General features: G+C 62.2%; 41 protein-coding genes. 18 read left to right on the top strand and 23 right to left on the bottom strand.

The features are described 5' to 3' along the window. Nucleotides 1-85: 85 nt before the first annotated feature. On the bottom strand, nt 86-2,284 hold the full coding sequence (locus ABI546_RS12245) for a DUF6531 domain-containing protein (protein WP_348046865.1): 2,199 nt from the start codon (nt 2,282-2,284) through the stop codon (nt 86-88). A gap of 540 nt (nt 2,285-2,824) precedes the next feature. Continuing rightward, the gene (locus ABI546_RS12250) at nt 2,825-3,634 is read right to left on the bottom strand and encodes an extensin family protein (RefSeq protein WP_348046866.1); all 810 of its coding nucleotides are present in this window, start codon (nt 3,632-3,634) and stop codon (nt 2,825-2,827) included. Nucleotides 3,635-3,850: 216 nt separating this feature from the next. On the opposite strand from ABI546_RS12250, the gene ABI546_RS12255 reads away from it, so the two are divergent. The 3 genes from ABI546_RS12255 (at nt 3,851) to ABI546_RS12265 (ending at nt 7,350) form a co-directional block, all read left to right on the top strand. Then, nucleotides 3,851-5,572 (top strand): FAD-dependent oxidoreductase, encoded by a 1,722-nt coding sequence (locus ABI546_RS12255; RefSeq protein WP_348046867.1) that lies wholly within the window; start codon nt 3,851-3,853, stop codon nt 5,570-5,572. 18 nt (nt 5,573-5,590) lie between these two features. Beyond that, nucleotides 5,591-7,027, top strand: a complete 1,437-nt coding sequence (locus ABI546_RS12260) for a hypothetical protein (protein WP_348046868.1) — start codon at nt 5,591-5,593, stop codon at nt 7,025-7,027. A 62-nt stretch (nt 7,028-7,089) separates the two neighbouring features. After that, nucleotides 7,090-7,350 (top strand): UBP-type zinc finger domain-containing protein, encoded by a 261-nt coding sequence (locus tag ABI546_RS12265; RefSeq protein ID WP_348046869.1) that lies wholly within the window; start codon nt 7,090-7,092, stop codon nt 7,348-7,350. On the opposite strand, the gene ABI546_RS12270 is transcribed toward ABI546_RS12265, so the two are convergent. From ABI546_RS12270 to ABI546_RS12305, 8 genes are all read right to left on the bottom strand, one after another. Continuing rightward, entirely contained in the window at nt 7,347-7,604 is a 258-nt protein-coding gene (locus ABI546_RS12270; protein ID WP_348046870.1) for a hypothetical protein, read from the bottom strand. The genes ABI546_RS12265 and ABI546_RS12270 overlap by 4 nt on opposite strands. Before the next feature lie 59 nt (nt 7,605-7,663). Beyond that, the gene (locus tag ABI546_RS12275; protein WP_348046871.1) at nt 7,664-8,161 is read right to left on the bottom strand and encodes a hypothetical protein; all 498 of its coding nucleotides are present in this window, start codon (nt 8,159-8,161) and stop codon (nt 7,664-7,666) included. A 35-nt stretch (nt 8,162-8,196) separates the two neighbouring features. Then, complete coding sequence (locus ABI546_RS12280; RefSeq protein ID WP_348046872.1) at nt 8,197-8,742, bottom strand: hypothetical protein; 546 nt, start codon at nt 8,740-8,742, stop codon at nt 8,197-8,199. Between the two features lie 176 nt (nt 8,743-8,918). Further along, a complete protein-coding gene (locus tag ABI546_RS12285) occupies nt 8,919-9,563 on the bottom strand; it encodes a glutathione S-transferase (protein ID WP_348046873.1) in 645 nt (214 codons plus the stop codon). A 63-nt stretch (nt 9,564-9,626) separates the two neighbouring features. After that, on the bottom strand, nt 9,627-10,727 hold the full coding sequence (locus ABI546_RS12290) for an acyltransferase family protein (protein ID WP_348046874.1): 1,101 nt from the start codon (nt 10,725-10,727) through the stop codon (nt 9,627-9,629). A gap of 28 nt (nt 10,728-10,755) precedes the next feature. Next, the gene (locus tag ABI546_RS12295) at nt 10,756-12,108 is read right to left on the bottom strand and encodes an MATE family efflux transporter (RefSeq protein WP_348046903.1); all 1,353 of its coding nucleotides are present in this window, start codon (nt 12,106-12,108) and stop codon (nt 10,756-10,758) included. 155 nt (nt 12,109-12,263) lie between these two features. Next, nucleotides 12,264-12,845 carry a DUF2239 family protein gene (locus ABI546_RS12300; protein WP_348046875.1) on the bottom strand — a complete coding sequence of 194 codons (582 nt, stop codon included), beginning with the start codon at nt 12,843-12,845 and terminating at the stop codon, nt 12,264-12,266. A 486-nt stretch (nt 12,846-13,331) separates the two neighbouring features. Then, nucleotides 13,332-14,273: a YihY/virulence factor BrkB family protein gene (locus tag ABI546_RS12305; RefSeq protein WP_348046876.1), complete on the bottom strand. Its 942-nt coding sequence runs from the start codon at nt 14,271-14,273 to the stop codon at nt 13,332-13,334. 336 nt (nt 14,274-14,609) lie between these two features. On the opposite strand from ABI546_RS12305, the gene ABI546_RS12310 reads away from it, so the two are divergent. Both ABI546_RS12310 and ABI546_RS12315 read left to right on the top strand, forming a co-directional pair. Then, entirely contained in the window at nt 14,610-15,158 is a 549-nt protein-coding gene (locus ABI546_RS12310) for an NAD(P)H-dependent oxidoreductase (protein WP_348046877.1), read from the top strand. Between the two features lie 186 nt (nt 15,159-15,344). Beyond that, nucleotides 15,345-16,493, top strand: a complete 1,149-nt coding sequence (locus ABI546_RS12315) for an IS481 family transposase (RefSeq protein WP_348046878.1) — start codon at nt 15,345-15,347, stop codon at nt 16,491-16,493. Nucleotides 16,494-16,771: 278 nt separating this feature from the next. On the opposite strand, the gene ABI546_RS12320 is transcribed toward ABI546_RS12315, so the two are convergent. Both ABI546_RS12320 and ABI546_RS12325 read right to left on the bottom strand, forming a co-directional pair. After that, nucleotides 16,772-17,695 (bottom strand): TauD/TfdA family dioxygenase, encoded by a 924-nt coding sequence (locus ABI546_RS12320; RefSeq protein WP_348046879.1) that lies wholly within the window; start codon nt 17,693-17,695, stop codon nt 16,772-16,774. 189 nt (nt 17,696-17,884) lie between these two features. Beyond that, a complete protein-coding gene (locus ABI546_RS12325) occupies nt 17,885-18,535 on the bottom strand; it encodes an NAD(P)H-dependent oxidoreductase (RefSeq protein ID WP_348046880.1) in 651 nt (216 codons plus the stop codon). A 272-nt stretch (nt 18,536-18,807) separates the two neighbouring features. Here ABI546_RS12325 and ABI546_RS12330 point away from each other — a divergent pair, with 272 nt between their 5' ends. Further along, a complete protein-coding gene (locus ABI546_RS12330; protein ID WP_348046881.1) occupies nt 18,808-19,713 on the top strand; it encodes a LysR substrate-binding domain-containing protein in 906 nt (301 codons plus the stop codon). A 272-nt stretch (nt 19,714-19,985) separates the two neighbouring features. Here ABI546_RS12330 and ABI546_RS12335 read toward each other — a convergent pair whose 3' ends face one another. From ABI546_RS12335 to ABI546_RS12365, 7 genes are all read right to left on the bottom strand, one after another. Continuing rightward, entirely contained in the window at nt 19,986-21,170 is a 1,185-nt protein-coding gene (locus ABI546_RS12335) for a M20 family metallopeptidase (RefSeq protein ID WP_348046882.1), read from the bottom strand. Next, a complete protein-coding gene (locus ABI546_RS12340) occupies nt 21,167-22,570 on the bottom strand; it encodes a M20 family metallopeptidase (RefSeq protein ID WP_348046883.1) in 1,404 nt (467 codons plus the stop codon). Before ABI546_RS12340 ends, ABI546_RS12335 begins: the two co-directional genes overlap by 4 nt. A gap of 71 nt (nt 22,571-22,641) precedes the next feature. Then, the gene (locus ABI546_RS12345; protein WP_348046884.1) at nt 22,642-23,502 is read right to left on the bottom strand and encodes an ATP-binding cassette domain-containing protein; all 861 of its coding nucleotides are present in this window, start codon (nt 23,500-23,502) and stop codon (nt 22,642-22,644) included. Beyond that, on the bottom strand, nt 23,499-24,485 hold the full coding sequence (locus tag ABI546_RS12350; RefSeq protein WP_348046885.1) for an ABC transporter ATP-binding protein: 987 nt from the start codon (nt 24,483-24,485) through the stop codon (nt 23,499-23,501). Before ABI546_RS12350 ends, ABI546_RS12345 begins: the two co-directional genes overlap by 4 nt. A 12-nt stretch (nt 24,486-24,497) precedes the next feature. Beyond that, entirely contained in the window at nt 24,498-25,421 is a 924-nt protein-coding gene (locus tag ABI546_RS12355; RefSeq protein ID WP_348046886.1) for an ABC transporter permease, read from the bottom strand. 9 nt (nt 25,422-25,430) lie between these two features. Then, nucleotides 25,431-26,348, bottom strand: a complete 918-nt coding sequence (locus tag ABI546_RS12360; protein WP_348046887.1) for an ABC transporter permease — start codon at nt 26,346-26,348, stop codon at nt 25,431-25,433. A 90-nt stretch (nt 26,349-26,438) separates the two neighbouring features. Next, complete coding sequence (locus tag ABI546_RS12365) at nt 26,439-27,950, bottom strand: ABC transporter substrate-binding protein (protein WP_348046904.1); 1,512 nt, start codon at nt 27,948-27,950, stop codon at nt 26,439-26,441. A 182-nt stretch (nt 27,951-28,132) separates the two neighbouring features. Here ABI546_RS12365 and ABI546_RS12370 point away from each other — a divergent pair, with 182 nt between their 5' ends. The 7 genes from ABI546_RS12370 (at nt 28,133) to ABI546_RS12400 (ending at nt 34,836) form a co-directional block, all read left to right on the top strand. Next, nucleotides 28,133-29,065, top strand: coding sequence for a LysR family transcriptional regulator (locus ABI546_RS12370; protein ID WP_348046888.1), 933 nt, complete (start codon nt 28,133-28,135; stop codon nt 29,063-29,065). A gap of 401 nt (nt 29,066-29,466) precedes the next feature. After that, nucleotides 29,467-30,117 (top strand): peroxiredoxin, encoded by a 651-nt coding sequence (locus ABI546_RS12375; protein ID WP_348046889.1) that lies wholly within the window; start codon nt 29,467-29,469, stop codon nt 30,115-30,117. A 192-nt stretch (nt 30,118-30,309) separates the two neighbouring features. After that, a complete protein-coding gene (locus tag ABI546_RS12380; RefSeq protein ID WP_348046890.1) occupies nt 30,310-30,909 on the top strand; it encodes an alpha/beta hydrolase in 600 nt (199 codons plus the stop codon). Beyond that, complete coding sequence (locus ABI546_RS12385; RefSeq protein WP_348046891.1) at nt 30,906-31,913, top strand: sulfate ABC transporter substrate-binding protein; 1,008 nt, start codon at nt 30,906-30,908, stop codon at nt 31,911-31,913. The genes ABI546_RS12380 and ABI546_RS12385 overlap by 4 nt, the downstream gene beginning before the upstream one ends. Nucleotides 31,914-31,924: 11 nt before the next feature. After that, entirely contained in the window at nt 31,925-32,818 is an 894-nt protein-coding gene (gene cysT, locus ABI546_RS12390) for a sulfate ABC transporter permease subunit CysT (RefSeq protein WP_348046892.1), read from the top strand. Beyond that, nucleotides 32,815-33,735, top strand: a complete 921-nt coding sequence (gene cysW / locus ABI546_RS12395) for a sulfate ABC transporter permease subunit CysW (protein ID WP_348046893.1) — start codon at nt 32,815-32,817, stop codon at nt 33,733-33,735. Before cysT ends, cysW begins: the two co-directional genes overlap by 4 nt. A gap of 12 nt (nt 33,736-33,747) precedes the next feature. Continuing rightward, nucleotides 33,748-34,836 (top strand): sulfate ABC transporter ATP-binding protein, encoded by a 1,089-nt coding sequence (locus tag ABI546_RS12400; protein WP_348046894.1) that lies wholly within the window; start codon nt 33,748-33,750, stop codon nt 34,834-34,836. Between the two features lie 75 nt (nt 34,837-34,911). Here the strand turns inward: ABI546_RS12400 and ABI546_RS12405 are convergent, their stop codons facing one another. Genes ABI546_RS12405 through ABI546_RS12420 form a run of 4 tightly spaced genes read right to left on the bottom strand, consistent with a single transcriptional unit; the run spans nt 34,912 to nt 36,588 of the window. Further along, on the bottom strand, nt 34,912-35,292 hold the full coding sequence (locus tag ABI546_RS12405; RefSeq protein ID WP_348046895.1) for a DUF4238 domain-containing protein: 381 nt from the start codon (nt 35,290-35,292) through the stop codon (nt 34,912-34,914). After that, complete coding sequence (locus ABI546_RS12410; protein WP_348046896.1) at nt 35,274-35,795, bottom strand: DUF4238 domain-containing protein; 522 nt, start codon at nt 35,793-35,795, stop codon at nt 35,274-35,276. Before ABI546_RS12410 ends, ABI546_RS12405 begins: the two co-directional genes overlap by 19 nt. Nucleotides 35,796-35,841: 46 nt before the next feature. Beyond that, on the bottom strand, nt 35,842-36,117 hold the full coding sequence (locus ABI546_RS12415) for a DUF2277 domain-containing protein (protein WP_348046897.1): 276 nt from the start codon (nt 36,115-36,117) through the stop codon (nt 35,842-35,844). Nucleotides 36,118-36,177: 60 nt separating this feature from the next. After that, the gene (locus ABI546_RS12420; protein ID WP_348046905.1) at nt 36,178-36,588 is read right to left on the bottom strand and encodes a VOC family protein; all 411 of its coding nucleotides are present in this window, start codon (nt 36,586-36,588) and stop codon (nt 36,178-36,180) included. A 213-nt stretch (nt 36,589-36,801) separates the two neighbouring features. Here ABI546_RS12420 and ABI546_RS12425 point away from each other — a divergent pair, with 213 nt between their 5' ends. From ABI546_RS12425 to dnaE, 5 genes are all read left to right on the top strand, one after another. Further along, the gene (locus ABI546_RS12425) at nt 36,802-37,308 is read left to right on the top strand and encodes a disulfide bond formation protein B (RefSeq protein WP_348046898.1); all 507 of its coding nucleotides are present in this window, start codon (nt 36,802-36,804) and stop codon (nt 37,306-37,308) included. 175 nt (nt 37,309-37,483) lie between these two features. After that, a complete protein-coding gene (locus tag ABI546_RS12430; protein ID WP_348046899.1) occupies nt 37,484-38,284 on the top strand; it encodes a hypothetical protein in 801 nt (266 codons plus the stop codon). A gap of 192 nt (nt 38,285-38,476) precedes the next feature. After that, entirely contained in the window at nt 38,477-39,304 is an 828-nt protein-coding gene (gene imuA / locus ABI546_RS12435; protein ID WP_348046900.1) for a translesion DNA synthesis-associated protein ImuA, read from the top strand. Continuing rightward, nucleotides 39,264-40,772, top strand: a complete 1,509-nt coding sequence (locus ABI546_RS12440; RefSeq protein ID WP_348046901.1) for a DNA polymerase Y family protein — start codon at nt 39,264-39,266, stop codon at nt 40,770-40,772. The genes imuA and ABI546_RS12440 overlap by 41 nt, the downstream gene beginning before the upstream one ends. 9 nt (nt 40,773-40,781) lie before the next feature. After that, nucleotides 40,782-43,164: DNA polymerase III subunit alpha (gene dnaE / locus ABI546_RS12445; protein ID WP_348046902.1), on the top strand; the 2,383-nt coding region annotated here is incomplete at its 3' end.

A 43,164-nucleotide genomic window follows, 5' to 3' on the forward strand; every position in this document is an offset into this window, starting at 1 on the left:
TGGGGTTGGGCTGATACCGGCATCACCCAGGCCAGGGCGGCCAGGCCGCATAGCACGGCGGTGAGGGTGGTGGTGGTTCTAGTTTTCAATTGCTTGCCCCCGTAACTTGCTGGACCCGGTTCAAGGCGTCGTACACCCGGGTGATGTTTCTTTGCAGGTTGCCCTGGGGGTCTTTGACTTGCTCGCCAGTCTTGTTGCCCATGCCGTCCAGGGTGTAGTTGACGGTGTTGCCTTTGGCGTCCGTCACGCCTGTCAATCTATGGGCGGCGTCGTAGCTGTAGCTCATCGCGCTGCCATCAGCTAGCGTCACGCCTGTCAGTTGGCCTGCGTTGTCGTAGGTGTATGTTGTGGTTCTGGCAACTCCGCCCGGTGGGGTGACTGTCGTGCTCGCCACCCAGCCTCTTGGGGTGTACACGGTGTCGGTCACTATGCCTTTGGGGTCGATCATCTGCCTGACTCGCCCCGCCAAGTCGTATAGCGTGAATTGCGTGACGTGGCCTGCGGCGTTGGTGATGCTCTGCAGGTCGCCTGTGGTGTGGCCGACTTCGTTGGGCGCGGTGCCGCTGAAGCTGGTGCTGCTGTAATAGGCGTAGGTCTGCTGGACGATGCTGTTGGTGCTCTGGGTGGCAACTAATCCCTGGCTGTTGTACGTCCAGCTGCTGCTGCGGGCCACATTTGTGGCTGTGTCAGTCTCGGTCCGGCTCAGCAGATTGCCCTGTGTGTCGTAGCTATAGGTGGTGGTTCTTCCCGCTTCGGTCACGAGCATGGGCAACCTGAAGGTGGCGTGCCACTGCGTTGTCGTCGTTTGCACTTCGGGCAGGCCGCTGGCCTTGGTGCTCGTCAAAGGCAGGCGCCGGTTGATGTCCCAGGTGTACATGGTGTTCACCCCCAGGAAGTCGGTCTCCTGGGTGATGAAGCCGTTGGCGTCTTGCACGCGACTGGCTGCCGAGGCGGCTCCAGTGCCGCTGGGCTTGTCGGCACCGGTCACCGCCAGCTTGCCTTTGTTGGTGCTGTAGTTGTACGTGCGTTGGGTCCCCAGGGGGTCGGTCACCGTGGATGCACCAGTTGCATAGCTGACGCTGTACTGGTCTGCACCTCCGGCATAGCCGCTGCTGGTGGCGCGGCCCTGGCTGTCATAGGCGATGGTGGCCAGCCGGACTCCCAGCTCGTCGGTGATGCCGGTGACCAGCTGGGTGAAGGTGGCGTTCTCGTAGTGATAGGTACGGGTGACGGTGCCGCCTGAGTTCCCTGGGTAGCTGACGCTGGTCAGGTGCGAGGTGGCTGTGGTGCCGTCGTAGGTGTAGCTGGTGACCTGGCCGTCGCTGGCGGTCACGCTCGTCAGCTGGCTGCTGGCGTTGTACGCAAAGCTCAGGGTGCGGCCGAACTGGTTGCTCACGGTGAGGAGGAGGCCGGGCACAGGGGCAATATTGACGGGTGTGCTGGCAGTGCTGTAGGTATAGGTAGTGATCCATCCGTTTCTCTGGGTCACGGTGAGCAGTTTGCCGGCCGCATCAAATTGCCACAGGCTGTCGTCGTCCAGGCGTTTGTAGAGAAGGCCTGCGGTGTTGGAGGTCAGGCTGTCGGCGCTGTTGCCGGCGCTCCAACTGGTGGTAGCCTCATCCCAGCCAAAGGCGCGTACGCTGCCGTCGCCGAAGATGACTCGGGCCACGCTGTTGGCTGTGCCGGCAATCCCTTCCCATTTGATGGACACGGCGTGGTTGTGCGACCAGGCTTGACTCAGCCCCGGGTTGACGGCCAAATCCCTGCCGGTTATGCCCGCCCAACCGCTTCGGTAGTGCCGCACTAAGCTCAGTGCGTCTGCTCCTTGCCCCGCATAGTCGGGTTGCGCCAGTATCTCCTCGCCCGTCGCGGGGATGATCGGTTTGGGAGTCTTCTCTCCGTCCGGCGGCGGCGGCGGTGGGAGTGCTGGACAGATCTTTGGCTTGCCTGATTCTGATGCGCTTGACTCCGGTGGAGTAGCCTCAACGGGCGTGCAAACCATGCCGATGTAACCAAGCATCGGACTGTTGTACAGGAAAGATGGGTTGCTGACCTTGGTATGGGAGTAAGTCCAATACTCCCCTGGCACGCAACTCGTGACCCAGGCAGGCTTGTTGTCTGCCTCTACAGAGTTGCTGTACTCGACTGCCTTCTGGGCAGTACCGCACCAGGTGTCAGCACGGTAATACGGTACATCCGCGTAGTAGTAAAAATAATTCAGCGTTTCACCAACTGGACACGCAGTGCGGTCGGTGTTTTGACGTTTGATCGGTATCAGACTCATGCTAGGAGACTGAGCGCTAGCCACCCCAACAAATCCGACCACCAAAGCAAGTACAAGTTTATTCAGGCAGCGTACATCACCACCACCGACTATTTTCGACATATTCCTCCTCCCAGAGGTTGCTGATCCTGGTCGCCTTGGCTGGCAAACTATTTGATGCAGCGTATGGGCGAGTCACTTGCAAGACGTCGCCATCAGTTGATGTTTTGCAGGGAGTGTTGATGAGGTGTCGTGGCCTGTCAATGCCGAAACGTTGTCAGTGAGCTTTTTACAACTGCAATTATTTACCCGGGTAAGCGGAAAGAATTGAATACCTACGCCGCAAATTTTTAATGCGTCGGATAGTTCTCAATTGCTCGCTTCATAATTTTCTGAATGCGGACCCAGCTCGTCATATATGCGAATGACATTTCTTTATTGCTTGCCTCGCGAATCTTTGACTTGTTCGCCAACCCTTGCCCGCTGATCAAAGTAATAGCTGTTCGCTCCAGCTCTTATTGGGGTTCAGGCATTTCTTGCCAGAGTTTTTTTAAGAAGACTTCACTTGCACATGCTGTAGCCGCCGGTTTCCAGGTGAAAGTGGTCACGGTGCACCGCGTTGTAGTCGGGGCCCAGCACGCCCTTGAAGTACTTGCAGGCCCCTTTGTGCACGTCGCGCAGCAGCAGGGCTTCGGGGCCGGGAGGGCCGGGTGGGGCGGCGGCATCCTCGTCGGGCCAGTGCTTTAGCACCGTGACCCGTTGGCCTCCAGCCAGCGTGAAGGCGGAGATGTCCAGCGCATTGGCCGTGGCATGGCGGCTGCGGGTGCGCGCCGGTGCATGGGAGGGCGTGCCTTCGCCGCTGTTCACGTTGCGGCAGGCATAGCTGCCCAGGTGGTCGATGCCTGTAACGCGCTGGCCAAAATGCTGCTGCGCCGCCGGCTGCAGCGCGTTTTCTTCCCACATGTAAAACGACAAGGCCATGGGGCAACTGAGCGGCAGCGCCGCGCCCAGGCGCACAGGTGCTTTGCGCAGCCGCACGGCATTGCTGAAGCCGCAATCCTCACCCGTGCTCCGGTCGGGCAAGACGTCGTACTGCATGCCGGTGCTGTCCAGCGCGGCCAGGCAACGCGCCGGGTCGTTGCGTGCCCGTGAGAGTTTGTAAATAGTCAGCAGGTTGGGCGGGGCCTTCGCGTCCAGCGGCGCCCACGGGTTGAACTCCGCCGGAATTTGCCAGGCGCCGCTGTAAACCCCATACGCTGAAGCGACCAGCGCGCTCCATACGGCCAGCCATACCCAGCGACCCCAGCGGCCCCAACGAAGCCGCCTGGCAGGCGCTGCGTCGGACGAAAAACCGGAGTCTGGAAGCGGCATGGTGATTTTGTGGCGAAGCCCGGAACAACAATGCCAAGCGTACAGGGCCGGCGCGCACGGCACGGCCGGATTTGCTCTCTTGCGGTGAAAGCCCGAGTGCTGCACGCGGTCTCAATCCGCAACCCATCCCTTCATGGCATCGTTTTGTGGCATCGTCTGGGCATGCGCACGCCTGCGCGTTGCAGCGTCCCCTTACGGAGTATTGGAGTATTTTGAATGGCCGATGAAGTCACCCGCACCCCGCCACCTGCACCCCCCGCCGATACCAGCCGGCGTCACCAGATGTTTCCGGTGCTCAGTGCCGCCGAGATCGCGCGCATGCATCGCTTCGGCAAGGTCTTGCAATTTAAAAAGGGCGACAGGCTGTTTGCCGCCGGTGAGCCCGGCCCGGGCATGTTTGTGCTGCTCAAGGGCACGGTCGCCATCACCCAGCGCGACGGTCTGGGCCATGTGGTGCCCATCGTCGTCCAGGGGCCGGGCGAGTTTCTGGCCGAAGTCGGGCAACTCTCAGGCGCGCCTGCGCTGGTCGACGGCCATGCCGAAGACGATGTGGAAACCTTGCTGGTGCCGCCCGGGCAGTTGCGCGCCCTGATCATTGCCGAAGCCGACCTGGGCGAGCGGCTGGTGCGCGCGCTGATTTTGCGGCGCGTGGCGCTGATCGAGGCCGGTGCCAGCGGCCCGGTGCTCATCGGCCAGCCGCAGTCGGCCGGCGTGATACGCCTGCAAAGTTTTCTCAACCGCAACGGCGAGCCCCATCACGTGGTGGACATTGCCCAGGACGCAGATGCCGCTGCCTTGATGGAGCAATACGGCGTAGCCGCCGGTGATGTGCTGGCGGTGTGCCCTGATGGTTCAGTGCTGGTGAACCCCGACGAAAGCCAGCTGGCGCGCTGTATCGGCATGGTCGACACCGAAGACCACGATGAGTTGTTTGACGTGGTTGTAGTCGGCGCCGGCCCTGCCGGTCTGGCCACGGCGGTTTATGCGGCATCGGAAGGGCTGCACGTGCTGGTGCTTGACTGCCGGGCTTACGGCGGGCAGGCCGGCGCGAGCGCGCGCATCGAAAACTACCTGGGCTTTCCCACCGGCATCTCCGGCCAGGCGTTGGCAGGCCGGGCCTACGTACAGGCGCAAAAGTTCGGCGTCGAGATGCTGATCCCCGCGCAAGCCCAGTCGCTGGACTGCGCGCACAAGGCCATCAAGGGCGAGCTGTACTTGAAGCTGACCGACGGCCGCAGCCTGCGCGCCAAAACCGTGGTGGTGGCCAGCGGCGCGCGTTACCGCCGGCCTGATGTGCCAGATCTGGAAAAATTCGAAGGCCGGGGCATCTGGTACTGGGCCTCGGCGCTGGAAGCCAAAATGTGCAGCCAGACCGAAGTGGTGTTGGTGGGCGGCGGCAATTCAGCGGGCCAGGCGGCGGTGTTTTTGTCCCAGCACGCGGCCAAAGTCAACATGCTGGTACGCGGGCCGAGCCTGGCGGCCAGCATGTCGCGCTACCTGATTGACCGCATCGAGGCGGCGCCCAACATCGAGCTGCGCCCGCATACCGAAGTCGTGCAGTTGCATGGTGACAGCGATGCGGGACTTTCGGCGGTGACGTGGCGGCATCGCAAAAGCGGTAGCGAGCAAGAGGCCGCCGTGCGCAATGTCTTCCTCTTCGTCGGTGCCGACCCGGAAACCAGCTGGCTCACCACCTGCGGCGTGGCGATTGACGCGCACGGTTTTGTCATGACCGGCGAGTCCGTCACCTGCAAGCATTCCGACTACAAACCCGCCCCGCTGGAGACCAACATCCCCGGCCTCTTCGCCATCGGCGACGTGCGCAGCGGCTCCGTGAAGCGCGTGGGCGGTGCGATAGGCGAGGGCGCTGCTGCGGTGGCGATGATCCACCAGCATCTGGCGGCGATGGAGCGCGCGCAATCGGCAAATAACGGATAAGCAATCGCGAAGAAAACCATGCATACGAACAGGACAAAATTTTCCGGGAAATATTCAGCTCGCAAATTTAGACAACGTGGTGCCGTAGAGTTTGCGGAGCCTTTTTTCTTGCTGATTTTTTTAGGAATTGGTGCGGTGTTGTTCGTCGTGTTTGGGGCCGCCTTGCTCATTGGCAATGGCAAACGCGGAAAGCTCAAGAGCCTCGCTGTCGCCTGCTTGATTACCTCCCCGATCCTGGTTCCGTTGGTCCTGACGTTTGTTGGCGGGACACGTAACGCTTTTCTGAAGTCCGTCACCGACTCGATCTGCAAACAGGAACTGAAGGAAACTCCTGGCCCCTTTTTAGTCAATAGCTTTGTTGACACGACTGGGGGGATGCGCTCGGAAGATCTTCAATACTTCCTGACGAAAGCGCCCATGGATTTCATTGAGATCAAGTTAACGGCGAAAGGAACGTTGACGGGTTCTCAGGACTATCCGTGGAAAGCCGAAAAATCGGAAGGGTATGCACGGTTGAGCATCGGCGGTAATGCCGATGGCAACTGCTATTTTCCGGACAGTAGCCGCCCGGAGAGCTTCTTTTCTTCGCGTCCTCCGATCAGGCCCGGCTACTGCCTCAAGGTTAGCTACCTGGATCAGCCCACTTCGGCCTATGAAGTCTCGCATGAGTTGTCAAAATATGTTCTCTCGCGGTGGGTCCTTAAGGAGCGTGAAACTGGAAAAACCGTTGCAGGATTTACGGATGCCCACAGGGCGTTTTATGACACCGCACCTTACATGACTCTGCATGAAAACGACAGATGCCGGCCGAATGGGAATTCGGGTTACTCCACGCTCATGCAGCTTATTCGCCCAACATCCGAGGCCCTTGCCCGCGCATCGTCGAGGCTGCTTCGCCGCGAAACCTTGCGGGTTCAAGGCCTGCCTCTCACGGTGGATGCGGCGAAATCCATGAGAACTCAAATTCGATCAAAAGTCCTTTCGTCGACGGACGAACCGTATGAAGACAGCTCTACCTCGATATTCAAGCCGAGAAGCGCGGCGGAGAACTACGCATTAGGAGAGAAATACGGCGCATGGGTAGACGGCAATACCTTGATCAGGCCGCAGCCCGGGTTGCTCCAAACCCTGGAGCATCAGGGTCTTTACGGAAAATGGGCAACGACGGGAACCCAGTTGATATTTGTTCAGGCAAACGAATTGGGGAGTGAGATTTCCATTTTTGGAGTTGATTTCTCCGGCAGGACGACGTGGAGCGCGCAGCTTGCGCCTCTTACCCCGTGGGGCATCGGTGCGCCATTGCGTTTTGAGTCATATCGTTTCGACTTGACTGCAGATCATTTGCTTGTTTATGGCATTTATGGGCGCGGTACAGGCGAAGAAAACCGGAGGCCTTGGACAATCAAAATCCCACTCGCCCAGCTGGAAGAAAAAAGACTGGAGGCAAAACCCTGAATCTATGAGACCTTACAAATGGCGAGAAAAAGTGGGCGATTGAATTCTTTGAAAGCAGCAACATGAAAATCAAACCTTGCACCCACGTCCCAGCCGATATCCATTCTCCCAATTCAAGAGGCTGTGAAGAATGCCTGGCGATGGGTGATACATGGATGCACTTGCGCCTCTGCGTGCACTGCGGCCACGTAGGTTGCTGCGACGATTCGAAAAACAAACACGCCAGCAAACACCATGCGACGACCGGGCACGCAGTGATCCAGTCGTTCGAGCCCGGCGAAAGCTGGATGTGGTGCTACGAGCACAAGCTCCAGGTGGGCTAGCCCGAGCCTTCCGGTTTCTTTGAGACCTTGGTGAACTCGGTCGACGCCACCATCACCGGACTTGATTTGGGGCTGCGCTGCCAGTGTTCGTCGGCCGCCTTCTGAACCGCGTCATTGTCGTAAACGCCTTTGGACAGGTCGTCCCAGACATGCACATACGCCAGGCACCAGGCGTCCCTGGCTTCATTGATTTTTTCTTCGGAGAGTTCCGGGGTGGAGCCTGGATCGGGTTCGGATTCGGGTTCGGTGGCCATGCAGCCATCCTAGCCGTCCAGGGCCTGCGAGTCCACCGCTGGTGGGTGAATCCGGCAACCTATTTTTTGACGACTTTTTCAGTGACCGGCAGCTGGGTCTCGGCATCTTCAATCCACACCGAAGAAGACTCTTTCTTGAGTTCACCCTTCACCACGTATTTTCCGTTGGGTTGCGGAGTGAAGTCCACCACGCCTTCGACCGAAAAGAAGGTTCCGGCCATCTGGCTCGCGATGGCATGTATGGGCGCAGCGGTTGTGTGGCTGGCGCGCAAAGCGACTTTCATGGGCTTTGCAGGAACTTGCCGTTCGACGATTGAGGTGGTCAATGCGAAGCCCCGCCCATAGCTGGCGCCTGCGCTGGCACCGAAACTGTTCGCAATGCGGTTGCCGTCCACGCCATCGATCACAAAAAGTTGTGCCTTGCGGCTGTCTTCTGCAAAGCCGCTGTCTGACACGGTTGCAACAGGACCGGTATAGCCTTCGGGGACTGGCTTGTAGCTTGCGCAGCCGGAAAGTGCGACGAGAAAAAAGGCGGGCGCGATGAGTTTAAGTTTCATGACCAGGTACGGAGGTTTTAATCGTTAATGAAATTTCAGTTTGAGAAGACGAATTTTCCCGCCACTTTTTTCGGTGACAAAAAGAGCAAGTCCGGGAAAATTTTGAATTGAACATAGAGGACAAAACTGCACAAGGCCACGCTGATGGCGAGCCCTGTCGCAGCGTTGAGGGGCGCAGTGACGAAACCGTCCAGCGTTCTGGCAACTCCCAATATGGAGAGCAACACATAGGCCTCGTAAGCGACCGCCTTGTTGGCATAAAAAGCCCAGGCAAAGGCCAGCGGCACCAGCGCCATCAAGGCGCTTGCGATCCAGGGAGCGTTAGGGCCAATTTTGTAGCCGATGCCGTAGCCCACAAAAAAGGCAAAAATCACCTGGATGAGCATGATCACGATCAACACCCGGACTTTTCCCCTGTGGGCCTCGGTGAGTACGGGATCCGCATAGCTCGCAATCACAGTTGCGAGTTGCTTGTCTTTCAGGCCCTGGCCGGACAACTGTGCAAATGTTGCGGTTCCCCCTTGTCCGGCCGCGAGTAACTCTCGCGCCCTCTGTTTGATCTCGGATTTTTCCATTGGCATTTGTGCTCCCCCGTGTTTTTATGGATTCTGCGCCTGATTTTAGGTGCGCTGCCTTGCGTGTCGATCTTTAAAGAAAGGTGCCTTCCTTTACGCACGCCATCGCCTGCAGCGCCGCGCTAACACACCGCCCGGATCGCACCGCAGCGCCTGGTCTTTGAGTACTCTGGCGTTGCGGCTCACGGCCACTGGAAGGTTTTGTCGCTGTGCGGCGCCGCCGCGAACTCGGGCAACTGCTCGGCCCGGGCTGAAAATTCGCACAGAGCCGGGTAGTCGGCTGCGTTTACTACCTCGGGAATCATGGCCTGTGTGAAGTGCCAGGTGATGCCCGCGGTAACGCCGTCTTGGCCCATGGTGCCGCTGGTCGCGGCCAATGGCTTGCGCTGAAGCTCCGACTCGAGTTCGGAGTAGGCGGCCAGCAGCTGGTTTGTGACGCGTGACACCCAGGGCTGGTGCAGCTTTTCGGCGGGGCGCAGGTTGCGCTCGTAAATTATCTGCACGCCTTTTTCACAGGCAGCCATGGCCAGGCCAATCACACGCAGCGCCTGCTGGCGCTCGGCAATGGCCACCGGCATGAGGCTCTTGGGCGGGGATTGCTGCGCGGCCAGCGCTTCGGCGTAGTCGATGATCAGCGTGGAATCCATCAGCACCGTGCCGTCGTCGCAAACAAGGGAGGGCGCTTTGACAACCGGATTGATCTGCCGGAATTTCTCGAAGGTGCTGAACACTGACACCGACTGGTGTTCAAAGCGCAGGCCGAGGAGTTGCAGCGAAATGGCTACGCGGCGAACGTAGGGCGAGTCGAGCATTCCGATGAGTTGCATGGCGGTCTCCGGCAAAAGGGGAGGCCATGTTAAAGCCATCTGGCCGGCCTTGCTTGGGTTTGCTCACGGCAATTTTGTTGCCGATGCTGCCGACACCTGCTTTGGCGGGCCAAACTTTCGCGGCAGCAGCCACACGGCAAGGAAACGCTGTCGGCGCGCGGCTTCCAGGATCAACAGCGGCAGCATGATGCCCGCGGCGAGGCTGAGCGCTCCAGCAACGTAATCGTTGTGGGTGACGCGGGCCAGCACCAGCGCGGCCCTGCCCTGGGCGACAGGGTGAAACACCAGAATGAGCAAGCTGCCAGACCCGATGTAGGTCAGCGGGCGCTGCAATATTGCGTAGCGCTGCAGCAGCGAAGAGACGGACAAGACCATATAAATGCCCAGCACGGCTTGTAGCGTGGCAATCAGCGGGTCGCCATAGATTCTCAAATTCAGGTCCATGGTTTCGTTGAATCGGTAATGCAGCAAGGCGAAGGCGAAGGCCGCCACCAGAAACCGGAGGGTGCTGAAGTTCAGGGACATGACCTGCCGGCGAAGCAGGAAACCCCACAAAATGCAGGCCGAGCTGATGAACGTCAGGTCAAGGCTCCAGGGCAGGCCGGGCAGGTGGTCAAGGCCCATGAAACGCAGGCTGCCGGTGTCGGTTTGCCAGAAGCGGCCCATGCAGTGAATGCCTGCTGCCAGCAACGCTGAGGCGATCAGCCCAAGCCAGAAGGAGCGGTTTCGGGCTGTGCGGGTCGCGCGCAAGATCGCCATGGAGACCACCGACGCCACGAAGAGGTGCGGCAAAAACCACAGCGGTGCCCAGGCGATGGTCGGTGCGGTGGCATACAGGACGCCGAAAAAGTAGCCGGCCGCGCTGGCATCGGCGGTGGGAACCACGTCGGGTTCAAGCGCCATCAGGATGCCGGCCAGCGCCAGCACGACAAAATATGGCTTCAGAAGCGCGTCAGCGCGTGACAGCGCAAACTTGCGCAAGGTGTCGGTGTCTTTCAGGAACAGGCCTGAGAGAAAAAAGAACAGCGGCAGGTGAAACGCGTAAATCACGCGGAAGAGTTCGCCTTTGTTCTCCAGCACCAGGCCGTTGTGCCCGAGCACCACCAGCACAATGCCGATGCCTCGGGCGATGTCCACGGTGGCGTTGCGGTGCGTGTGGGTCATGGCAGGTGTCGTGCGGGTGACGGCGGGCTCAGATCAGGCGCCTGATCGATTTTTTCTTCCAGACCAGGCGGTAATACGCTGTCTGCAGGCCCAGCATGGCCATAAACGTCACGGGATAGGCCATCCATATCCCGCTGATGCCGATTCGGTGGCTCATGAGCCAGGCAAACGGTACTTCGATCAATGCGATGCAGAAGATTGAAATGCCCATGGGCACCCACACCGTGCCGCTGGCGCGCATGATGCCGGACACCACGGCCTGCATGCCGAAGATGACGCTGCTCCAGAGCATGATGTGCAGCAGGTTTTGCGACAGCTCGATCACCGGCTCGCTGGTGATGAAAAACCCCATCAGGTGGCGCGAGAACAAGTAGCCGATCACCACCAGCGCGCCTGTCAGCGTCAAGTTCATCATCAAACCGGTGCGGGCGATGGTGCCCAGCTTGTCTGTGCGCCCCGCGCCTATGGCCTGCGCGCCCAGGATGGAGGCGGTGATCGCAATCGAGATCGCCGGGAACTGTACATAGGCCACGACCTGGTTGACCGCGCCATAGGCCGCCGTGGCACCGGAGCCGTAGCTGTTGACGAGCGAAAGCAGGGCGACTTCGGCCAGCGCGATGACGATCATCTGCACGCCGGTGGGAACGCCGACCTTGAGCACGGTCTTGAGAATGCCTGCCTTGATGCGCATGTGGCGCGCGAATTCCGCATCCGGTGCCAGCGGGCTGTGGATGCTGCGCAGCCTGAAGGCCAGCCAGGCGGTGGCCGTCACCATGGACAGCACCGACGCCACCGCGCTGCTGGCCACGCCCAGCTGCGGCAGGCCGCCCCAGCCGCGTATCAGCGCCGGTGTGACGATCAGGCCGACCACCGTGGAAATGCCCAGCGTGTAGAGCGGGTTCACGGTGTCGCCCACGCCGCGCAGCATGGCGGTGGCCAGCAAATAGACAAAAAGGCCGGGCCCCGCAAGCATCATGATGCGGGCATACAGCGTGGCGTCGGGCAGGATGTCGGCGGGTGTGCCCAGCGCCGCCAGCAGCGGCCCGGTGAAGATGCCGCCGAACAGGGCAACCAGCAGGCCGAACACCAAGCCGACGCTGAGCGTGGTGCCGGCAATCGCCTTGACCTTGCCGGTATCGCGCGCGCCCCAGGCCTGGCCGATGAGCACCGAGGCCCCGGCACCCAGGCCTATGGTGAAGGCGATGAAGAAAAACAGGATGGGGAAAAAGCTGGACACGGCCGCCAGCGCGCCCACGCCCAGCATCTGGCCCACATAGACGTTGTTGAGCGTGCCCGACAGCGACTGCAGGATATTGCTGAGCAACATGGGCGCCAGGAAGGCGGCGAAGGTCTTCCACATCGGCACGCTGTCGCTGAGCATGGCGCGCGGTGGCGGCGCCTTGGGTGAAGGAGCCAGGGGCACCGCGGCTTCAGCCACGGAGGCCGGAGGCGCGGCGATTTCGCCCGCGGCGCGCAGGTCGCCTTCGTGCACCTCGGTTTCCAGCTGGTGGTCCAGCGAGGTGATATCGGGCGGCTTCATTCGGCGCTCCAGCTGGCGGCGGCGAGCCTGGCAAGTTGCAGGCCCACGTCTTCAGGCCACGGCGCGACCAGGCCTTCGAATTTGGACTTGTCGCCCGCAAAGAGCGCGCGGGTGGCTTCTTCAAAGCCCGCGAAGTCACCGGCCATCTCACTCATGAAGCGGTAGGCGTTCTCGCGCGAAGCACGAACGCTGACGCGGCCTTCGCTAGCCTTGCGGGTTTCGTCGATCAGGCGGCGCAGGGTGACCGACGCGCCGCCGGGCTGGCTGGCCAGCCATTCCCAGTGGCGGGGCAGCAGCGTGACCTCGCGCGCTACCACGCCAAGCCTGGGGCGGCCCACCGGGCGGGCTGCCGAGGCCTCTTCGGCCGGCGCGGACTCGGCTTCGGGCCTGAGGTCCAGGTCCATGCGCTCGCCGGTGGCGTCGTTGAAAACGCGCAGCAGCGTCTCTTCAGTGGTGGACAGCTTGCGCAGCGCGTGAATGACCTGTGTGCGATCACCGGCGGCGACTTGCCGGAAGCCGGCAAAGGCGATCAGGCGAGGAGAGGTATCAGGTGAAGGAGGTGAAGGAGGAGATGACATGAAAGACCAAACTTGAAGGTGTTTAAAAAGTGTTTAAAAAGCGTCCGGAGAGGGTCCGACAGTGTCCGAAAGCGGCCCAAAAAACAGTGCAAAAGCGGTGAGAAGGAAACAAAGCAGATTAATTTAATCCGGGTGAATAAATTCTATAACACCCGGATATAAATGTGCAATACCCAATTGAAACCGGGTGTAATTATTTTTATAGCCTGAAAATCATCTAATTAACCTATTTAATATTCTTCTGAGCTTGAGTTTTGCACCTTGACATTCGCTATCCGTTCACAGAAAAGAGCCGGCACTTTCCCGAGGAAATGCGGCAAAAAAGGTCACCGGACTTCATGATCGGGTTCAAGGGCATTTTTTAAACCTGCAAGGGCCTCAGAGGTCCGGTCGAGGTCTACGGCATCATCGGCCGCCGCGAAGCGGGCACTGCGGCGTGATTACGGCAGGGTTTTTGTCGGCAAGGCAAGTGGCTTCGTGCAGGATTCATGGGGGCCGCTTTATGGTCCCGGGCAAGTTGACCGCACCGGTGCTTTTGCGGGGAATGTCGTGCGAGTCTCGTTGTAGGTCTTTGTTTTCCTGGGCGAGCGAGCCGTGTTCGTGCGCGTAAACCCAGGTGAATTCGGCGCCCAGTAAAAAGATCTGTGCCGAGTAATAAACCCAGACCAGCAAGACCACCAGGGAGCCGGCTGCGGCGAATGAGGAGGTGACACTGCTTTTGCCGATGTAAAAGCCGATCAGGGCCTTGCCGATCTCGAACAGCACGGCCGTCACTGCGGCGCCCACCCACACGTCACGCCAGCTGACGGAGGCCTGTGGCATGACCTTGAAGATCATCGCAAACAGCAGGGTGGCGACGCCCAGCGATATGACGCTGTTGATCACCTGCAGCAAGGCCTCCGCGCCCGGGAGCAGGCCGGTCGCCCAGCCGCCAAATGCCGCCACCCCCGCGCTGACGACGAGCGACACCGACAGCAAAAAACCCAGGCCGAGAATGAAGCCCAGCGACAGCAGGCGGCTGCGCAAAGTGGCCCAGATGCCGGTGGTTTTTTCGGCCGGCGGCACATCCCACACGCGGTCCAGCGCGCTTTGCAGTTCGGCAAACACCGTGGTCGCGCCCACCACCAGCACTCCGATACTGATGGCCGTGGCCACCAGGCCCTTCGTGGGTTTGTTGGCGCTTTCGATCAGCGCCTGGATGCCCATGGCGCCTTCGCGCCCGATCAGGCCCGTCAGCTGGCCGACGATTTCCCCTTGCACGGCCTCGCGTCCCCAGACAAAACCGGCTACGGCGATCACGATCAGCAGCAGCGGCGCGATTGAAAACACGGTGTAGTAGGAAATCGCCGCACCCATGCTGGGTGCGTAGTCGTCCAGCCAGGCCGTTACCGATTTTTTTCCGAGCACATAGAAATGTTTAAGGTGCACGTCGAGGCCTTGCCTTCCTGGCTGCTGAGATGGAAATGCGGTACTGGTGAATCCTCTGGCTCTGTGATCCTGTGATCCTGTGAAGACGATCCGCGCACTGAGTATTCCCAAAGGCATCCCAAGGCGGCGTCGGCCTGCAGTCCGCGCGCGTGTAGGCGGCGGGCGCTGCTGTGAGGTGCGGGGCAGGGCTGCGCCGCTGACTCACAAGTGTTGCATTTGCGAGCTGGCAAAGCGGCCTCACGCTTCGCATAATTGGTTTGAGGCTCTTGCCTTTCGGCGCTCGCGGCTTCGTGCGCGCGTCAATGATTCATTTCCCTTTTTTCTGGAGAAACACCCATGGCCCAATACAACATTGCCGTCGTCGTCGGCAGCTTTCGCAAGGACTCCTTCAACCAAAAACTCGCCAAGGCCTTGCAAAAACTGTTTCCAGCGGACTTCAGCTTTACCACCGTGCGCATTGATGACTTGCCGCTGTACAACCAGGACGACGAAGCAAACCCCTCGGCCCCGGTCAAACGGCTCAAAGACGAAATCAAGGCGGCCCAGGGCTTGCTGTTTGTCACGCCGGAGTACAACCGCTCCATTCCCGGTGTGCTGAAGAACGCGATCGACCATGCCTCACGGCCTTACGGCCAGAGCGTATGGGACGGCAAACCGGCGGGGGTAATCGGGGCGTCGGTCGGCCCGATCGGAACGGCGCTTGCGCAGCAGCACTTGCGCAACATCCTGGCTTACCTCAATGTGCCGACCTTGGGCCAGCCTGAAGCCTTTATCCACAACAAGGAGGGCTTGTACGACGCGGATGGCAATATTGGGGAAGCGAGCCGGAAGTTTTTGCAGGGGTGGGTGGATGCTTATGTGGGGTGGGTCAAGAAGCACGTCTGAGCTTGGGGTTCGTTCGGCTCTTGTTCTTCGGCTGGGGGCTGTGGTCTTTGCTTAGACTGCTGGCCGGGGGTTGCCCGGCGGCAAGTAACTTTCTTTTGCTTCGCTGTATGGACAGGAGACATGGGAAACAGGTGTTCGGAGACATAGGAAACACTTCTTCAGCGCTATTGGCGCGAGGAGAAGCGAATGCCTTGGCAACCGAAAGACCTGATGAGCATCAAACGCGAGTTCGTGGAACTGGCCTTGCAAGAAGGCGCCAACCGACGCGAGCTGTGCCGGCGCTTTGGTATTGGCCCGAAAGCCGCCTATGCGCTGCTGGCGCGCTATGCCCAGGAAGGTGACGGCGCTTTCAACGCTCGCTCGCGTCGTCCCCATGTCAGCCCGTTGCGCACTCCGGCTGTCATGGAGCAAGCGCTGCTCGAGTTGCGGCGCACGCATCCGGCCTGGGGCGGGCGCAAGCTCGCCCGGCGCCTTGCCGAGTTGGGGCACCGGCACGTACCGTGCGCAGCCACTGTCACGGCCATCTTGCACCGCCACGGCCTGATCACGCCGGCTGCCAGTGCGGCGGCCCAGCATTGGCAGCGCTTCGAACACCCCGAACCCAATGCACTGTGGCAAATCGACTTCAAGGGTTACTTTGAGACGGCTGGCGGCAAGTGCCACCCGTTGACCGTGCTGGACGATCACTCGCGCTTCAATCTGGCGCTGCAAGCCTGCGCCCGCCCGGATACGACCAGCGTGCGGGAGCATCTGACAGCCGTGTTCGAGCGCTACGGGCTGCCGCTGCGCATCAACGCCGACAATGGCGGGCCTTGGGGCTCGCCTCGCCAGGCCGTGCACGGCCTGAGCGAGCTGAGCGTGTGGCTCATCCGCCAGGGCATCCACGTCAGTCACAGCGCGCCCTATCACCCGCAGACCAATGGCAAGATCGAACGCTTTCACCGCTCGCTCAAGGCCGAGGTGCTGGCTGGACGCAGCTTTGCCGATCTGGTCCAGGCGCAAAGCGCTTTCGAACGCTGGCGAAGCGTCTACAACTGCGAGCGGCCTCACCAGGCACTGGGCTTGTGCACGCCGATCGAGCGCTACTGCAGCAGTCCCAGGGCCTATGCCGGGCAACTCGCTGCCATCGAATACAGTCCGGACGACACCGTGCGGGTCGTGGGCTGGAATGGTGCTGTCGCGTTTCAAGGCGTCACGCTCAGGGTTTCCACGGCGCTGCACCGGTTGCCCATCGCCTTCAGACCAAATCCCCGCGCCGATGGGTTCTACGATGCTTTCTTCTGCCATCATCACTTCATACGGCTCGACATGAAGACCCTCAGCGTCTCCATTTAACTGGGCAATGTGTTTCCTTATGTCTCCGAACACCTGTTTCCCATGTCTCCTGTCCATACACTTCGCCAAAAGAACGTCACCAAAGAAAAGGCGACCCGCAGTCTGGGTCCTTCCGCTTCGCTCCAGGCAACCTGCGGTGCTCGAATCAAGCGGGGTCTCGCTCGAACTCGCTGCGTTGCACTTCGCTCAGACAATCGCGAGCCCTGATCCGCTTGCCTCTGCGCTACTCGGCCCAGCCAGGACGGGGCAATCGGGAGCGGGGCCGAACCCCAACAACCTTAAAACGGCGCGTCGCCTTCGATGGTGGTGCGGTAGAGCTTGCGGCGCAGGTGGTCGGGGGTGCCGGCCGCCAGATGCGTGACTGAGCGGTTGTCCCAGAACACCATGTCGTGCGCTTGCCACTGGTGGCGGTAGATGAGTTCGGGGCGTGACGTGTGCTCGAACAATTCGTTCAGCAGCGCGGTGCTTTCGTCTTCGGGGATGTCGAGGATGCGGGTGGTGAAATGCTCGCTGACAAAAAGCGCCTTGCGGCCGTTTTCAGGATGGGTGCGCACAACGGGGTGGACGACCGGCTTGACCTCTTCAACCTGTTCCTGCGTGAGCTTGGGCCGCCAGGGGTTGCGGCTGCGCAGCTCTTCGTATTTGGCGAGGTAGGTGTGTTCGGCGCGCAGTCCCTCGACCGCGGTTTTCAGCGCAGCGGGGAGGGTGTCCCAGGCGGTGTGCTGGTTGGCGAACAGGGTGTCGCCGCCCTCGGCAGGGAGTTCCTGCGCATGCAGCAATGAGCCCAGGCTGGGTTTGTCTTTGTAGGAAAGATCGGAGTGCCAGAAATGGCCGGCATCGCCCAGGCCGATGGGCTCGCCGTTTTCCTTGATGTTGGAGACGATGAGGATTTCCGGGTGGTTTTGCAGCTGGAAGCTTTTCAGCACATGAATCTGCAGCGGGCCGAAACGGCGGCTGAAGTCGACATGCTGCTGCGGCGTGATGCGCTGGTCGCGAAAAACCAGCACGTGGTGGTCCAGGTGCGCGCGGTGGATGCGGCTGAAGTCGGCGGCGGCCAGCGGCTTTGACAGGTCCAGGCCCAGCACCTCGGCGCCCAGGGGGGCATCAAAAGGCCTGATCTCGATGGACGCGGTGTGCCGCGTGGTGGGGGTTGTTGTGGCTGGCGTATTGGCACGGCCATCCAGATCCAGAGTCGCTGTCATCTTCACCTTTCTCATTGCGCCCCATGCGCCGGTCAGGCGATGAATGTAGGGGCGTCGGCGATCATAGCGAACTACCTATTTGTCGTTTGTTAATTACTTAAAAGTCTGTCCTGCCTCGTCGGCCCGGGTAGAAACGAAAAAAGCCCGCAGTTGCGGGCTTTTTTGTGTGCGCTTTGCGCGCGCGTTGCTTCAGGCTGCCAGAGCGGTTTTTTCCTGATTGGCCGACGTTTGCGTGTGCGCGACGATCTCAATTTGCGCTGCGGCCAGCGCGGCGGCCTTGGCGGCTTCGCCCATGGCCAGGCCTTCTGCGCGCACAAAACGCACGTCGGTAATGCCGAAGAAGCCGAAGATCACCTTCAGGTAGCTTTCCTGGTGCTCCAGCGCCGTCATGGCTTCGCTGGTTGAATACACGCCGCCGCGGGCGGACGCCACGATCACTGTCTTGCCGCCGGCCAGGCCCACGGGGCCCTTGTCGGTGTATTTGAAGGTGCGGCCGACTTGCGCAATGCGGTCAATCCACGCCTTGAGCTGGGTGGGAATGGCGAAGTTGTACAGCGGAGCGCCCACAACAATCACATCCGACGCCAGGAATTGCGACACCAGCGCTTCGGAAACGGCGTTTTCGCGTTTTTGCACGTCGCTCAGGACGGTGTCGGCAGGCAAGCGAAAGCCCAGCGATTCGAGGGACAGGTGGTTGGGCGTATCAACCGCCAGGTCAAGGTAGCTCACTTCGGTGCCTGGGTTGGCGGCGCGCCACGAGGCCACGATCTGGGCTGTGAGCTGGCGGGAAACCGAGTTGCCGCCGAGGATGCTGGAGTCGACGTGAAGAAGTTTGGTCATGGTGATGTCCTTTGATGAAGTTGGGCAGATGGAGAGCTGATGCTTGGTTGAGTCGTTTCAGGCATTGCCTTGTGTGACGCAACCATGGAATAGATTGTGCGGGTGAGTCGAGTCTTTGATAAGTTGGCTAAAATGCAATTGATTGTCCTATTGGTGGGACAATTGCTCTGCCAGGATGCCGTGCTTTCACTCGCCATCGCGCTGGCAAGGTGTCGTAAAAGACGGCAAAAGGTGGTGGCAAGACGGCAAATCCGCGAAAAAGGACTTTTTGGATGCAAGACCTTAATGACATGCTGTATTTCGCCGAGGTGGTGGAGCGGGGCGGCTTTGCCGCCGCAGGGCGGGCGCTCGGGCTGCCCAAGTCACGCCTGTCGCGCCGGGTGGCCGAGCTGGAGGCCCGGCTGGGCGCGCGCCTGTTGCAGCGAACCACCCGCAAGCTGTCGCTGACCGAGGTCGGTGAGATCTTTTTGCGCCATTGCATCGCCATGCGCGAAGAGGCCATGGCCGCCTCGGAAGCCGTGGCGCAAATGCAGGTTGAGCCGCGCGGCACCGTTCGCATCACCTGCCCGGTCACCCTGGCGCAAGGCGCGGTGGGTTACCTCGTTCCTCGCTTCCTGGCGCTGCACCCCAAGGTAAAAATTGATATGCGTGTGACCAACCGGGCCGTGGACCTGGTGGAAGAGGGCATCGACATTGCGCTTCGCGTGCGCCCCACGCTGGACGACAGCGGCAGCCTGATCGTAAAAAACCTGGGGTCCAGCGCGGGGCACCTGCTGGCCAGCCCGGATTTGCTGCGGCGCCAGGGCACGCCGGAAACTCCCGACGATTTGCGAAAGCTCGACACCGTGGCCATGTCCTGGGTCGACGGCCGCGCCTCCTGGAGCCTCGTAGGCCCCGACAAGCAAGAGTACGTGCTGCAGCACCAGCCCCGTTATGTGGCCGATGATCTGCAAACATTGAAGCTGGCCCTGCTGGCCGGCACCGGCATGGGCTTCTTGCCGGAATCCCTGAGTGTGGCCGAGCTGCAAGCGCAGCTGCTGGTGCGCGTGCTGCCGGGCTGGTCGCTGCGCTCCGGCGTGGCCCATGCGGTGTTCACCTCACGGCGCGGGCAGATTCCGGCGGTCCGGAGTTTTCTGGACTTTCTGGGGGAGCACATGCGGGGCGAGGCGTTGATCTGACGGGGTTTGAGCGCCTTGGGTGCTATTGATTTAATAGCTGGTGGCGCTCATCGTTATTGGGTTTGAATCGGTTTCTCATGCCCGAAATACCGTCAAAACAGCGAAAACAGGGTGTTTGAAAGCGGCTGGGGCAGGTTCAGACGGGTAAATACGCCGTTGAAAGCCCGATTTAGCCCCATTTTTTATGAAGAATGTGGCTGCAGGCCAATCGGGATGGGCGCAAGAAGCTATCAAAACTGTAGCGTTTGTTCCCCTCCCGGCGGCCGGCCCGCTCAGGCCGCCAGGCTCAACACTGTCTTGGCCAGCGCCTGCGCACGCGGCACCAGCGTGTCGAGGCAGCAGTATTCGTTATCGGTATGCGCCTTCGCGCCCACCGGGCCGACGCCGCACAGCGTCGGAATGCCCAGCGAGGCGGTGAAACCCGCGTCGGAACAACCGCCTGTGGCTTCACCGGCAACGTCGAAGCCGACCAGGGCCGCGCTGGCTTTGTAGCGCTGCATCAGGTCGCTGCTGGCTTCAGGCTCCAGGGGCAGCGACTCCGACATTTGCGTGATGCGGATGGTGGTGCCCGGCACACCGGGTGCGGCGGCCAGGGCGTGGATGCTGGCGAATACGGCTTCGCGCTCGGGCAGGGTGCGAAAGCGCACGTCCAGCTTGGCCTGCGCGGCGGGCGCCACGGTGTTGGTCGACATGCCGCCGCTGATGAGGCCGACATTGGTGGTGATGCCGCAGCTGTAATCGGTCAAGGCATGCAACGCGGTCACCAGGTGCGCCAGGGCGCCGATGGCGCTGGCGCCGTCGGCGTGGTTCATGCCCGAGTGCGCGGCGCGGCCGGTGACTTCGATCAAAAAGGTGGCGCCGCCCTTGCGCTCGGTGACCAGGTTGCCGCTGACGCGGCCGGGCTCGGAATTAAAAACCGCCCGCGCGCCGCGTGCATGGGTTTCGATGGCGATGCGGCCGTTCTGCGAGCCGATTTCTTCGTCGGCCGTGAAGAGGCCCAACACGGGGAATGGCAGCGGCTGCAGCTTTTGCAGCGCCATCATCACAAAACATTGCAGCACCAGGCCGGACTTCATGTCGGACACGCCGGGGCCGTAGCCGCGCTCGCCCTCCACGCGCCAGGGCCGCTGGGCCACGGTGCCGGTGGGGAACACGGTGTCGCGGTGGCCCATCAAAACCACCGGCGCTGCCGCGGCTTGCGCACCCGGCAGGCGTGCCAGCAGCACGTCGCCTTCGGCGACATCCCCGCGGTGTTCGGCGTGTATGCCGGCGGCTTGCAGCCAGCCCGCCATGGCCTGTGCCACGCGGTCGGTGCCCGGCTTGTCGTGGCTGCTGGAGTCGATGTCGACCAGCGTGGCCAGGGCCGCCTGCATGGCGGGGCGCTGGCCGGCCAGCCATTCGGTGGCGGCGCAGGTTGGCGGCTGCACGGCGGTGACCGCGGCGACGGCGGCGGTCATGCGCACTCCTCCATCACGCCGGCACCTTCTTCGGCCAGGTCCCAGAACATGCCGGCCATGATCTGCAGGGATTCGCGGGTGGTGTCCACCAGGATGTGTTCGTTGGGTGCGTGCTGGGAGCAGGCGGGGTACGAATGCGGCACCCACAGCGTGGGCAGGCCCAGCGTTTCAGAAAACACGTCGTTCGGCAGCGAACCGCCCAGGTTGGGCAGCAGGGCCGGGCGGCGGCCGGTGCTGCGCTCGATGGATGCCATGCCCCAGCGCACCCAGGCGTTGTCGGGGTCCAGGCGGGTGGCGGCCATGTGCACGTCGGTGCCGCGCACTTCCACATCGTCAAAGCCATGGGCCAGCAGGTGTTGGCGGATGTGCGCCAGAAAATTCGCCGGCTCGCTGCCCACCACATAACGCATGTGGCAATGCGCGCGCGCTTCGGCCGGAATGGCATGCACCGGCATGGCGGGGTTGCCGGTGGTGAAGGCCAGCACCTCCAGGCTGTTCCAGCCGATCACGCGTTCGGCTGGCGACAGGCCTGGCTCGCCCCATTCGGGATCGATCTCGGGGTCGTTCGGGCCGCCGCCGACTTCGATGTCCTGCAGCGCAGTACGCACGCTGGCCGGGATGGCGGTGGGCAGCAGGCCGGGCACCAGGATGCGGCCGCGGGCGTCCACCAGACTGGCAATTGCATGGGCCAGGCGGATTCCGGGGTTGCGCAAAAGGCCGCCCCAGTTGCCCGAATGGTGGCCGCCGTCGCGCAGCTTGAGGTGCAGGTCAAAGTTGAAGACACCGCGCGAGCCGAGAAACAGCGTGGCGCGGGACGCCGACACGCGCGGGCCGTCGGAGGCCAGGAACAGGTCGGCCGCCAGCGCATCGCGGTGCTGGGCGCACACCTCGTTCAGGCCCGGTGAGCCGTCTTCTTCACCCATTTCCAGGATGATTTTCACGTTGTAGCCCAGACGCCTGCCGCGCACGGCCAGCACCTGTTCCAGCGCGGTCAGGTTGATGGTGTGCTGGCCCTTGTTGTCGGCCGTGCCGCGGCCGTACCAGCGGTTGCCGTCCACCACGATCTTCCACGGGCTCAGGCCCTCGCGCCACTGGGCGTCGTAGCCGCGCACCACGTCGCCGTGGCCGTAGGTCAGTACGGTAAAAGCGGCGCCGGGCTCGATGCGTTCGGCCAGCAGGAAAGGGCTTTTTCCGGGCATCGGGTTGTCGACGATGCGGCAGGCAAAACCCAGTTCCTTGAGCTTGGGTGTGATTTCGTTCTGCAGGTAGGCGTGCAGGATGGGGCCGCTGGCGGCATCCTGGCTTTCGGTTTTGTAGGCAACGCGGCGGTCCAGCGTTTGCTGGAAACGCCCGTCGTCGAAACAGGCCAGGGTTTGGGCCACGGCTTGGGTACGGCTCATGAGGGGTCCTTGAAATTGAATGGCAATTGAAATTGAAATTGAAATGGAAGTTGAAATGGGGAAGTAAAACGTCAGGCGATGGCTTCGCTGGCGATGTCCGGCACACCCAGCCCGGGCTCGGGCGTGAGGGCCGAGGCCAGCAGCATGCGGGTGTAGGGGTGCTCAGGCCGGGCAAAGACCTGCTCGCGCGTGCCCAGCTCGACGATCGCGCCGCTGTGCATCACCGCCACGCGGTCCACCAGGTGCTCGACCACGCCCAGGTCGTGGCTGATGAAGAAGTAGGTCAGCCCGAACTCGGCCTTCAGGTCCAGCAGCAGGTTCAGGATCTGCGCCTGCACCGACACGTCGAGCGCCGAGGTCGGCTCGTCGCAGATCAGGATGTCGGGGCGCAGCACCAGCGCCCGGGCAATCGCCACGCGCTGGCGCTGCCCGCCCGAAAGCTGGTTGGGGTACTGGCTGTGCGTGCGCTCGGGCATGCCGACCAGGTCGAGCATTTCGCGCACCTTGCGCTGCTGCTCCTGGGCGGTGCCCACCCGGTGCAGGGCCAGCGGCACACCGACGATGCCTGCCACCGTGCGGCGCGGGTTCAGCGACGAATACGGGTCCTGGAAGATGGGCTGGATGTGGCGTGCGAAGGCACGGCGCTGGCGGCTGTCGACTTCCTTGCCGTTGATCAGCACATTGCCGGAGGTGGGCTGCAGCAGCCCCAGCAGCATCTTGGCCAGGGTGCTTTTGCCGCAGCCGGACTCGCCGACCAGGCCCAGGGTTTCACCTTTGCGGATGCGCAGGGAGACGTTGTCCACCGCCCTGATTTCGCCGGGCGCCGTGAACAGCCCGCGCTTGAGTTTGAAGACGCGGCTGAGCGCGCACAACTCCAGCGCGATGTCTTCGCTACCGCCCGGGGACGTTGCCAAAGAGGTGTTGTCGTTCATGCAGCCTCCGCCAGCAAGGGTGAAGCCGCAACGCAGCGCACGGCGTGCCCGGCATCCAGCGCCACATAGGGCGGGGTGGCGGCGCAGCCCGCCTGCACCTGGTTGCAGCGGTTGGCAAACGCACAGCCCTCTACCTTGCCCACCAGGCTGGGCACCACACCCGGGATGGCCTGCAGGCGGCTGCCGGGCAGGGTTTTGCCGCGCACCGGAATGCAGTTGAGCAGCCCGCGCGTGTAGGGGTGGGCAGGGTGGGCGAACAGCTCGGCCACGGGGGCGGTTTCTACCACCTCGCCCGCATACATCACGGCCACGCGGTCGGCGATGCGCGCCACCACGCCGAGGTCGTGGGTGATGAAGACAACGGCGGTGCCGAACTCTTTTTGCAACTCGCGGATCAGCCGCAGGATCTGCGCCTGGATGGTCACGTCCAGCGCAGTGGTGGGCTCGTCGGCAATGATCAGGTCCGGCTCGCACATCAGGGCCATGGCAATCACCACGCGCTGGCGCAAGCCGCCCGAGAGCTGGTGCGGGTACTGGCGCAGACGGTCTGCGGCCTGCGGCACGCCCGCGCGCTCGAGCAGGTACAGCGCACGTTCACGCGCCTGGGCCATGCTGACCTTGCGGTGCGCGCGCAGCGCCTCGCACAGCTGGTCGCCCAGTGTGTACGACGGGTTCAGCGCCGTCATCGGCTCCTGGAAAATCATCGCCATGCGCGAGCCGCGCAGCACGGACATCTCCCGCTCGGGCAGGCCCTGCAGGTCCACACCGTCGAAGCGGATGTGGTCGGCGGTGCGCACCGCCTTGCGCGGCAGCAGGCCCATCAGCGCAAGCGACGTCATCGACTTGCCGCAACCGGATTCGCCGACCAGGCACAGCATTTCCCCGCGCTGCACCTGGAAGTCGATGCCGCGCACGGCATGCAGCATGCCGCCCGGGGTTGGCAGGTCGACACGCAGGTTTTTCACGTCCAGCAAAATTTCCATGGCGGTCCTCTTTCAGTTGCGGCCGTCGGGCGCGGTCAGGTCACGCAGGCCGTCGCCCACCAGGTTGATGGCCAGCACCAGCAGGGCCAGCACAACGCCGGGCACCAGGATGACCCAGGGCTGGAAGAACATGTAGGCCTTGCCTTCGGCCACCATCAGCCCCCACGACGGCGTGGGCGGCTGCACGCCCAGGCCCAGAAAGGAGAGGGTGGACTCCAGCAAGATCGCATGCGCCATCTCGAGCGTGGCCACCACGGTCAGCGGGCCCATCAGGTTGGGCAGCAGCTCGCGCACCAGGATGTAGGGGGTGGACGCGCCGAGGGCTTTGGCCGCGGCGATGAACTCGGCATCGCGCAGCTGCTGCGTGGCCGAGCGCGTCACGATGGCAAAGCGGTCCCACAGCAGCAGGCCCAGCAGGATGATGACCACCTGCAGCGAGCCGCCGATGAGAGAGGCTGTGGCCAGTGCCACCAGCACCACCGGCATGGCCAGCCGGGTGGTGATGATGTAGCTGACCACGGCGTCGGTGCGGCCGCCAAAATAGCCCGCCAGCACGCCCATGGTGGTGCCGATCAGGCCGGACACCAGCGCCGCGACCAGCCCGATGCCCAGCGAAACGCGTGCGCCGTACAAAAGGCGGCTCAGGTAGTCGCGTCCCAGCTTGTCGGTGCCGAAGACGTGGTCCCAGCTGCCCTTGTCGTGCCAGAACGGCGGGATCAGGCGCTGGGTCACGTCTTGTGCATACGGGTCATGGGGGCTGAGCCAGGGTGCGAACAGGGCGGCCACTACGGCGACGCCCAGCAGGATGCTGCCCAGCATCATTCCGCGGTGGCCCAGCACACGCCGCAGGCTGCGCCGCCAGGCGGGGATGGGCGGCAGGGGCATGGGCAGGGCTGGGGCCGGCGCGGCGGAAACGGTCAGGGAAGGAGCGTTCATGGTGAGGTCCTAGCGCGTGCGCATGCGGGGGTCGAGTGCGGCGTTGAAGACATCCGCCAGAAACGTCAGCCCGATGTAGAACACGGCGATGATCAGCACCACGGCCTGCACCACGGGGTAGTCGTTGCGCGAGATCGAGTCCCAGGCGAGCTGGCCCAGGCCCTGCATTGAATAGACCGACTCAATGACGACCGAGCCGCCCAGCATGAAGCCGAGCTCCACGGCCGCCAGGGCGACGACGGGAATGATGGCGTTGCGCAAGGCGTGCTTGAACACCACGCGCGCCGGGCTCAGGCCCTTGGCGCGCGCGGTGCGGATGTAGTCCGCGCCCAGCACGTCGAGCATGCCCGCGCGGGTCAGGCGCATCAGCGACGGCATGGCGTAGTAGCCCAGCGCAACGGCCGGCAACACAAAGTGCTGCCAGGTGGTGTTGCCCGCAACGGGCAGCCAGTGCAAACCGACGGCAAAGAGCAGGATCAGCGTCAGGGCAAACCAGAAGTTGGGCATGGCCTGGCCGACCACCGCCACCATCAGGGCCAGCCGGTCTATCCAGGTGTCGCGGTAGACGGCGGCCAGCACGCCCAGCGGAATCGCCACCGACACAGCCAGCAGCAGGGACACGGCGCCCAGCTTGAGCGTGATCGGCAAGCGCTCGCCGATCAGTTCCATCACGGTGTTCTGGAAGAAGAACGAGCGCCCGAAGTCCAGGTGCAGCGCGCTCCACAGCCAGTCAAAAAACTGGGCGGCAAGCGGGCGGTTCAGGCCGTACTGGACGCGCACTTCCTCGACGGCCGCGGCATTGGCCTCGGCGCCGGCGATGGAAGCCGCCAGGTCACCGGAAAGGTGCAGCAGCATGAAGCTGACGACGGCCACCGTCAGCATGACGCTCAGGGCCACCAGAAAGCGGCGGAATATGTATTGCAGCATGGGGGAGTACCCGGTTTGTTGCGACAGGGGCCGGGGCCACGCGGTCAGCCGGCCGTGCAGCGCATGGCCGGCCTGCGGTGGCCCATCGGGCTATTTCCAGCTGGCCTGGACGAAGCGCGGCAGTTCATCCGCATGCGCCGTGAATTTCAGGTCCGGCGTGAAGGCGTAGTTGGTCGAGTAGGAAAACATGGGCGCCATGTAGGCTTGCTCGCTGATGCGCTGCAGGGCCTGCGCGTATTTCTTCTTGCGCTCGGTTTTGTCCACTGTGCTGTCGGCGGTTTTCAGCAGCGCGATCACCTGCGGGTCTTTGGCCGTGTCGTCCGGGCCGCCTTCAAAGTAGTTGCCGACAAACGCGGACGCGTCGTTGATGGAAAACGATCCCCAGGACTGGAAGGTCAGGGGCGCGCGGCCCGAGTAGATTTCGGTGCGCAGCACCGGGTACTGCACAAAATGCAGGCGCGCGCGTATGCCCACCTTGCGCAGGTCGCCCACCATGGCTTCGGCATATTCGCGCTCGCGGTAAGCCCACAGGTCGGTGTCGAAACCGTTGGGGTAACCCGCAGCCGCCAGCAGTGCCTTGGCCTTGGCCGGGTCATAGGTGTACTTCACCTCTTTCTCGGTCTCGCAGCCGAACTGGGTGCGAAAGCACGGCGAATACACCGGCTGGCTGCCGCCGCGCACCAGGCTGTCGGCCAGGCCCTTGCGGTTGATGGCGTGGTTGACGGCCTGGCGTACGCGAATGTCCTTGAAGGGCAGGGCCTCCGGCGTGGTGCCGTTGCTGTTGATCGACATGAAACCCACGCGCATGGTTTCACCGCTCAGCACGGTGGTGTTGGGCCTGGACTTGAGCGACTCAGCCTGGTCCGACGGCACGCGCCAGATCCAGTCCACCGCGCCTGTCATCAGCTGGGCCACACGGGCTTCGGGGTCGCGGATCACCACAAACTTCACCGTGCCGATGTTCGGCTGGCCGGCCGGGCTGTCCTTGAAGTAGGCGGTGTTCTTCACCATGGTCACGCCCTGGCCCGGCACCACGGCGGTGATCTTGTAGGCGCCGGTGCCAATGGGCGCCTTGCTGTAGCCCTCCAGGCCCACCTTCTTCATGTAAGCGGCGGGGTAGATCGGCGTGGGGCCGGCCAGGTAGTCCATCGCGGCCGGAAACGGCGCCTTCAAATTGATGCGGACCTGGTAGTCGCCGAGCTTTTCGACGTTTTTGATCCAGCCCGTGTTCTGGCGGGTGGCGATCTTGGCCTCCGGCGCCGTCACCACATTGAAGGTGTAGGCCACATCGTCGGCGCTGAACTTGTCGCCGTTGTGGAAGGTGACGCCCTGGCGCAAGGTGACCAGCAACGCGGTGGCGGATTCCCATTTCCAGGCGGTGGCCAGCTGGGGTTTGAACTCACCGGTTTTGGGGTCCCGGTAGACCAGCGTGTCCCAGGCCAGGTTGGCCAGGATCACTCCTTCGCGCATGTTGTTGTGGTAGGGGCTCACGTTCTCAACCTCGCTGTCCGAGGCGTAGATCAAGGTGTCGTTGGCTTTGCCGGCATGGGCGGAAGTCAGGCCGGCACCAAAGGCCGCAAGCACAAAACTCTGACGCACCATCGTGGTGAAAAATTGCTTCATAAAAGTCCTTCGTCATGGCGTGGGGAGTGGAGACGGCTCATTCTGCGCAAGAACCAGACCGAAAGACCATTCCATGCATTAGAGAATATGTATGATTGCGTTGCCGAATCGGCAATGCTTTGGTTGCCCATGCCCAACAGCTCCGCCATCACCCGACGCCCATGACTCTTTCTCCCCAGGTTGCCCGTCAATTGCAGGACACCGCGCTGCGCTACTTCCTGGAGGTCGTGCGCTGCGGCTCCATCAGCGAAGCCTCCCAGCGCCTGAATGTCGCGGGGTCTGCCATCAGCCGCCACATCGCGCACCTGGAAGACCTGCTGGGTGCGACGCTTTTTGACCGCCATCCGAGGGGCATGGTGCCCAGCGCCGCCGGGGAGATGCTGGCCGTGCACGCGCTCAAATCGGCGCACGACTCGGAGCGCGTGGTGCATGAGATCCAGGCGCTGCAGGGCATGCAGCGCGGGCGGGTGCGGCTGGCCTGCACCGAAGGTTTTGCAATGGAGTTCCTGCCCAAGGCCATCGGCGACTTCATGAAGACGCATCCCGGCATCCAGTTTCATCTGGGTGCGCACCCCCCGGCGGAATGCTCGCGCCGCGTCCTGCATGGCGATGCCGACATCGCCCTTACCATGAGCCGCACGCCCGAAAGCGGCATTCAGGTAGAGCACCTGCAGCCGTCCCCGGTGATGGCGGCCATGCGCTTTGACCACCCGCTGACCCAGTTCAAACAGATCAACCTGAAGCAGCTGCTGGCCTATCCGATCGTGCTGCCGGAAACAAACACCACCGTGCGGCAGCTGTTTGACATTGCCTGCAGCCTGCAGGGCCTGACCGTCTCGCCGGTGCTGACCAGCAACTACGTCAGCAGCCTGAACGACTTTTTGCGCCATTACCCGGAAAGCGTCACGATTGCGGGCGAAATATCGGTGCGCTACAAGGTCCAGCGCGGCGAGTTTGCCTGCATACGCCTGCGCGACCGCGGCCTGGACTTGCGCAATGTCGAAGTGCAGACGGCCACGGGCCGCACGCTGTCGCGGGCGGCGCAGGCCTTTCTCGTGCACCTGAAGACGGAGCTATCGGGTTCACCGGCCTGAGCTGCCAACGCGGGCCATGGCTGCCGGATGAAGGGCAGCGCCCATGAGACCCGTGCCCCGTTACCCCGTTACCCCGTCGCTATCAATAAGATAGCTGCTTGCGCTCGCTCTTATTGGGCTGGAGGCAATTCTTATGCTTGAAAACACGTCAAAACACCTTGAATGAGAGTGTTTGCACTGTGCTTTGACGCTGCCAGGCGGCTTCCGGCGCGGCTTTTAAGGATAAAACTGGTCAGAACCCGAATAGCGCCGTGCGCAAGCAGCTATTAAAAACATAGCATCGAAAAAACCAATTTCTTGAATCGTTATTCGTTTATCGAGATAAATTAAGAGCGATATATTCTTTTGAGTTTTAACGCTTGCTCCCCACAATGCATGAATCTGCAACCAAGGAGCACAGCATGACCACTCTCAGACTCGGCGACACCGCCCCCGATTTCACCCAGGAGTCCACCGCCGGCAAGATTTCCTTTCACCAGTGGGCTGGCGATTCCTGGGTGGTGCTGTTTTCGCATCCCGCAGACTTCACGCCCGTCTGCACCACCGAACTCGGTAAAACCGCAGCCCTGGGCGGTGAATTTGCCAAACGCAACGTCAAGCCCATCGCCATCAGCGTGGATGCGCTGGAATCCCACGGCAAGTGGATCGACGATATCAACGAGACGCAAAACACCACGGTGAATTTCCCCATCCTGGCCGATGCCGACCGCAAGGTGGCCAACCTGTACGACATGATCCATCCGAACGCCCTGAGCACCGGCCCCACGGCCACCGTGCGCAGCGTGTTCATCATTGACCCGAAAAAAGCCATCCGCACCACGTTTACCTATCCTGCCAGCACGGGCCGCAACTTCGACGAAATCCTGCGCGTCATCGACTCGCTGCAGCTGACCGACGGCTACAAGGTGGCCACGCCGGTGAACTGGAAAGACGGCGACGACGTGATCATCGTGCCCAGCCTGCAGGATCCGGCCGAACTCGCCCAGCGTTTCCCCAAGGGTTTCAAGGCCGTCAAGCCTTACCTGCGTATCACGCCGCAACCGAATAAATGATGCCCCCACGCTTGTCACTGCGTGTACTGCGCGAGGCCTTGCAGGCCGCGGCTTGCGAGACGCTTCGCCTCTGTCGCCTGTCCAAACCTGCTCAAGCAGGTTTGGAGTCGCAGGCTCCAGCCCCTCGGGGGCGCTGCGCCTGCGGCCCGGCAAAGCCGGTTCCGCGGCCCCTGCTGGCACAGGACATATAGCGTGCGTTTCATCATCGTCCCTGGCTGGCGCGACTCGGGCCCCGGCCACTGGCAAAGCCTGTGGGCCGAACGCCTGCGCAATGCGGTGCGCGTGCGCCAGGACGACTGGATCACGCCTTCGCGCAAGGCCTGGGTCGCGTCGCTGGCCAACACCATCGCGCTGCAAGACGAGCCGGTCGTGATCGTGGCGCACAGCCTGGGCTGCATTGCCACGGCGCACCTGCCGCCTGAGGCGGTAGAGCGTATTCACGGCGCTTTGCTGGTGGCGCCGGCAGATCCGGAGCGCCGTGCCGTGCTGAGCGACTTTGCGCCCGTGCCGTATCAAAAGCTGCCTTACCGCAGCGTGCTGGTGGCCAGCAGCAACGACGCTTACTGCCCGGTGCGGCTGGCGGGCGCCTATGCGCGTGCGTGGGGTAGCGAGTTCGTGCGCATGCAGGATGCCGGCCACATCAATATCGAATCGGGCCACGGCGAATGGCCACTGGGCATTGCGCTTTTGCAGTCGCTGGCAGGCGACGCATCCCTGACGGCACCTCATCTTGATTTTTCTTCTTCGGCTCATTCTTCGTCTTCTTCTTTTGGCTCCCTGGAAACGGCATGACTTTCTCAAAACTCAAAATCGGCCTCGCCACTCTGGCATTGGCCGCGGGCGCCTCATTCACCGGCACGGCTTCGGCACAGACGCTTCTCAATGGTTCGTATGACGTGGCGCGCGAGTTTTACAAGGAATACAACGCAGCCTTCATTGCCCACTACAAAAAGACCAAAGGCAAGGACATCAAGATTGACCAGTCGCACGGCGGCTCCAGCGCCATTGCACGCTCCGTGGCCGATGGCCTCGATGCCGACGTCGTGACCATGAATACGTCGACCGACGTGGACTTCCTGGCTGGCGCCGGCGTGGTCGCCAAAGACTGGACCAAGAAGTTTCCGGACAACGCATCGCCCACCACGTCCACCATGCTGTTCCTGGTGCGCAACGGCAACCCCAAGGGCATCAAGGACTGGGACGATTTGATCAAGCCCGGCATCCAGGTCATTCTGGTCAACCCGAAAACCGGCGGCAACGGCCGCTACGCCTACCTGGCCGCCTGGGGCTATGCCAGGAAGAAGGGCGCGACAGACGCGCAGGCCGCCGAGTTCGTCGGCAAGCTCTACAAAAACGTGCCGGTGCTGGGCAAGGGCGGGCGCGACGCGACCACCGTGTTCCTGCAACGCAATATCGGCGATGTGCTGATCACGTTCGAATCTGAAGTGCTGTCGGTGAACAAGGAGTTTGGCGAAGGCAAGGTCGATGCGGTGTATCCGTCCATCAGCATCGTGGCGGAAAACCCGGTGGCGGTGGTGGAGCGTACCGTGGCCAGGAAGGGCACGGCCGACCTGGCCAAGGCCTACCTGAACTATCTTTATTCAGACGAAGGCCAGGAAATCGCCGCGCGCCACGCGTCGCGCCCGCGTTCACAGGCCATCCTGAAAAAATACGCCAGCACCTTCAAACCGCTGCAGCTCTTCACGGTGCAAGACGTGTTTGGCAGCCTCGGTGAAGCGCAAAAAGTGCACTTCAACGACGGCGGCCAGTTCGACAAGCTGTACACCGTCAAGTAAACCGCACGACTATGACTGCCTTGTCTTCTGTGGCGCCGCCTTCCGCGGTGGCGCCGGGTGTGCCTGCGGGTAACAAAAGAGCTGCCAGACGAGTCTTGCCGGGCTTCCGTCTGACGCTGGGCTATACCGTCCTGTACCTCAGCCTGATCGTGCTGATTCCGATCTCGGCGCTTTTTTTCAAGACATTCACGCTGAGCTGGGACCAGTTCGTCATGGCGGTGACTTCGCCGCGCGTCCTGGCTTCGTATCGCCTCACGTTTGGTGCCTCGCTGATTGCCGCCCTGGTGAACCTGGTGTTTGGCCTGCTGCTGGCCTGGGTGCTGGTGCGCTACAAATTTCCAGGAAAAAAGATCGTTGATGCGTTGGTAGACCTGCCTTTTGCGCTGCCCACGGCCGTGGCTGGCATTTCGCTCACGGCCTTGCTCGCCGGCAACGGCTGGATCGGACAGTACCTCGAGCCCATGGGCATCAAGCTGGCCTTCACACCGGCCGGCGTGGTGATCGCGCTGATCTTCATTGGCTTGCCTTTCGTGGTGCGCACGGTGCAGCCGGTGCTGGAAGACGCCGAGAAAGAACTCGAAGAAGCCGCGACCTCCCTGGGCGCCACACGCCTGCAGATTTTCACCAAGGTCATCCTGCCGCACATCACGCCCGCGCTGCTCACTGGCTTTGCCATGGCGTTTGCGCGGGCCATCGGTGAGTACGGCTCGGTCATCTTTATCGCCGGCAACATGCCCATGATTTCTGAAATCACACCGCTCATCATCATCGGCAAGCTCGAGCAATATGACTACGCCGGAGCGACGGCCGTGGCGGTGGTGATGCTGCTGGTGTCGTTCGCCTTGCTGCTGGTCATCAACGGCCTGCAGGTCTGGCAGCGCCGCAACGCAGGGGCACCAGCATGAGCGGCCCGTTGAATCAACCTGTTCGCCGTGTCGCGTCCAGTACGACCGAATCCCCGTGGGTGCGCTACACGCTGATCACGGTGGCGCTGGCGTTTGTCGTGCTGTTTCTGATTCTTCCTCTGGCCGCCGTGTTCACGGAAGGCTTGCGCAAAGGCTTTGGCGCCTACATTGCCGCATTGCAGGAACCCGATGCCTGGTCAGCCATCCAGCTCACCCTGATTGCCGCCGCAATTGCCGTGCCGCTGAACCTCGTGTTTGGCGTGTCCGCCGCCTGGGCGATTGCCAAGTACGAGTTCCGCGGCAAGTCAGTCTTGACGACCCTGGTGGACTTGCCGTTCTCGGTTTCGCCCGTGGTGGCCGGCCTGATTTACGTGCTGATCTTCGGCGCGCAGGGCTGGTTCGGGCCGTGGCTCCTGGCGCACGACATCAAGATCATTTTTGCCGTGCCCGGCATTGTGCTGGCCACCGTGTTCGTGACTTTTCCCTTCATTGCGCGGGAGCTGATTCCGCTGATGCAGGCACAAGGCAACGACGAAGAGCAGGCCGCCATTGTGCTGGGTGCCACCGGCTGGCAGACCTTTTGGCATGTCACGCTGCCCAACATCAAATGGGGCCTTATCTACGGCGTGATTTTGTGCAACGCACGCGCCATGGGAGAGTTTGGCGCGGTGTCGGTGGTGTCGGGCCACATTCGGGGGCAAACCAACACGCTGCCGCTGCACGTGGAAATTCTTTACAACGAATACCAATCAGTGGCCGCGTTCGCCGTGGCCTCACTGCTGGCCATCCTGGCATTGGTCACGTTGGTGATCAAGTCGGCGGCCGAATGGCGCCATGAAGCAGAAATGAAAGCAGCGGCAGATCTGCCGCCCGAACGTCCGCGTGCGCCGGCGGGAACCGCCACGGCCGCCGGCTAAAAGGAAGACATCATGAGCATCGAAATCCGCAACGTCAGCAAACATTTTGGCGACTTCCAGGCACTGGGCGATGTGAGCCTGGACATTGAGTCAGGCGAACTGGTCGCCTTGCTCGGCCCCTCGGGCTGCGGCAAGACCACGCTGCTGCGTATCATTGCCGGCCTGGAAACAGCCGACCGCGGCAGCATCCTCTTCAGCGGTGAAGACACCACCGACGTGCATGTGCGAGAGCGCCAGGTCGGGTTCGTCTTTCAGCACTACGCGCTGTTCCGCCACATGACGGTGTTTGAGAACGTCGCCTTTGGCCTGCGCGTCAAGCCGCGCGGCCTGCGGCCCAGCGAAGCGCAGATCAAGGAAAAGGTGCATTCCTTGCTCAACCTGGTGCAGCTCGACTGGCTGGCTGATCGCTTTCCGTCGCAGCTCTCAGGCGGGCAACGCCAGCGCATTGCCCTGGCGCGCGCGCTGGCGGTGGAGCCCAAGGTGTTGCTGCTCGACGAGCCCTTTGGCGCACTTGACGCCAAGGTGCGCAAAGAGCTTCGCCGCTGGCTGCGTCGCCTGCACGATGACCTGCATGTCACCAGCATTTTTGTGACGCACGACCAGGAAGAAGCCCTGGAAGTGGCCGACCGCGTGGTGCTGATGAACCAGGGCAAGGTCGAGCAGATCGGCTCGCCGCAACAGGTGTGGGACCACCCGGCCAGCCCATTTGTCTACGGCTTCCTGGGCGACGTCAATTTGTTCCACGGCCGTGCGCACGAAGGAGAGGTACAGCTGGAAGGCATGCGCCTCAATTCACCCGAACATGCCGGCGCGCAGGATGCCAAGGCCTTTGCCTATGTGCGCCCGCATGACCTGGACGTGCAGCGCTACGCACCGGGCGCCGAAGGTATCGTCGCCCACCTGGAACGCGCCATCGTCATCGGCCCCATCGCACGGCTTGAGCTGGTCCCCGCAGAAGGTTACGAACAAAAGGGCAATGTGTCGGGCGACTCGATCATCGAAGCTCAGATGCCTTCCCAGCAATTTGCCGACATGGGTTTGCACGAGGGCGACATGCTGGTGGTGACGCCGCGCAAGGCTAGGGTGTTTGTGGAGGGGTGAGGTTGGAGTTGAGCGGAGCGCAACATTAGCGGCGAAGCAGCATCTTAATGTTGCGTTCTCACGTTGAGCGACATGTTAGACCGTGCTGGCATCGAGGCATCTCTGAATTACTAAGGGACTGTTTGCTACGACCAAGTTTGAGCATAGCTGAACCATCTTCCAATTGAAGCGGTTGACTACCCCTGCAGGCCAAATTGCACCAGAACTGATTGCAATGTGGCCATCCTCATGTTTCGGAATAGGAAGAATTTCAGTTGGATCGTTTACTTGGTTTGCGTATTCGGGATGTCGCATCAAAAGCGCCTTGTTGGCGCTCAGAGGAAAGAACACCTTAGTGCCCGCCAGCCCGATTCCTGCTTCAGCTGGTGGTGGTGCTGCAGGGTTGTAAAGTGATAGTGGACTATCGGTAGTCACAAACGATGCTCCATCACCTGCTGTCACAACTTCCCATTCCATCGCTCCAAACCAAGGTGATAGTGTTCCGATGGAGAAGCGCTGTAGTCAAATCGAGCGGCATCCTTGATCTCAAGCTTGACCTTGCCCGAGGCGATTGCTGTGACTGCATCCAGCGGCGCAAGCCTCAGGATGAGTTCACGCATCAGGGCCTTTCCCATTTCGGCTTGTCTTGGCACTCGGATGCGTTGAACTTCGAAGTAAGTAAGCAAGTTGGCGATATCTTGGGCGTCCAACTCTTCTGGCACTGAGTGGAGTTTGTCGATTGCATTTTTTGCCTCTGCCTCCAACCACTCGCCCAGTTGTGTCTCCAAGAAGTTGGGATCAACTCCTTCTGGCGCCCACTCTTGCCGGTAGTAGGAGTTAATCTTCATTACCTCCTTCGGGCGTTGCTTCCTCAATTCCTTTGCCGCTCGGTCATAAACGTGTAGGAAGCCTTGAGCATCCACGAATCGTGCGAGGTACGACTGCGGAACATAGTGGTGATTCTTAGCCCGGGTCCCCATACCGTCTGATGTTAGATGTAAACGGCGATCAGTGGAGCCTCTTCGTTCACTGCCTCGCGCCAAACCTCAGTGCCGACCTGGCCCGCGCCCGTTCGGCTTCCACCTCTCGATTGCGCGGTTCGGCGTTGGTCACCAGTGAGCGGATGAGAACCCGTGCAGAGGCCGCAACCTCTTCAACAGCGCGCTCGAACGCGGCTTCGTTGGCCTTGGACGGCACATTGAAGCCGCTGAGCTTTCTGACAAACTGCAGCGAAGCGTCACGGATTTCCAGCTCTGTGGCCGGCGGTTCGAAGTTGAACAAGGTCTTGATGTTGCGGCACATGCCGGCTCCTTGAGGCGAAAGATTTCCCGTTGAAATGCCGACGGCGGCGGCGGGCTTTGCTTACCCGGCCGGTTTGATCACCACCGACTCGGCCGAAGCCACAAAAGGCCCATGGTAGACCGCTTCGATGTTGTTGCCGTCCGGGTCCAGCACAAATGCGCCGTAGTAGCCTGGATGGTATTTTCGCTCGCCCGGCGCGCCGTTGTCGGTGCCACCGGCGGCGAGGGCAGCTTCGTAAAAGGCTTTGACGGCCGCCTGATCCTTCGCCTGGAAAGCCAGATGAACATGTGAGACGGCGCCGTCGGCTTTGTCTATCCACAGTTCGTCGGCGGAAAAGTGGTCGTCGGCTTCCTGGATGGCGTCGGCCTTGCCCAAGGACTGCAGCACGGCGCGGTAAAAGCGCTTGCTGGCCGCCAGGTCATGGGCACGCAGGTGGATGTGGTCGATGAGGCGACCGCGGTGGATTTCCATCATGAGGTCTCCAAAAATCTTCAGTTCTGAAAATCTACGCCCGCCGGGTTGCCTCACCTGTAGGACAAATACTGGCAAAGGGGTGACGAGAGGAGGGCGAGGAAGCGGCGAAAAATCCGCCCTGCATGCATTGCTGAAGGGAACTTATCCCGCCCCAAACGCCCGAACCCCTGGACAATTCATAATCCATTCATAAAAAAGAGGGCTTCCCTGATGTTTTTGACGTATTTCGACGCCATGCCGCGTCGCGTGCTGGCGCTGATCGCCGTGGCCTGCGTGGCCATGCTGGCTTTTGGTCTGTACCTGCAGCATGTCGTGGGCCTGGAGCCTTGCCCCATGTGCATCGTGCAACGCTATGCGCTGGTGCTGGTGGCCGTGGTGGCGGGCGTGACGGCCATCGCCAAAAGCCGGGGCTTGTTGATCACCGGCTCGAGCCTGATGGTGCTGCTGTCGGGGTTTGGCGCTTTTGTGGCGGCACGGCAAAGCTTTCTGCAGTGGTACCCGCCTGAAATCGCCTCCTGCGGCCGCGACTTCTACGGAATGATCGAAACCTTTCCGCTCAAGCGCGCCATTCCCATGATCTTCAAGGGCAGCGGCGACTGCACCAAGATCGACTGGACCTTTCTGAGCCTGTCGATTGCCAACTGGTCTTTCCTGTGCTTTGCCGCGATTGTGGTTGTGGGCTTGATGCTGATGGCCCGCCAGCTGCGCAAACACTGAATCGACCGCATCGCCGGTTTGGCGTTGCATTGTCTCCGGCCGGCGCATGTTATTTTTCACCTGAAAAGGGGATGGTGCCAGCCGCGCGCCATGACTAGACTGAATATCCAGTCGCCGGTTTTACCGGAAGGTCAGTTCATCAACATTGCCGCGCTGCGGCAAAAGGATGGTCCCCATGGCAGCAGGAAGGGTGTTATCGCGCTTTGGCTTTCCGGTCCTGGCAAGTGCCGGTACCGCTGCCAGCGCCTATTACCTGGCAAACCAGCCGGTGGTGCCGGTCAAGTTCTCAACGTGGAGAAACACGACGGATCCAAAACAGGCAGAACACATGACCGTCAAATACGGGCGGGGTTCGTGGGGCCATTACGAGGATTTCCGGATGGGCAGCGGCCCACCCCGTACGGATTTGCCAAAGTTTGGCGCCGTGAACAAACTGACGGGCATAGACGAGTCCAAGCCTTACTCGAACCTGGCCTATGGCAGCCATACACCGACCGAGCACAGGGACCGCTTCCTGGCGCGTCCGGCCCTGAAAAGCGATGTCGATAAGGGGCGGGATTACCGCTATGACTCCAAGGAAGCGATGCGTGCAAAGGTGTCGGTGTTCGAGCTCTGGAAGCTCAAGCAGATGACGAGCGAACGCCAGCAGCACGGCGTGTTCCATCTGTACGGCGAGGCATCCGACCCCTACACGACGCGGTGCATGACGCACATTGAAACGCTGGCCAGTGTCCGTGGCCAGAAGCTGTCCCCAGACAACCCTTCAAAGGTGGCGCACCAGTTTCATGAACTCAACCCCTCCAGCACCGAGAAGCCCAAGCTGAAAACCTACTCGGTAGAGGGCGTTCAGCGCCCTGGCAATGTGCCGGTCGGCACCCCGGTCAAGAACCACTCCGGCACGCTGGACAAGGCGTATTGGGAGGCGGCCAACAAGGGCGCCCACAACGTGGGCCGGCCACCCCCGCCCAAACTCTAGGCGCGCGAACAGGGGCACTGCCGGCAAGCGCGCTGCCTCTGATTGGCAGAGAGGTGTCGATTTCCCCGGCAGCTCCCCCGGTGGGCAATTCTCGACTGGGGTACCCGGGTTTCACGCAGGTTGGCGGGTCGTTGAATCAGTCATATACTGTACGTAAATACAGTACTGCCGGCTTGACCCGGACCACCTTCCATGCCCACCCTCACTGCAACGCCCAGCGCTTTGCCGGACTTTGCCGACGCCCTGAATGCCCATGTATGGCGTGCCGGCGAGCTGGGCAGCGCGAGTGTGCAGACGGTCGCCACGGGCTATGCCGCGCTCGACCAGGCCTTGCCGGGCGGTGGTTGGCCGCAGGGCGCACTGGTCGAGTTGCTGCTGCCGCAAGCCGGCCAGCACGAATGGGGTCTGCTGGCGCCTGGCCTGGCCCGTGCCCTCAACCAGCCGGCCACGCCCGATGAACCGGGTGCGCAGCTGACCGCGCTGGTCGGCGCCCCTTACCTGCCTTTTGGCCCGGCACTGGGTGCGCGCCAGATCGACATGCGGCGGCTCATCAGCATTCACGGCAAGCCGGGCAACGCACCCTCGCTGCTGTGGGCTGCACGCGAGGCGCTGCTGTGCGCCGATGTGGCCGCGGTGCTGGCCTGGCTGCCCGATGCACGCAGCGCCCACCTGCGCCGCCTGCAGATTGCCGCGCATGCGCACCACAAGCTGCTGTTCGTCTTTCGGCCCTTGCGGGCGCAAAACGAGTCATCACCTGCGCCGCTTCGCCTGCTGCTGGAAGGCGCCGTGGAAGAGGGCGGCAACCTGCGGGTGCATGTCGTCAAGCGCCGCGGGCCTCCATTGACGGCCCCCTTGTTGCTCGACACCCGTGCGCCGCGCCTTGCCGCCTTGATGCTTGCCAGCCGCGAGCGCGCGCGCCTCAAGCGCGAAGAAACCGCGCCGCTTTTCCTGCCCGTTACCTCACCCTTGAGTCCCGTCCATGCGCTGCTGGATCGCATTGCACACCTCGATCACCACTGAGCCCGCCGCCGCCAAGGTGGGGCCCATGGACGAGGCCACTGCCCGGCGCGCGGTGGCCAGCCTGGCGCTGGGCTTCACGCCGCGGGTGGCGCTGGTCGATGAAGCGGTGCTGATGGATGTGACGGGCAGCCTGCGCCTGTTTGGCGGCTTGGCCAGGTTGATGGCCTTGCTGGACGCACGGCTGGCAGCATTTTTTGAGGCGAATCGGGCTGCAGCCAACACAAAACGGGCGCAAGGCGCTACATCATTGATAGCACTTGGGCGGCTTCGCCTGCAAGCTGAAACCCCTGGTGCGGTGAAAAAACGCGTCGCCGACCTGCCCATGCACACCCTCAGCGCCGTGCTGCCGCACCATGCGGTGCTTGAGCGCATCGGTTGCCGCACCTGGGACGACCTGCTGCGCCTGCCGCGTGACGGCGTGGCCCGGCGCTTTGGCGCTGAATTGCTGGCCGCGCTGGACCGAGCCCGCGGCAGCGTGGCCGACGACTACGAATGGCTGGTACTGCCCGAATCGTTTGAAGAAAAAATCGAGCTCGAAGCCCTTGCCACCCATGGGCCCGAGCTGATGGCCGGGGTGGAGCGCCTGCTGGCCAGCTTGCAGGCCTGGCTGCTGGGCCGGCAAAGCGGCCTGAGTGCGCTGCGCCTGACCTGGCACCTCGACAAACGCCGCTTCGATTCGGCACACATGCCACCCACTGGCGAGCTGGAAATCCGCACCGCGAACCCTGCGCAGGACTTGCGCCACATGGCGCGGCTGGTATCTGAACACCTGGCGCAGCAGCAACTGCCGGCGCCGGTACACAGCCTGACCTTGCAGTCGCTGGCAACCGAGCTGCTGGTGGATTCCGCGGCCGCCACCGCCAGCCTGCTGATGCAAGCGCAGCACCAGGGCGACAGCGCGGTCGAGCTGGTCGAGCGCCTGAGCGCGCGCCTGGGCGATGGCAGCGTGCAGGCCTGGGAGCCCTGCGCCGACCACCGGCCCGACCACATGCAGCGCTGGGTGCCCGCCAGGGGTGCTATTAAATCAATAGCTGCTGCCGCACGCCAGCAAAGGGCTACAGGCCTGAAACATGCTCAAAAAGGCCGAAAAAAGGCTTCTCTGGCCAGTTTGAACGCTCCCCATGCTGCCCCCCAAGTCAAAGTCGACGCCCTTTATCCCAGCTGGCTGCTGCCCGAGCCGCAGCGCCTGGCGACCGAAGGCAACAGCCCGGTCTATCAGGGCCGGCTGACACGCATGGCCGGCCCGCAGCGGCTGGAGGCCACCGGCTGGCTGGCGCCCAGCGAAGGCGCCTACCGCGCGCATGCAGAGCGACACACACCGCCCACCATGCGCGACTACTACATCTACCGCAGCGAGCAGGGCAGCCTGCTGTGGATTTACAGCGTGCGGCTCGAGCTGCCGGCCTCTGAGGGCTCGTCCGTGATGCTCAAACGGCAGCACTGGTACCTGCACGGTTTTTTTGCCTGAGGCGCAGCGATGCTTTCCGAAACCCTCACCCAGGCGCTGACAGGCGGCTTCCAGTTGCCCGAGTACGCGGAACTGCACGCGTTGAGCAACTTCAGCTTCCAGCGCGGTGCCTCGCATGCGCATGAGCTGGTGGTGCGCGCGGCCGAGCTGGGCTACCGCGCCATCGCCATCACCGATGAATGCTCGGTGGCCGGCGTGGTACGCGCGCATGAGGCGGCCAAACAGCAGGGCTTCAAGCTTTTGCCGGGCGCGGAATTTCTGGTGAGGGCCAAGGATGGAAGTGAAGCCTTTCGCCTGGTGGTGCTGCCGCACAATGCCGCCGGTTGGGGCAACCTGTGCGAGTTCATCACCACGGCCCGGCAACTGGATGACAGGGTTGAAAAGGGCGACTACCGCGTCGTACTGGGCGAAACGGATTTTTCGGTGCTGGTGCATTGCGAAATATTGCTGTCACCCTTGCCCGGCGCCATTGACACCGATGCGCTGTGTACCCATGCGCAGTCGGCAGTGGACAGTTTCGGCGGCCACACCTGGTTGGCCGTGGAGCTGCAGCAGGGCATGGACGACGCCTTGCGGCTGTCACAACTGCGTGAAGTTGCGCGGCACACCGGCATTGTGCTGGTGGCGGCCGGCAACGTGCTCATGCATGTGCGCTCACGCAAGCCGCTGCATGACGTGCTCACTGCCATCAAGCTGGGCTGCACCGTGCATGAATGCGGCTTTGCGCTGCAGGCCAATGCCGAGGCGCACTTGCGCCAGCGCATGAGGCTGGCCGAGGTGTATCCGCGTGATTTGCTGCGCGCCACGCTGGAGGTTGCCGGGCGGTGCCACTTCAATCTCGATGAAATCCGTACGCTCTACCGCTACCCGCAAGACGACATCGTGCCGTACACCGAAACCCCGGCGCATTGCCTGCGGCGCCTGGCCTGGCAGGGCGCGCACAAGCGCTACCCGCAAGGCATTCCGCACAAGATCAGGCGGCAGGTGGGCAAGGAGCTGGCCCTGATCGAGGAACTCGGCTACGAGATGTACTTCATCACGGTGCATGACATCGTGCGTTTTGCCCGCAGCGAAAAAATTCTCTGCCAGGGGCGTGGCTCGGCCGCCAACTCGGCCGTCTGCTACTGCCTTGAAGTCACCGCCATTGACCCCTCCGAAAGCAAACTCCTGTTCGAGCGCTTCATCAGCCGTGAACGCAGGGAGCCGCCCGACATTGACGTCGACTTCGAGCACGAGCGGCGCGAAGAAGTCATCCAGTACATCTATGAAAAATACGGCCATGACCGCGCCGCCATTGCGGCCACCGTCATCAGCTACCGCTCGCGCAGCGCCGTACGCGACGTGGGCAAAGCCCTGGGCATAGACCCTGCCACGGTGGAGCTTTATGCCAAAGAGCATTTCTGGTTTGACGGCAGCAAGGTGCTGGAAGAAAAAATCCGGGAGGCCGAGGCGCAGGCCGACATCGGGCCTGTGTTGCAGTGGCTGGAGCTGTCACGCCTGCTGATGTCGCGGCATGCCAGCGCTGAAGATGAAATCGCTGAAGCCGACGACCGCAAGAAGCGCGAAAAAGACCGGCCGGCTTTTCCGCGCCACCTGAGCCAGCACGTGGGCGGCTTTGTGCTGACGCAGGGCAAGCTGACGCGCCTGGTGCCGGTGCAACCCGCGTCGATGCAAGACCGGCGCATCATCCAGTGGGACAAGGACGACCTGGAGGCCATCGGGCTGATGAAGGTGGACGTGCTGGCGCTGGGCATGCTGTCTGCTATCAGGCGCTGCCTGCAGATGGTGAACCAGACGCGGGGTAGCGACCTTGAAATGCACACACTCCCGCTGGAGGATGAGGAAACCTACGACATGATCTGCGAGGCCGACACAACCGGGGTTTTCCAGATCGAGAGCCGCGCCCAGATGTCCATGCTGCCGCGCCTGCAGCCGCGCAGCTATTACGACCTGGTGGTGGAAGTCGCCATCGTGCGGCCAGGGCCCATTCAGGGCGGCATGGTGCACCCCTACCTGAAGGCGCGTGAAATTGAGCGTGGCGGCGGCAAGGTGGTGCCTGAATACCCCGCGCTCAACCCCGCGCTGGAACGCACCCTGGGCATTCCCATTTTTCAGGAGCAGGTGATGCAGGTCGCCATGATTGCCGCCGACTTCACGCCCGGCGAGGCCGATGAACTGCGCCGGGCCATGGCCGCCTGGAAACGCAAGGGCGGGGTTGATAAATTCCACGGCCGGCTGGTCAATGCCATGGTGAAGAACGGCTACACGCTGGAGTTTGCCGAGCGCATTTTCAGCCAGATCCTCGGCTTCGGTGACTACGGCTTTCCTGAAAGCCATGCCGCCAGTTTTGCCAAGCTGGTGTATGTGAGCTGCTGGCTCAAGTGCCACGAGC

The organism is Polaromonas sp. (assembly GCF_039932935.1).
GTDB lineage: Bacteria > Pseudomonadota > Gammaproteobacteria > Burkholderiales > Burkholderiaceae_C > Polaromonas.

What these genes read in the sequence shown, in the direction of transcription:
- ABI546_RS12245 (WP_348046865.1), bottom strand. Translation starts at nt 2,284, where the DNA reads ATGAGTCTGATACCGATCAAACGTCAAAACACCGACCGCACTGCGTGT.
- ABI546_RS12250 (WP_348046866.1), bottom strand. Translation starts at nt 3,634, where the DNA reads ATGCCGCTTCCAGACTCCGGTTTTTCGTCCGACGCAGCGCCTGCCAGG.
- ABI546_RS12255 (WP_348046867.1), top strand. Translation starts at nt 3,851, where the DNA reads ATGGCCGATGAAGTCACCCGCACCCCGCCACCTGCACCCCCCGCCGAT.
- ABI546_RS12260 (WP_348046868.1), top strand. Translation starts at nt 5,591, where the DNA reads ATGCATACGAACAGGACAAAATTTTCCGGGAAATATTCAGCTCGCAAA.
- ABI546_RS12265 (WP_348046869.1), top strand. Translation starts at nt 7,090, where the DNA reads ATGAAAATCAAACCTTGCACCCACGTCCCAGCCGATATCCATTCTCCC.
- ABI546_RS12270 (WP_348046870.1), bottom strand. Translation starts at nt 7,604, where the DNA reads ATGGCCACCGAACCCGAATCCGAACCCGATCCAGGCTCCACCCCGGAA.
- ABI546_RS12275 (WP_348046871.1), bottom strand. Translation starts at nt 8,161, where the DNA reads ATGAAACTTAAACTCATCGCGCCCGCCTTTTTTCTCGTCGCACTTTCC.
- ABI546_RS12280 (WP_348046872.1), bottom strand. Translation starts at nt 8,742, where the DNA reads ATGCCAATGGAAAAATCCGAGATCAAACAGAGGGCGCGAGAGTTACTC.
- ABI546_RS12285 (WP_348046873.1), bottom strand. Translation starts at nt 9,563, where the DNA reads ATGCAACTCATCGGAATGCTCGACTCGCCCTACGTTCGCCGCGTAGCC.
- ABI546_RS12290 (WP_348046874.1), bottom strand. Translation starts at nt 10,727, where the DNA reads ATGACCCACACGCACCGCAACGCCACCGTGGACATCGCCCGAGGCATC.
- ABI546_RS12295 (WP_348046903.1), bottom strand. Translation starts at nt 12,108, where the DNA reads ATGCTCAGCGACAGCGTGCCGATGTGGAAGACCTTCGCCGCCTTCCTG.
- ABI546_RS12300 (WP_348046875.1), bottom strand. Translation starts at nt 12,845, where the DNA reads ATGTCATCTCCTCCTTCACCTCCTTCACCTGATACCTCTCCTCGCCTG.
- ABI546_RS12310 (WP_348046877.1), top strand. Translation starts at nt 14,610, where the DNA reads ATGGCCCAATACAACATTGCCGTCGTCGTCGGCAGCTTTCGCAAGGAC.
- ABI546_RS12315 (WP_348046878.1), top strand. Translation starts at nt 15,345, where the DNA reads ATGCCTTGGCAACCGAAAGACCTGATGAGCATCAAACGCGAGTTCGTG.
- ABI546_RS12320 (WP_348046879.1), bottom strand. Translation starts at nt 17,695, where the DNA reads ATGACAGCGACTCTGGATCTGGATGGCCGTGCCAATACGCCAGCCACA.
- ABI546_RS12325 (WP_348046880.1), bottom strand. Translation starts at nt 18,535, where the DNA reads ATGACCAAACTTCTTCACGTCGACTCCAGCATCCTCGGCGGCAACTCG.
- ABI546_RS12330 (WP_348046881.1), top strand. Translation starts at nt 18,808, where the DNA reads ATGCAAGACCTTAATGACATGCTGTATTTCGCCGAGGTGGTGGAGCGG.
- ABI546_RS12335 (WP_348046882.1), bottom strand. Translation starts at nt 21,170, where the DNA reads ATGACCGCCGCCGTCGCCGCGGTCACCGCCGTGCAGCCGCCAACCTGC.
- ABI546_RS12340 (WP_348046883.1), bottom strand. Translation starts at nt 22,570, where the DNA reads ATGAGCCGTACCCAAGCCGTGGCCCAAACCCTGGCCTGTTTCGACGAC.
- ABI546_RS12345 (WP_348046884.1), bottom strand. Translation starts at nt 23,502, where the DNA reads ATGAACGACAACACCTCTTTGGCAACGTCCCCGGGCGGTAGCGAAGAC.
- ABI546_RS12350 (WP_348046885.1), bottom strand. Translation starts at nt 24,485, where the DNA reads ATGGAAATTTTGCTGGACGTGAAAAACCTGCGTGTCGACCTGCCAACC.
- ABI546_RS12355 (WP_348046886.1), bottom strand. Translation starts at nt 25,421, where the DNA reads ATGAACGCTCCTTCCCTGACCGTTTCCGCCGCGCCGGCCCCAGCCCTG.
- ABI546_RS12360 (WP_348046887.1), bottom strand. Translation starts at nt 26,348, where the DNA reads ATGCTGCAATACATATTCCGCCGCTTTCTGGTGGCCCTGAGCGTCATG.
- ABI546_RS12365 (WP_348046904.1), bottom strand. Translation starts at nt 27,950, where the DNA reads ATGGTGCGTCAGAGTTTTGTGCTTGCGGCCTTTGGTGCCGGCCTGACT.
- ABI546_RS12370 (WP_348046888.1), top strand. Translation starts at nt 28,133, where the DNA reads ATGACTCTTTCTCCCCAGGTTGCCCGTCAATTGCAGGACACCGCGCTG.
- ABI546_RS12375 (WP_348046889.1), top strand. Translation starts at nt 29,467, where the DNA reads ATGACCACTCTCAGACTCGGCGACACCGCCCCCGATTTCACCCAGGAG.
- ABI546_RS12385 (WP_348046891.1), top strand. Translation starts at nt 30,906, where the DNA reads ATGACTTTCTCAAAACTCAAAATCGGCCTCGCCACTCTGGCATTGGCC.
- cysT (WP_348046892.1), top strand. Translation starts at nt 31,925, where the DNA reads ATGACTGCCTTGTCTTCTGTGGCGCCGCCTTCCGCGGTGGCGCCGGGT.
- cysW (WP_348046893.1), top strand. Translation starts at nt 32,815, where the DNA reads ATGAGCGGCCCGTTGAATCAACCTGTTCGCCGTGTCGCGTCCAGTACG.
- ABI546_RS12400 (WP_348046894.1), top strand. Translation starts at nt 33,748, where the DNA reads ATGAGCATCGAAATCCGCAACGTCAGCAAACATTTTGGCGACTTCCAG.
- ABI546_RS12405 (WP_348046895.1), bottom strand. Translation starts at nt 35,292, where the DNA reads ATGGAATGGGAAGTTGTGACAGCAGGTGATGGAGCATCGTTTGTGACT.
- ABI546_RS12410 (WP_348046896.1), bottom strand. Translation starts at nt 35,795, where the DNA reads ATGGGGACCCGGGCTAAGAATCACCACTATGTTCCGCAGTCGTACCTC.
- ABI546_RS12415 (WP_348046897.1), bottom strand. Translation starts at nt 36,117, where the DNA reads ATGTGCCGCAACATCAAGACCTTGTTCAACTTCGAACCGCCGGCCACA.
- ABI546_RS12420 (WP_348046905.1), bottom strand. Translation starts at nt 36,588, where the DNA reads ATGGAAATCCACCGCGGTCGCCTCATCGACCACATCCACCTGCGTGCC.
- ABI546_RS12425 (WP_348046898.1), top strand. Translation starts at nt 36,802, where the DNA reads ATGTTTTTGACGTATTTCGACGCCATGCCGCGTCGCGTGCTGGCGCTG.
- ABI546_RS12430 (WP_348046899.1), top strand. Translation starts at nt 37,484, where the DNA reads ATGGCAGCAGGAAGGGTGTTATCGCGCTTTGGCTTTCCGGTCCTGGCA.
- imuA (WP_348046900.1), top strand. Translation starts at nt 38,477, where the DNA reads ATGCCCACCCTCACTGCAACGCCCAGCGCTTTGCCGGACTTTGCCGAC.
- ABI546_RS12440 (WP_348046901.1), top strand. Translation starts at nt 39,264, where the DNA reads ATGCGCTGCTGGATCGCATTGCACACCTCGATCACCACTGAGCCCGCC.